Raw genomic sequence first — 41,984 nt, 5'->3', positions numbered from 1 at the left:
TCGCCGTCGACGCGCACGACGAGCCGCACGGTGGACAGGCCGGGCTCGACGTCGGCGAATGCGAAGCGGCCCTCGCCGCCCATCTCCGCCGCCCATTCCCTGTCGCCCTGCGACAGGCGCGCCGCGAGCACCTCCGGCTCCGCCCAGCCGTCCACGCGGCGCATGCCCGACTCGCTCTCCGAGACATGCAGCACCACGTTGGTGGCCTCGTCGTGGAACTGCAGCGTCAGCCGCTCGTGCTCGTTGCGCACCGCGCTCAGCTCGGTGGGGACCTGCGTCAGCAGCGCGTACTCGCGCGACACGTCCTCGACGGCGACGGCGGCGATCATCCGCGCCGTCAGGTCGGTGGGGGGCTCGTCGAACCGCTCCCACATCGAGCGCAGGTCCGCGAGCATCGCGGCATCGTCATCCACGCCCATAATCATCCACCGCCATCTATCTGTTCGCGACGCGCACCGCCGTATGGCTGCCGAATGCGCGCGTCGCTGACCTGTCTCCCACCCGCGCCCACCTGCGTCTCCATGACGAGCAGGACGCGGGAAGACCGAGAATGATACCCGGGTGAGGTGGGCAGAACTGCCCAAGTATGAATATACCGGATGACATCCATCACGGAGCGCCACGGCGCCGACGTGATACGCGACTCAGAAGCCGCTGCCGTGTACGAGGAACGGCGACACCCGGCCGGTCTCCTCGCTGGCGGCCGCCAGCGCGTCGGACGGCGCGAGGCCCGCCGCCAGTCCGCCGTGCAGCGCCGCGAGCAGCTCGGCGGCGACGTCGTCGGCCACCGTGACCGGAGCCGCGACGACGCACACGGCGCCGGCGTGCAGCCACGCGTGCGCCATGCTCATGGCCTCCGCACCCCATCGCACGGAGGAGCGCCCCAGCTCGCACGCCGACAGGACGACCGTCTTGGGCGGACGGTCGATGAGGTCGATGTCGTATCCGAACAGCGTGCCGTCGGCGAGACTCAGACCGGAGAGCATCGGTGCGTCGAGCGCGTGACGGCCGTGCGCCACGAGGTGCAGGACATCCACCTCCTCCGCCAGCGTGCTGACCGCGGAGACCGTGGCGTCGGCACCCTGCAGCACGGGCGGCGGGGGCGCCATGCCGCCCCCGTCGGCGCTGTTGACCTCCCACGCGAACGCCGCGGTGAGCGCCTCCTCGGCTCCGCGCGCGACGCCCGGCCCGACCGCGAAGCCCGCATTCCTTCCCGTGCGCTCCCACGACCGCGAGGCCGACCAGCGCGAGGCGGATCGCGCGAGCGACACCGAGCGGCCGCGCATCCCCGGCAGCATCGTCCACGGCATTCCGGCCAGGATGCCCGGCGCGGTGATCAGCACGCGCCGCGGGTCGCCGGCGGCGGCGAGCGGCGTCTCGACCAGCAGCCGGGACAGCGCGGCGAGCCGCACATCGAGCGCGCGCCCGACGACCTGTGCCATGGGTCCGCCTCCCACGGAGGCGACCACGTCGAGGTCGGCGCGCAGCCCGGGCATCCGCTCGCGCACCGCTGCCGCGTCGATGTCGACGACCCGTGGTCTGCCCGTGGCCGGTACGACGAGGCACACGAGGGCGTCGCGGCTGTACACGTAGGTCAGCAGGGCGGTGTCGCTCTCGAGATTCGAGCGCAGCTTCTCGAGATCGACGCGCGGGATGCCGTGCCCGTCGCCCGCCGTCGCCCACTGGCGCTCGCGCAGGCGCTCCCGGATCTCCCACACCCGGGGATCCTGCTCCCACATCGCCCCTGCCTCCTCACGCAGCAGACGCAGCTGCGCGAGGTCGGCCGCGTGCTCGGGATCGCGCGGAGGGCGCACGGGGCTCACCTGATGAGCGAAGTGGCGTGCGCGCTCGGACCACTCGAACAGCACGTCCGGCCGGCGGGAGCGGATCGCCGCCGAGAGCCCCTCGAGCATGACGCCGTTGCCGTGCATCGCGATCGAGGACGCCACATCCAGTGCCCCGAACGAGCGCTGCCACTCCGACAGCGTCTCCAGGCCCGCGGCCGCGTGGCGCCGCACAGCGGCGTCCTTGCCGCGTGCCGCAGCCTGCACCGCGCGGGCCTCGTGCGTGAGAAGGCGCACGGGCAGCGGGTCGCTGTCACGGAGCCTCCCCACGCCGGGATCGGCCTCACCGCGGCGAGCGCACGCGATCCACTTCGTCAGGCGCAGCATCCGCGCCTCGCTCGGGAAACCCGCCTGCTCGAGAGCCTCGACGATCTGATCGACCTGCTCCGCGGTGGGCCGACGCCGGCCGGCATCCGGCATGTAGAGCAGTGCGCGCAATCGGATCCCGTCCGCCCGCGCTGCCCAGGCCGTGCTGCCCAGGCGGCGGAAGCGGCGAGCCGCTCGGCCGGCGACCTCGGCGCAGCGGGCGAGGTCGTAGGTGAGCAGCGAGCGTGCGAGGTGGAACTCGGCTTCGGCTCGCGACTGCGGCATGTGCGCCGCGCCGAACGACCGCGCCACGTCCTCCAGCGTCTTCTCCGCCTCGAGGACCTGCCCCGCTTCGCGCAGCACCTCCGCGCGGTCGAGATCGCACACGGCCATGTTGACCGGCGAGGAGGCCACATGCGGCCGCGCCTCGGCCATGCGCTCGAGCGCGGTCACGAGATCGCCCTCGAGAAGAGCCACGTAACCGGCGTTGTGGACCGTCATGGCGCGGTTGACCGTGTCGCCGGTGGCGGAGAAGCACTCGGCGGCGCGGTCGAGGTCCGCCCGCGCCTGCGCCAGATGGTGCCGACGCATCAGCGCCACGCTCCGGTTGATGAGCATGTTGCCGAGTCGCGTCGGGTTGGTCTCCGCGGCGATCGCCTTGCCGAGCATGACGAGCGCCTCGTCGAAGTCGCCGCGCTCGACCGCCAGCGCTCCGAGCTGGCCGTGCAGGATGGCGATCGCCGACTGCGACAGCACGGAACCGCCGTCGGCGGCGTCCAGCACCTCGCGGCAGATGCGTTCGGCCTCCTCGGGGCGTCCTGTGCGCGTGAGCACGTACGCGAGCGTCCCGGCGATCCGGGCCTTCTCCTCGTGCGACGTCGCACGCTCCGCCGCGCTCCGCAGCGCCCGCCGCGCGGCGGTCAGCCGCCCGCTGTTGCTGAGGTCGACCCCGCGGGCGTGCAGATCATCCGCGGTGAGCCGCATCGGGCGCCTCCGAAAGATATGACATATCCCTCTTCCGGGATTCCGGGCCAGGGTGCATGATGTCCGTTAGCGGACCGGGCCCCCGACCGATTCGACGCCCCGAATCCCGTCCTACCCAGATCCCGAGGCTCCCCTCATGCCCTTCACGCCCACCAATACCGTGCGCCCGCTGACCCCCGCCCATGGTGCGCTCACACCCTCGATCCGTCGGCTTGATCGAGTTCTGAGAGCGCCTGTCTCGTCGCCTTCCGCATACGTTCGACTGCATCGGCTCGTGCTCTCGTCTTCGTGAGCGGGACCATCCCGAGCTCTGCGGCGATGACACCCGCGACGTACGGCGCCGCGAAGGACGTGCCGCTCCAGGTCGCGAACCCGCCGCGGTAGTCCTCGACGGCGATCGTCTGCCGACGGTGACCGTAGAGGTCCAGTCGGGTGGTCGCCTGCCTGCCGCCCTCGAAGGCGGGAAGGCAGCTGACGATCGCCGCACCCGGCGCGTACACGTGCACCCACGGTCCGACGTTCGAGAACAGCGCCACCGACGTCGCCCCGGGATTGAGCGCCCCCACCGCGACGTGCTGGGCGAACTCATCCGGTTCGATCCCGGAATCGCCCCCCGGCCAGGCCCATAGCGCTGCGGGGAACGAGGGCCGATCGATCGCGTCGTTGCCCGCCGAGCAGACGACAGCCACGCCGAGCTCGCGCGCGACGCGCAGCAGGTCGTAGACCGTGCGAGAGAACAGGCCGTCCTCGGGTGTCTCGTGGTAGAAGCCCAGCGAGAGATTGAGCACGTCGATCGCGACGCCGCCCTCATCGCCCGCCGCGTGTCGACGGACCAGCTCGATCACCTCCGCCAGAGTGCGGATGAGCAGGCTCTCTTCTACGACGCCGAGCGCGTTCGCCAGCCGCACCGAGACGATGTCGGCTTCCGGTGCCAGCTGGCGGACGACTCCGGCGATGAACGTGCCATGGCCGGGCACCGGGTCGATCTCGCCGTCCAGCTGTCCATACAGATCGCCGTACTTCTCGGGGTCGGCTTCATCCGTCAGTCCGATCGGCACGCCGTCGAGCTCCAGGCTCCGGGTGACGATGTCGTCCGGCATCCAGTCGTGCACGCCGCAGCCGGTGTCCAGGATCGCCACAACGGGACGACGACGGCCGCGTGCGAGCGTCGCCGTCCGCACCGGCCCCGCCCCCAGCCTGGCGATCGGCTGGCGGCCCCCGCATCCCGGCCGCGCGTACTCGGCGGCACCGAACGGGTTCGTCGCGGTGAAGGGGTTGGTGGCGGTGAACGGGTTGGTCGCCGTGAACGGGTTGGTCGCCGTGAACGGGTTGGTCGCCGTGAAGGGGTTGGTCGCCGTGAACGGGTTCACGCCCACCGGATCGATCGCCAGCACGTGGTCCAGGCCCACGCCCTCGAGCCGCGACTTCGTGTGCCGGCGCGTGCGCTGCAGCAGACGCCAGGCGTCCGGGGCGAGCGGCGAATCGGCGTCGGGCGTCTCGCCGGGCGCGACGACCCGCACGCGGGTCACGCCCGGCACACCGGGAAGCAGCGGCTCCGGCGCGGCGTCGAAGCCGCGCAGCGCGCCGCCACGCAGATCCTCCAGCTCGATGCGCCAGCCGAATGTCGCGGCTGTCGCGTCGAGGTCGCGCAGCTGCGACTGGCGGGACTTGCTCTCGCTCGAGACGAGCAGGCGATCCGGCACGTACACGGTGGGAAAGGCCTGGATGCCCGGCACGGGCTCGACAGTCGGGTCGAGCGTGCGCCCCCTCGGCACGGATCCCGCGGCGCGATCGCGCCAGCTCCAGTTCTCCGGCTGCGACGAGTCGGCCATGGGTCACCTCTCTCCGCGGCGAAGCCGCACTCCACCCCACGGCGGCGTGGGGGCGCCGCCGTCGTGCTGGGAGAGGGTCACACTTCGAACTGCGGCGTGACGAACTCTCTCAGCTCACCGTCCATCCTGACGATCAAGCGCACGGCCGACAGGCCGGGCGCCACTTCGTCGAACGCGAACCGGCCCTCGTCATTGAGCGCGGCGGCCCACTCGCGTGCACCCTGGGACAGGCGCGCGGCAAGCACGGCGGGCTCCGACCACCCGTCCACGCGACGGCTGCCCGACTCGGTCGCCGAGACGTGCAGCAGCACGCTCGTCGTGTCGTCGCTGAACTGCAGCGTCAGCCGCTCCTGCTCCGTACGCACCGCGGCCTGATCGGCAGACACCTCGGTCAGCAGCGCGTACTCTCGCGACAGGTCGTCGACGGCGACGGCGGCGATCATCCGCTCGACGAGGTCGGCGGGAGGCGTGTCGATCCGCTCCCACATGCGCTTGAGGGCGTCGAAGGTCTCGCGATCCCGTTCCTCTTCATTCGACGACGTGCTGTCCACGGTCATGCTCTTCCTCGCTCGATCCCGTCCGGGCCCTCGAGCCGTGTGCGCAGTTTGCCCAGGCAGCGCTGTCTGGTCGGTCCGATGCTTCCGATCGGCATATGGAGATCGTTCGCGATGCGGCGGTAATCCGGCCGGTCATCGAACGCGACGATGCGCAGCAGCCGGCGGCAGCGCTCATCGAGGGTCGACACCGCGTCCCACAGCCGCTGCGCCTCGAGCTGCCCCACGGCCTGGTCCTCCGCCGTCGCGCTCGGCGGCATCTTCAACTCCAGCGCGTCATCCTCCGTCGGGTCCGCCCGCGTATCGACCTTCGACGCCCGCCATGCCTCTCGGCGGGCCGTCATCGTGAGCCAGGCCGACACGGCCTCGGGGTCCTGGATCGAATCGTGCTTGCGCACGAACGCCAGCCACGTCGCCTGCACGACGTCCTCGGCGGTCTCCCGCCGCAGTCCATAGGCGCGCACGACGTGCCACAGCACGGGGCTCAGCAGGCGCACGAGCTCGTCGAGCGAGCGGCTCTGACCCGTGTCGCGCCAGCGCACGAAGAGCGCCGCCGCGAGCCGCCAGCGGGCGCGACCGTCTCCGGTGTCGTTTTCGCCGGGTGCCTCTGGCACCTCTGCCGCTGCGCGGGGGGACGCAAGCGGTGCGGCATCCGGATCCGGGGTGTCCGGACGCCTCGGCGGAGGCATGTCCTCCACCCGCCACATTGTGCCGACACGCCGAGGGGCGGCACAAGCAATGCGAGCATAATTTTCGATCAAGCATGGCGCTGTCCCGGTGACCGGCGCACCGCGGGCCAAGGTCATCCGCAGCCTCCTTCCAGCGCCAGGGGCGCATCGCCGACAAGCGGCGTGTGCAGCAGCGCCGGCGTGGCACCCGCCTCTCCCGCGAAGCGGAACTCCACGGTCGCCGACTGCCCCGGCGGCACCGTGACGCGCGTCGCCGCACCGGGGCGGCCGACGACCGTGGCCGCATTCCACGCGGCGGGAGCGCCGTCGATCCACACGCCCTCGGCCACGGCCCCCGGCAGGGCGAGCGCCGTGAGCCGCAGGCCGATGTCCTCGCGTGCGAAGCCGCCGAACGCCGGGAACGCCCGCCACGGCAGCTCGACGCCCGGCTCGACCGCGCTGCGCAGCTCGGCCCGGATCAGGATCGTGGCACGTCCGTCGCTGCGGCACTGGATCGTGAGCGCGAACGAGGCGTCGAGATAGGCGTCGAGCTTGCCCCCCGTCAGGTCGTCGAACAGGAGCGCGTGCGCCTCCTCCTGGTTCATGCGGGCGGCAAGGCCCGCGGCGGCGGTGCCGGCGATCACCGCCTGCTCGGCGGGATGCGCGCTCCACACCGCGAGGCGGCCCTCGTCGATCAGCGGGGCGAGGTGGAAAGCCATGCCCGGCGCGTCCGCCGGCCGTGCCAGCGCCGCCGTGAACACGGCGTCCGTCACGGCGCGGAAGTATGCCGACTGCGCGTCCTGCTCGCGCTCCAGGTAGGGGCGGCGCAGCAGCGTGTCGACGACCTGCTCGGCGTGCAGCTGTTCGCCCTCGACCGAGACGGGGCCCGTCAGGGCGAGCAGCGGCTCGAGCACGAGCGGGTCGATCGCGATCACGGCGTCGACCTCGGCTCCGCGCGCCTGGCGCCACCAGGCTCGCGCGAGCTCGGCCGACAGCGCGAAGTCGGGCGTGGCCGTGATGTTCTGCACGAACCGGCCGATGCCGTCGTCGGCACGCGCCGACGCATCCGCCGGGACGTGCGCCATGGGCCGGGCGGCGGGAGGGAACGCCGTGCTGTCGGCCTGGTCGGCGATCTCCACGGCGCCGCCGTCCGCGCGCAGCGCGATGAACGTGCCGGTGATGCCGCCCGCGGCGCGCAGCTCGGCGGGGTTCTGGAGCATGAGCAGCACGGTGCGGGGCTCGTCCGCGCCGAGCATGGGCGGAACGACGACGGCCGTCGCCCGCATCGCCTCGAGCGCGGGGCCGACGCGCTCGATCATGTCGTCGAGCTGCCCCAGCGCCGAGGCGGCGGGGCCCACGAGCTCCGTCCGGTCGATCCCGCCGAGCGCCGTGCGCGCCTCGCCGATCGCGGCGACCGCGTCGTCGAGCGGCTCGACGAGCGCCCGCACGGCGTCGACGTCGACGCCCTCCGGCTTCACGCTCGCAAGCACGCCGGAGGAGGCATCGAGCACGTCGCGGCCCGCTGCCGTCAGGCGCGCCAGCTCGCCGGCGCCGACGCGAGCCGCCCGCAGCTGCGCCCCCGCGTACGGCACGTGCTCGGCCGCGAGCCACACGGGATCCGACGTCAGCGACGCCAGGGTCGAAGCGTGCCCGGCGAGCGCCCCCGCGTCGCCGGACACGCGGTCCAGGAAGGACGCGGCGTGCGCCGCGTCGGAGGATGCTGCGTCGAGCGTCGCCTCGAAGCGGTCGGCGGCCGCGCGCAGCGCGGTGGCCTCGCCCAGCGCGAGCGCGCCGCGCACGCCGAGCCACGCGACCGCCGCGCACAGCAGCAGCCCCGTACCGAGCACCGCGCGCGCGGTGATGCGCCGCCAGCGCGGCCCGGGCGCGCGAGCCTTCACCGCCCGCGCCGTCCGCGGCGCGCTGCGGCCCTGTGATCGGAACATCACACCTTCGGCCGGCGCCGCGCGGTCGCGAACGCGAGCCCGCCCGTGAGCATGCCCGCCCCCAGCATCAGGGGGGCCACGAGCTCCGTTCCCGTCGCGGCGAGCGAGGGCGGATCACCGGCCGCAGCGGCGATCGGCACGACGCCCTGGGGTCCGACCGCGCAGAACGGCGTCGACGGCGGGTAGGACACCGCGACGGCCGCCTCGGGATTGACGTCGAGCGTGACGGCCGCGCCCTCGCGGGTCCAGCCCAGGTCCTCCTCGCCGACATCGACCCAATCCCCGCCCCGCTGGACCCAGCCCGGCCAGTCGATGCCCTGACCCGACGAGTCCACGGCGGCGGCGGGCCACAGCACGCGGCCCGCGAGCCGGCCATCGTCGCCGAGCGTGCCGAGCGGCACCTCGTGGCGAAGGGCGCCCTTGGTGAACACGAGCGTGACGGCGTCGGACGTCGCCCGCCCGTCCGGGTCGACGAGCGTCACGTCGTAGACGACATACGGCGCATCCTGAACGCACTCCCCGTACGCGCTCGCGTTGACCGACGGCTCGACGGGCTGCTCGGGTGCATACACCTCGTCCACCCCGGTCGCCGCGGTGGCCGCGGTCGCGCCGAGCGCCAGCGCGACGGCCGCGCCTGCCCACATTCCGTGCAGCATGAGCTGTCCTCTCCCCTCCCGCACGCACGGGAGCCTCGTCCTGGACGAGCGACCGCCCGCGGCTCCTGATACATGGAGCCGCGGGCGGCGGGTGAGGCTCGGGGTGAACTACGCGGTGGCGTCGCCGAGGGCGGCGAGGCGCTCGGCCTCGTCCGCTTCGATGCACGACTGGAGGATCGGCTCGAGCGCGCCGTCCATGACCTGGTCGAGGTTGTACGCCTTGTAGCCGGTCCGGTGATCCGCGATGCGGTTCTCGGGGAAGTTGTAGGTGCGGATGCGCTCGGATCGGTCCATGCCGCGGATCTGCGACTTGCGGGCGTCGGCCGCGGCCGCGTCGAGCTGCTCCTGCTGGCGCGCCAGCAGTCGCGCGCGCAGCACGCGCATGGCGGCCTCGCGGTTCTGCAGCTGCGACTTCTCGTTCTGCATGGACACGACGATCCCGGTCGGCACGTGCGTGATGCGCACGGCCGAGTCGGTCGTGTTGACCGACTGGCCGCCGGGGCCCGACGAGCGGAACACGTCGATCTTCAGATCGTTCTGATCGATCTGGATCTCCTCCGGCTCATCGACCTCCGGGAACACGAGCACGCCGGTCGTCGACGTGTGGATGCGCCCCTGCGATTCGGTGGCGGGCACGCGCTGCACGCGGTGCACGCCGCCCTCGTACTTGAGGTGCGCCCAGACGCCCTGCGCGGGATCCGCCGACGAGCCCTTGATCGCGACCTGGACGTCCTTGTAGCCGCCGAGGTCGGATTCGTTGCGCTCCAGCAGCTCGGTCTTCCAGCCCCTGGACGCGGCGTACTGCGTGTACATCCGCAGGAGGTCGGCGGCGAACAGCGCGCTCTCCGCGCCGCCCTCGCCGGCCTTGATCTCCATGATCACGTCGCGGGCGTCATCCGGGTCGCGCGGGATCAGCAGGCGCCGCAGGCGCTCCTGGGCGTGCGCCCGCTTCTCCTCGAGCGACGGGATCTCCGCGGCGAACGCCTCGTCCTCCCGCGCGAGCTCGCGCGCCGCCTCGAGGTCCTCCCCCGCGGCCGTCCACGCCTCGTGCGCCGCGACGATCCGGCTCAGCTCGGCGTAGCGGCGGTTGACGCGCTTCGCGCGCGCGGCGTCGGCGTGCACCGCCGGGTCGGAGAGCTCCTCCTGCACCCGGCGGTGCTCGTCGATCAGCGCATCGACGGAATCGAACACGCGCTCAGCGGATGTCGTTCTCGTGACCAGAGGAACGACCGCCCACGGACATCTGGGCGTTCTTCATCTGCACGAGGAACTCGACGTTCGAGGACGTCTCCTTCAGCTTGTCCAGGACGACGGCGAGAGCCTGCTCGGGCGACAGACCGGCCAGCGCCCGGCGCAGCTTCCAGGTGATCTTCACCTCGTCGCCCGAGAGCAGCATCTCCTCGCGGCGCGTGGACGACGCGTTGACGTCGACGGCCGGGAAGATGCGCTTGTCGGCGAGCTGACGCGACAGGCGCAGCTCCATGTTGCCGGTGCCCTTGAACTCCTCGAAGATGACCTCATCCATCTTGGAGCCGGTCTCGACGAGCGCGGTCGCGAGGATCGTGAGCGATCCGCCGTTCTCGATGTTGCGGGCGGCGCCGAAGAAGCGCTTGGGCGGGTACAGCGCGGAGGCGTCCACGCCGCCGGAGAGCACGCGACCCGACGTCGGCGCCGACACGTTGTAGGCCCGGCCGAGGCGCGTGATGGAGTCGAGCAGCACGACGACGTCACGGCCCAGCTCGACGAGGCGCTTGGCGCGCTCGATCGCGAGCTCGGCGACCGTCGTGTGGTCCTCGGCGGGGCGGTCGAAGGTCGAGGCGATGACCTCGCCCTTGACCGTGCGCTGCATGTCGGTGACCTCTTCGGGGCGCTCGTCGACGAGCACGACCATGAGGTGGGCCTCGGGGTTGTTCTGCGCGATCGCGTTCGCGATCTGCTGCAGCACGATCGTCTTGCCCGCCTTCGGCGGCGCGACGATCAGGCCGCGCTGGCCCTTGCCGATCGGAGCGACGAGATCGATGATGCGCTGTGTCAGCTTCTCGGGAGCGGTCTCGAGGCGCAGGCGCTCCTGCGGGTACAGCGGCGTGAGCTTCGAGAACTCGACGCGGCCCGCGGCGTCCTCGACCGAGAGGCCGTTGACCGAGTCGACCTTGACGAGCGCGTTGTACTTCTGGCGGCCCGGCTGCTCGCCCTCGCGCGGCTGCTTGATGGCGCCGACGACGGCGTCGCCCTTGCGCAGGTTGTACTTCTTCACCTGGCCGAGCGAGACGTAGACGTCCTGCTGACCCGGGAGGTAGCCGGTCGTGCGCACGAACGCGTAGTTGTCGAGCACGTCGAGGATGCCCGCGATCGGGATGAGGACGTCGTCCTCGGTGATCTCGGTCTCGAACTCGTCACCGGGCTGGTTTCCGCCCCGTCGCTTGTTGCGGCCGTTGCGCGCGTTGCGACCGCCCGCCTCCCCGGACAGGCGCGAGTCGTCCTCGGGCTCCTGGGCCTGCTGCTGAGCCTGCGGGCTCTGGCCGCCCTGGTTCTGGCCGCCCTGGTTCGGTGCGCCCTGGTTCTGGGCCTGGTTCTGGGCGCCCTCGGCGCGGTCGCCCTTGTTGCGGTTGCGGCTGCGGCTGCGGCTGCGGCTGCGGCGGCCGGAGCCCTCCTGGCCGGCGGCGTCGGCGCCCTCCGCGGCGTCGGCGCCGTCCTGGCTCTCGCCCTCGGCGGCCGCCTCGTCCCCGGCCGGGGCCTCGGCGGGAGCCTCGGAGGGCGTCTCGTCGGCCGCGGTCTCGGCCTCCGCCTCGGCGGGGGTCTCGGACTCCGCCTCGGCGGGCGCCTCGGCCGCGGGGGTCTCCTCGGCCGGCGCCTCGACCTGTGCGGCCTTGGGCGTGCGCTTGCGGGGCGCGCGCTTCGGCTTCTCGGCGGGCGCCGCCTCCTCGGCGGGCGCTGCTGCGGCGGGCGCCTCCGCCGTCGGCTCCTCGGCCGGCGCGGCCTCGGCCGCAGCGGCCTTGGTGGTGGACGACGTGGCGCGACGCGGGGCGCGCTTGCGCGGCGCCTTCGCCGGCGCCTCGTCGACCTTGGTCGGGGCCGCCGTCTCGGCGGCCGTGTCGACGGGCTGCTCGCTGGTCACAGCGGCGGCCTCATCCTGGATCTCGGAGATGGTCTCCACGAGTGCTCCTCTGGAACGGGTGATGGTGCCCCATGCACATTCGGGTGACGCGTGCGGACACGCGGCTGTCGCCCAGGCGCTCGCGCGCAGCTGCTCAGGTGAGCAAGCTGCGCAGAGAGCTGGTCGGGGGACCTGTACGGGGCTTCGCAGATTGCGAGTCGGTGGTCAAGATTCGTGCCGATCGGCACCCACCGGGCTGTGACCAACTGTAGCACCTCGGAGCGCGGCGGCAGCGATGTAGGCGCGCAGCGCGTCGGCGTCGTCCGGCATGTCGGTCACGTGCTGGGGCGCGTCGAGCATCGCCCGCAGCTCCGGGGCGTACTCGAGCTCGATGCCCAGGGCCTCGCGGATCGTTTCGGCGAACTTCTGCGGCTTGGCGGTCTCGAGGACGAGCATCGGCACGCCCGGCTCCACGTGCTCCCGGGCGACCTTGACGCCGTCCGCCGTGTGCGGATCGATGATCTCGCCGGTGGCGGCGTGCACCGACCGGATCGTCTCGATCCTGTCGTCGTGCGTCGAGGTGCCGCTCACCAGGCCGAACTCCTCGGCGAAGCGGGGCTGCTCGGCCGTGAAGTCGAAGAAGCCCTGTGCGTCGAGCTCGCGCCAGGCCCTGTTCACGCGATCGGGCTCGCGGTCGACGAGCTCGAAGATGAACCGCTCCAGGTTCGACGCCTTCGAGATGTCCATCGACGGGCTCGACGTGGCGAGCGTCTGGGCGGCGGTGCGCGGCCGGTAGACGCCCGTGCGGAAGAACTCGTCGAGCACGTTGTTCTCGTTCGTCGCGAGCACGAGCCGGCGGATCGGCAGGCCCATGCGCTTGGCGTAGAAGCCCGACAGGATGTTGCCGAAGTTGCCGGAGGGAACGGTGAACGACACCTCGGTGGGGCCGCCCGCATCGGTCGCGCGCAGCCAGGCCCAGAAGTAGTACACGACCTGCGCGGTGATGCGCGCGAGGTTGATGGAGTTCACCGCGCCGAGGTTGTGGGCGCGCTTGAACTCGACGTCGCCCGCGAGCCGCTTGACGAGGTTCTGGCAGTCGTCGAACACGCCGTCGATCGTGATGTTGTGCACGTTCGCATCGTCGAGCGAGAACATCTGCGCGCGTTGGAATGCGCTCATCCGACCGCGCGGCGACAGCATGAACACCGCGATGCGGTCCTTGCCGCGCAGGGCGTGCTCGGCGGCCGATCCGGTGTCTCCCGAGGTCGCGCCGAGCACGTTCAGCACGGAGCCCGAGCGTTCGAGCGCGTACTCGATCACCTGCCCCAGGAACTGCATCGCCATGTCCTTGAATGCGAGCGTGGGGCCCTCCGACAGGCCGACGAGCGTGAGCCCGTCGCCGACCGGCCGCAGCGGCACGACCTCCGCCGGGAACGGCGCGTATGCCGCGTCGGTCATGCGGGCGAGATCCTCGCGCGGGATGTCGCCCGCGAACAGCGAGATGACCTCGGTCGCGAGCTGAGGGTATGTCAGCGCGCGCCACCGCTCGATCGTCTCGCGCTCGACGTGCGGCATGGTCGCGGGAACCGCGAGCCCTCCGTCGCGCGCGAGGCCCTCGATCAGGGTCTCGCTGAACGACAGCGGTGCGCCGCCGCCCCGTGTGGAGACGTACTGCTGGTCAGAGGCCACTGGGCACCTCCAGGTTGGCGTCGGCGGCGGCCCTCACGGTGCCGCCCAGGAAGTCGACAGCGAGCATGAGGGACTGCCACGGTCCGGCGGCGGTCTGGGCGACCACCTCGGCGGCCTCGAGGCGCCGCCCCGGCCCGTCGGCGAGCACCAGCACGCTGGGACCGGCTCCCGAGACGACGGCGGCGAAGCCCCGCTCGCGCAGCGCGCCCACCAGCGCGGAGGTCTCCGGCATCGCCTGCGCCCGCTGCTGCTGATGCAGCTTGTCCTCGGTGGCCGACAGCAGCAGATCCGGGCTCTGGGTCAGCGCCGCGATCAGCAGCGCCGAGCGGGACACGTTGAACACCGCGTCCTCTCTCGACACGGCGGCCTCGAGCACGCTGCGGGCGGCCGAGGTGGACATCGTGCGATCCGGCACGAAAACGACGGGAGCGACGCCGCGGTGCACGAGCAGCTTCTTGTGCTTGGGCAGGCCGTGCTCGGTCCATGCGATCGTCAGCCCGCCGAACAGCGCGGGCGCGACGTTGTCGGGGTGGCCCTCGACCTCGGTCGCGAGCCGGAGCAGATCGGTGTCGGTCAGCTCGACGTCGCCGCCGCTCTCCCGGCCGAGCAGGCCCTTCGCAGCCAGCACGCCGGCGGCGACCGCCGCCCCGGACGATCCCATGCCCTTGCCGTGCGGGATGCCGTTGCGCGCCACGAGGCGCAGTCCGGGTGCGGTGCGGCCGACGGCGTCGAAGCAGTACCGGATGGTGCGCACGATCAGGTGCGACGCGTCGCGCGGGATCTCGTCGGCCCCGGTGCCCGTCACCTCGATCTCGAGCTCGCCCTCCGGCAGCGCGGTGACCTCGAGCTCGTCGTACACGCTCAGCGCGAGTCCGAGCGTGTCGAAGCCGGGGCCGAGGTTCGCGCTCGTTGCGGGAACGCGGACGAGCAGGGTGCGACGATCCGCCACTCCCACGGGTGCGGCCGGCGCGGTCACTCGCCCTCCACGCGGAGCACCGACACGACGCGCTCGACGACGTCGCTCGCGGCCAGCCGCGCGACGGTGTCGCTGAGCGCCTGCTCGCGAGCGCGGTGCGTGCCGATCACGATGTGGGCGCGGCCCTGGGCGTCGCTCGACGGGCTCTGCTCGACCGTGGCGACCGACACGCCGCCCTCGCTCACGATGCCCGCGATCCGCGCCAGCACTCCCGGCTCGTCCGCGACCTCGAGGGTCACCTGGTAGCGCGTGTGGATCCGTCCGATGGATGCGGTCGGCAGGCTCTGGCGCGGCGACTCCCCCACGCCGACGCCGCCCGCGATGTGCCGGCGCGCGGCCGAGACGACGTCGCCCAGCACCGCCGAGGCCGTCTGCAGTCCGCCCGCTCCCGCGCCGTAGAACATCAGGTCGCCCGCCGCCTGCGCCTCGACGAACACGGCGTTGTTGCCGCCGTGCACGCTCGCGAGCGGGTGGTCGCGGCTGATGAGCGCGGGGTACACCCGCACCGAGATGGCCTCGGCGCCGTCCTCGTCCAGGCGCTCGCACACCGCGAGCAGCTTGATCGTGAACCCGGCGCGGCGGGCTCCGTCGATCATGTCGGCCGTGATGTTCTCGATGCCCTCGCGGTGCACGTCGTCGAGCGACACGTGCGTGTGGAACGCCAGGCTGGCGAGAATCGCGGCCTTCTGCGCGGCGTCGTAGCCCTCCAGGTCGAGCGTCGGGTCCGCCTCGAGGTAGCCCAGCTCGGTCGCGATCCGCTGCGCCTCCGCGGCGCTCAGCCCCTCGCGATCCATCTTGTCGAGGATGAAGTTCGTGCTGCCGTTCACGATGCCGAAGATGCGGCGGATCCTGTCCCCGGCGAGCGAGTCCTTCAGCGGACGGATGATCGGGATCGCGGCGGCGACCGCCGCCTCGTACGACACGGATGCGCCGAGCTGATCGGCGGCATCGAAGATCTCCGCCCCGTGGGTCGCGAGCAGCGCCTTGTTGCCGGTCACGACGTCCGCGCCCGAGTTGAGCGCGGCGAGGATGTGCGTGCGGGCGGGCTCGATGCCGCCCATCAGCTCGATCACGATGTCCGCCCCGACGATCAGGCTCTCGGCGTCGGTCGTCAGCAGGTCGCGCGGCAGGTCGATGTCGCGCGGCGCATCGACGTCGCGCACCGCGATGCCCGCGAGCTCGAGATCGGCGCCCGCGCGCTCGGCGAGCTCGGACGCCTGCGTCAGCAGCAGGTTCGCGACCTGCGCTCCGACGGATCCGGCGCCCAGCAGCGCGACCCGGAGGCGGCGGTGATCGATCATTCTTCTCCCTCTCCGGTGCGCCCGGCGAGCGCGGGGTCGCTGTGGGGCCGGCTCGACGCCCCGGAGGCGTCGATGCCGGCATCGCGCGCGAGCAGATCCTCGATCCGCTCGCCGCGCACGATGACGCGGGCGCGTCCGGCCGAGACGGCCACGACGGGCGGACGCGGCACGTGGTTGTAGTTGCTCGCCAGCGGCGCGCAGTACGCGCCCGTGGCGGGCACCGCCAGCAGGTCGCCGGGTGTCACGTCGCTCGGCAGGTACTCGTGGTCGACCACGACGTCACCCGACTCGCAGTGCAGGCCCACGACGCGGCTCAGCACCGGCTCCTCGACGCCCTCGCGCGACGCCAGGCGCGCCGAGTACTGCGCGCCGTACAGGGCGGGGCGGGCGTTGTCGCTCATGCCGCCGTCGACGCTCACGTAGCGCCGCTCGGTGCCGCCCACGGCGACCGACTTGGTCGTGCCGACCTCGTAGAGCGTGACGCCGGCGGTGCCGACGATCGAGCGCCCGGGCTCGAACGCGAGCACCGGCAGGTCGAGCCCGCGCACGGCGCACTCGTCCGCGACGGCGTCGACGATGCCGTCTGCGAGCTCCGCCATCGGCGTCGGGCTGTCGGCGCGCGTGTAGGCGATGCCGAATCCTCCGCCGAGGTTCAGGGTCGGGTCGTCGGCGAGGATGCCGGCCTCGAGAAGGCGCGCGTGCAGTTCGAGCACGCGCGACGCCGACTCGCGGAAGCCCGCGGTGCCGAAGATCTGCGATCCGATGTGGCAGTGCAGCCCGGCGAGGTCCACGAGCGGCAGCTCGCGGATGCGCTCCGCTGCACGCTCGGCGCCCTCGAGCGTGAAGCCGAACTTCTGGTCCTCGTGCGCCGTGGCGAGGAAGTGGTGCGTCTCGGCGTGCACGCCGCTGTTGACGCGGATGAGCACGGCCTGCCGGCGATCCAGCCGCTCGGTGATCGCGGCGAGGCGCTCGATCTCGATCTCGGAGTCGACGATGATCGTGCCGACGCCGACCTCGACGGCGCGCTCCAGCTCGAACACGCGCTTGTTGTTGCCGTGGTAGCCGATGCGTGCGGGCGGCACATCCGCCGCGAGCGCGACGGCGAGCTCGCCCGCCGAGCACACGTCGATGTTCAGGCCCGCGTCGACCATCCAACGGGCGATCTCGGTGCTGAGGAAGGCCTTGCCGGCGTAGTACACCCGTGCTCGGCCGCCGTGGCGGGCGGCCGCGTCACCGAAGGCCGCGAGCGCGGCGCGGGCGCGGGAGCGCACCTCGTCCTCGTCCAGCACGAGCACGGGCGTGCCGAAGCTCTGCACGAGCTCCGGCGTGGAGATCCCGGCGATCACGAGAGCGCCGTCGGCATCGCGCTGAGCGGATGCCGGCCACACCCCCGGCGCCAGGTCGTTCGCGTCTTCTGGCACGGCCAGCCAGTCGGGCGCGAGGGCCTTGCTCTCTTCCGGAGCAGCTGCGTGGGACACGGATCACCTTCGGGATGGGGACGTCCGCCTGCGCGGGATGCTCACGCGCCGCGGGTGACCCCGAGTCTATGGCACCCGCGCGGGCGCTCCGGTCCTGCTGCGTCGCCCCGTGACGGCGCATCCCCGGCCGCTTGCGAAGGGACCTGCCGAAATGAAGACGCATCCTCATCCGGAGCTCCTGAGTTGTGAGGATCGCTTCGGTCGGGCTGGGCAGAATGCATCTCAGAGCGGCAGCCGGAACCGCCGCTCGCCGCCGTAGCGATGAAAGCCCGCACGCTTCAGGATGGGCGCGGAGGTGGCGACCCTGCCCTTCACGAGCGCGAGCGTCGCGCCCGCCTCGGCGGCCAGCCGCAGGCGCTCCGCGAGCACCGCGCGATACGCGCCGCGCCCGCGTGCCTCCTCGATCGTCGCGGCGCCCCACAGGCGCGCGACCATGCCGCGGGACCCTTGCGCGAGCGTGACGCCGCCCGTCGCGACGGCGCGGCCGTCGAGCGAGGCGACGACACGGAAGCCCGTTCCGCTGTGCAGTTCGGCAAGCACCTCCTCCACGCGCGCATCATCGGGGTGCGCGTTGTCCCACACCGCCACGTTGATCGCGCCGATCGCGAGGACGTCCGCGCGGCTGTCCACCCGGCGGACTGCGACGCCCGGCGGCGTAGCGGGCACCTGCTCCGCGGTCAACGGCAGGGCCAGCACGTCGAGGCGCTCGATGACCTCGGCCCCGCGGTCCTGCAGCTCGCGCGCGATCGCTGCATCGTCCCGTTCGGACACCGCCCACTCCAGCGCGTCGTCTCCCCATGCGCGCGCACGCGCCGACGCCTCGTCGATGAGGTCCGCGGCGGGCCGGGCGGAGCTCACACGCTCCACCGCGACATGTCCCCGCACCCAGGTCGGTCGCTGGATCAGCGTGACGTCGCCGTCGCTGACGCGCGAGCCGTCCGGCACCCACGTCCACTCGGCCGCGGCGTCCAGCACATCCTGATCCGTCCACATCGGGCTGATCTGCATGAGCCCGATGCTAGCCAGCGGGCGCTGCCGCCCGTCGAAGCGCCGGCTCAGCCGCAGCTGCCGAGCTCCTGCAGGGCCGGATCCGAGAGCGTCCCCTCGGCGATGGCCGCCTCCGCCACGAGCTGATCGCCGACGACCGACACGTCGGTCAGCGAGATGCCCGCCGGCACCCGGTTCGCGATGCACACCGTCGTCGCCTCGGGCGACATGCCGACTACGGCCGCGAGCTGGTCGAGCGCGAGCTCGACCCCGCCGAGCGTGGCGCGCGTGGGCGAGAGCGTGACGGCGCCGTCCGCGGCGCCCGGCGTCACGGCCAGCTCGATGGGCACCTGCGACCCGAGCACCGTGAACTCGTTGGACAGCACGACGTCCGGCTCGGCGAGCGCCACCGAGGCGCCGGTGAGCACCTGGGGAAGCGCGGACTGCGCGAGCAGCTGCTCCAGGCCGGCCGCGTCGATCCGCAGCTGACCCGTGCCCGGGCCCGCGGCGGCGCCGTCGCGCACCGGCACGCGCGTCAGCTCGACGTCCGCGTCGACCGCCATGTCGCCGACCGCCACGTCATCGCTCGAGACGCGGATCCGATCCAGGGTGCCTGCGGCCAGCTGCAGCAGCACGACGCCCTCGAGGCCGACGTCGACCGGATGGTCCGCAGGGAGCGACAGCTCGTTCACGATGCGCTCGCGCACCTGGTCGCGCACCACGGCGCGCGCCACGAACTCGGCGGCCACGGCCAGCCCGATCACGAGGACGAGGACGACCACCAGGGCGACCCCGCCGCGCCCCCGCCTGCGGCGCGGCGCCTCCCGCTGAGGGATCGGCATGGGTGCGGTGACAGGCTCCATCGGTTCTCCTCCGGTCTTGTCCGGCTGTTCCAGGCGGCGCCCGGACGGATCGGTCACATGCGCTCGGGAGCGGTCACTCCGAGCAGTCCGAGGCCGTTGCGCAGCACCTGACCGGTGGCGTCGTTGAGCCACAGGCGCGTGCGGTGAACGGGCTCCACGGGCGCGTCGCCGAGCGGCGTCACACGGCAGCTGTCGTACCAGCGGTGGTACAGACCGGCGAGCTCCTCGAGGTACCGCGCGACGCGGTGCGGCTCGCGCACCTCGGCCGCGAAGGCCACGACGCGCGGGAACTCCTGCAGCGCACCGAGCAGCGCGGCCTCGGTCTCATGCGTGAGAAGCTCGGGCGCGAACTCCGAGCGGTCGACGCCCGCGTCGACCGCATTGCGTCCGACGTTGTGCGTGCGCGCGTGGGCGTATTGCACGTAGAACACCGGGTTGTCGTTCGTGCGCTTGCGCAGCAGCTCCGGATCGAGCGACAGCGGCGAGTCCGCCGGGTAGCGACCCAGCGAGTACCTCAGGGCGTCGGTACCGAGCCACTCGCGCAGATCGTCGAGCTCGATGATGTTGCCGGCGCGCTTGGACAGCCTCGCGCCGTTGACCGACACCAGCTGGCCGATCAGCACCTCGATGTCCTTGTCCGGATCGTCACCGGCGGCGCCGGCCAGCGCCTTGAGGCGGTGGACGTAGCCGTGGTGGTCTGCGCCCAGCAGGTAGATCTTGTGTGCGAAGCCGCGATCGCCCTTGTTGAGGTAGTACGCGGCGTCGGCCGCGAAGTACGTGTACTCGCCGTTGGAGCGGCGGATCACGCGGTCCTTGTCGTCGCCGAAGTCGGTCGTGCGCACCCACACCGCGTCCTCGGCGTCGAACACGTGACCCTGCGCGCGCAGGCGGTCGACGGCCTCGTCCACCAGGCTGGGCCCGCCGTCCGCGTTCTTCGCATGCAGCACCCGCTCCGAGAACCACACGTCGAAGTGCACGTTGAACTTCGCGAGCGACTCCTGGATCTCCGCGAGCTGCAGGGCGTACGCCGCGTCGCGCGCGATCGCGAGCTGCTCGTCGGCGGGGCGATCGAGCAGATCCGGCTGCGCCTCGAGCACGCGACGCCCGAGCTCGGTGATGTACGCGCCGGGATAGCCGTTCTCGGGGGTGGGCTCGCCCTTGATCGCGGCGAGCACCGAGGCGCCGAAGTTGTTCATCTGCACGCCTGCGTCATTGATGTAGAACTCGCGGGCCAGCGTCGCGCCCGAGAACTGCAGGACGCGTCCGATGCTGTCGCCCAGAGCGGCCCAGCGGGTGTGGCCGATGTGCAGCGGACCGGTCGGGTTCGCGGACACGAACTCGAGGTTGATCGTGTTGCCCGCCTGCGAGTCGTTGCGACCGTAGTCGTCTCCGGCCTCGACGATCGTCTTCGCGAGCGCGCCGGCGGCCCCCGCCTCCAGGCGAATGTTGATGAAGCCCGGTCCGGCGATGTCGACGCTCGCGACGCCGTCCGTGTCGGCGAGACCGCCGGCGATCTCCTGCGCGAGCTCGCGCGGGCTGGTGCCCAGGCGCTTGGCGAGCTTCATCGCCAGGTTCGTCGCCCAGTCGCCGTGATCGCGATTCCTGGGACGCTCCAGCGTCACGTCCGCGACCGACAGCCCGAGCTCCTCCTCGGGACGTCGTCGCGCGGCGATCGGCGTGACGACGGCGAGCAGGGCGGCGGCGAGGGCGTCGGGATTCATAGGCCCTCAATGCTAGTGCTCGCGGATGAGGCGAACCGCCCAGCACCCTGCAGCAAGCGGGTCGGCGACGGGCGGAACGGGATGCGTGCGCAGCGCGCCGGGACGCAGGAGAGCGGTTCCGCTTCCGCCGGACGCCGCCCCGCGGGCCGGACGTGAACGTTTGGACCGCTGGTCGGGAACACACTGTGACGCGAGTGGACAGACTTTCAGTCGGATCGCCTACTCTTCTTCGCATGGCGTCCGTGACACGTCCCAGTCGCACCGCCGTCGCCCTGTCGATCACCGCGCTCGTCGCCGTGCTCGCAGCCGTCGCGGCGGGGGCGCTCCGCCCGTGGTCGGCACCGACCGCCGCCGCCGATCAGGCAGCGGCCGAGAGCCCCGTCATCACGCCGGCGGCCATCCGCCTGCCGGCCGATCCCGACATCCTCGTCTTCGGAGACTCGTGGACGTACGGCTCGGCGGCCACGCCGATCCACCGCGGGTACGCGTACGTGCTCGGCGAGCTGTTCGACGCGCGGACGGTCGTCGACGGCGGGCGGGGCAGCGGCTATCTCCGCCCGGGACTCGACCGGCCCGACTACGGTACGCGCATCGCGGCGCTGGACCCGTCGGCGCATTACGACCTGATCGTGCTGCAGGGGTCGATCAACGACCGCCGTGAGCCCGCGGCCGGGTACCGCGACGCGGTGAACGCCGCGTGGGACGCGCTCGTCGAGATGTATCCCGACACGCCCGTCGTGGTGCTGGGTCCCGCGCCGCAGGTGCTTCCCGTCGAGCCGGCCACGGCGCGCATCGATCAGGACCTCGCGGCTCTGGCCGCCGACCGTCAGTGGTGGTACATCTCGCCCATCCAGGACGACTGGATCACCGCGCAGAACTACTCGAACGTGATCGACACGAGCGACTACGGCCGCGACCACCCCTCGGTGGCGGGCCATGCCTATCTCGCGCAGCGCCTGGCGGATGCGCTCACGCAGATCACCGATCCGGTCACCACGCTCGAGGCCTCCGACGAGGACGTGCCGGACGCCGTCGCTCCTGCACTCCCCTGACAGGCGCGCCCGGCGCTGCCGACGGCGGGCGAATCCCCCGCCGGCTGATATCCTCGATGAGATGCGCCCGTAGCTCAGTGGATAGAGCACTGGCTTCCGGTGCCAGGTGTCGGGGGTTCGAATCCCTTCGGGCGCACAATCAGGTCGCGGGCCGTCCCTTCGGGGCGGCCCGCGATTCGTCTGCGTGCGACGTTCGCACGGCGGCCTGCCTCTTGCAGGGCTCGTCGGAACGCGATGCACGGAAGAAGGGCCGCACCGGATCGGTGCGGCCCTTCTGGCTCGGCACGGCCGAGGCGCTGGATCTTCCCTCCCGTCCCAGAGGAGGGGCCGCGCACTCAGCCGTTGCCGCGCCCGTTGTCCGGCGTCCCCACGCCGGATCTCCCATTCCCGTTCCCATTCCCATGGGTCTTGTCGGCGCCCCGGGATCCCTCGTCCTTGCTGGAGGATCCCCCGGGGGCCTTGTCCTTCTTCGCCGCCTGCTGCGGCGTGGTCTGCTGCGATGCGGGCTGCGTCGCGCTCTCCTGCGTGGCGGCCTGCTGCGGCACGGTCTGCTGCGTGGTGACCTGCTCCACGGTCGGCTGCGTCGCCGTCTGCTCCGGAACGCCCACTTCCGCGTCGACCGGTTCCGCGACGGGCGTCGGCAGCATGCGCTCGATCGCTGTGCGCTCGAGCAGCCGAGCATCGGTCGCGTCGTCGGGTTCCGCGAACGCCGCCCCCACCCACATGTGCGCGCCCACCATGGCGGCGGCCGCCCCGGCGATCGCGATGCCCGCTCGCAGGGCGGGGCGTCCCCGACGGCTCCGGCGGTGCCGCGGTCGCAGCGTCTGCTGCTGCAGCGGCACGACGCGCGTCGGCTCGTCACCGAACACAGCGGCTGCGATCGTCGGCTCCGGAGCCCGCACGGGCACGGCCGCCTCGGTCGTGTCCGGCAGGTCGGCGTGAGCCCCGACGGCGACGAGCGCCCGGGCCCGGTCCGCGACCTCGAGCGCACTCGGCCGCTCCGCCGCGTCCACCGCGGTCATCGCGGTCAGAAGCGAGCGCCAGCCGTAGCCGAACGTCGCGGGCACCTCGGGCGGCTGGTGCAGGCGTGCGACCGCGGCCTCGATCGGGGTGGTCTGCGGGAACGCGCGGCGGCCCGTGAGCGCCTCGATGAGCACGAGGCCGAGCGCGTAGATGTCGGAGGCGGGCGAAGGCTGCGCGCCCCGCGCCTGCTCGGGCGAGAAGTACGCGGCGGTGCCGACGGCCATGCCCGGCGTCGTCATGCGGGCGGCGTCCACGAGATAGGCAATGCCGAAGTCGGCGAGCATCGCGTGGAAGGGGCGCCCGTGCGCCGAGCGCAGCAGCACGTTCGGCGGCTTGATGTCGCGGTGGATGACGCCGGCGGCGTGCACGGCGTGCAGCGCCTCGCCCAGATCGACCGCGATGTGCGCCACGTGGTGGGGCGCCATCGGTCCGCGTGCGATGCAGTCGGCGAGCGTGCCGCCGTCGACGTACTCCATCACGAGGTAGCCGGATCCGTCGCCGAGCGTCACGGCGTCGTAGAGCGTGACGAGGGAGGCGTGGCTGAGCGACGCGAGCAGCCGCGTCTCGGATGCGCGACGCGCGCGGTCCGTCTCTCCGTTGACCGCGGCCGGGAAGACCTTGATGGCGACGGTGCGGCCGAGGAGCTCATCGGTGGCGCGGTAGACCCGACCCATTCCGCCTTGCCCGACGAGCTCCTCCAGCCGGTAGCGATCCCCCAGAAGATCGCGCTCCCCGTGATGACGCGCGTACACATCCGCGGACGGGATTTGTCCCGAATCCGCCTCGCAGATGCTCGCCGTCGTCATGACTCAAGGATGCCGTGAATATTGATTTGCCCCCGAAGGGTTGACGCGCAGGCACCTCTCGTGCAAGCACTCAGCGCCCGGTCGCGTAGCCCTGCGCGCCGCGCGGATTGGCGGCCGCTCCGAGCAGCCCCGTCGCCGGATCCCGCGTGACCGCCGACAGACGGCCGAGCGCCCAGTCGCCCGCGCGCGTGACGACGTGGCCACGGGCCTCGAGACCCGTGATCACGTGATCGCCGAGCCGGTCCTCGACCACGGCGCCGCCCGGCGTCCAGGTGCGCGGCCAGAACGAGCCGTGCATGGATGTCGTGTGCAGCGCGGGCGCGTCGATCGCCTGCTGAGGCGTGCAGCCGCCCACGAGCACGCGCAGCAGCATCAGCAGCTGCCACTGATCCTGCTGGTCGCCACCCGGCGATCCGAGCGCCATGACGGGCTGGCCGTCCCTCAGTACGAGGGTCGGCGTGAGCGTCGTGCGCGGCCGTCGGCCCGGCTGCAGGCGAGACGGAGAGGCGTCGTCGAGCCACGACATCTGCAGGCGGGTCCCGAGGCAGAAGCCGAGCGCGGGGATCTCGGGCGATGATTGCAGCCAGCCGCCCGACGGCGTCGCGGAGACGATGTTGCCCCACCGGTCGACGACGTCGAGGTGACACGTGTCGCCCCGCGTGACGCCCCATGGACCGACCTCGGATCCGTCCACGCGCACGGTCGGCTCCCCCACCCCGCCGACGCCGGACGCGGACGACTCGCGCAGGATCGGCAGATGCGGCGCCGGACGCCCCGGCACGACCCCCGGCCGCACCTCGTGCGACGCCGTGTCGCCGATCAGCGCGCGACGCTCGGCCGCGTACTCCGGTGAGAGCAGGTGCGCGAGAAGATCCGGATCCGCGTCCTCGCCGTACCAGGCGTCGCGATCCGCGAGGGCGAGCTTGAGCGCCTCGAGGATCGTGTGCGCCCCGAGTTCTGTCCCGGGATCCAGGCGTGCGTCGTCGCACCCGTCCAGGATGCGCAGCGCCTGCAGCAGCACGGGGCCCTGCCCCCACGGCCCGGTCTTCGCGATCGTGTGGCCGCGGAAGTCGATCGTCACGGCGCGCTCGTACGACGCCGCGAACGCCGCCACATCCCCGGCCGTGATCACACCCGCGTGGTCGGCGCCGTCGGAGTGCCGATGCGGCGAGCGCACGAACTCCTCGGCGGCCGCCCCGACGCGCTCGCGCCACAGGGCTCGGGCGGCGTCGATGCCGCCCTCCCGGTCGCGCCCCTCGCCGGCCGCCGCGAGATCGCGCAGCAGCTCGCCATAGGTGCGGGCGAACACCGGCTCCCCCGGCTCGGGCATCCGGCCGCCCGGCATCCAGCGGTCCGCCGACGTCGTCCAGTGATCGCGGAACAGCTCCTCGACCTGCGCGATCGTCGTGCACACGTTGCGCAGCACGGGATGCCCGCCGATCGCGTACTCGATCGCGTACTCGAGCACGTCTCCGAGGGCCCACGTGCCGTGGTCGCGCAGCAGCAGCAGCCATGCGTCGACGGCACCCGGCACTGCCGCGGCGAGTGCGCCCGCTCCCGGCACGAGGTCCATGCCCTCGGCGCGGAAGCGCTCGATCGTGGCCCCCGTGGGGGCCGGCCCCTGGCCCATCAGCACGACCGGCGACGGATCCTGCGCGGTCGAGAAGAGGGCGGTGAGGTCACCGCCGGGGCCGTTCAGGTGCGGCTCCACCACGTGCAGCACGAACGCGCCCGCGACCGCCGCGTCGAACGCGTTGCCGCCCCGCTCGAGCACGGCCTGCGCGCTCGCGCTCGCGAGCCAGTGCGTCGACGCGGCCATGCCGAAGCGGCCCTTCAGGTCGGGGCGGGTCAAGTGCGCGGGCGGCGGGGTGAAGCTCATGCGCTCCAGTCAACCAGGCGCGCCCGCGTCGTCTCAGACGAGGAACAGCCCGTCGAGCAGTCCCGGGTTGTGGCCGTGCACGAGCACGGCGAACACCACCGCGTCGAACAGCAGGTGCACGGTCACGACGTACGCGAGCGACCGCGTGCGCAGGAAGATCAGGCCCTGCAGCAGCGCGAACGGGATCGTGAGGACCGGTCCCCACTCGCGGTAGCCGAGCTCCCACAGGAAGGACACGAAGACGATCGCCTGCAGGGCGTTGGCCGCCGCGTCGGGCAGGTGCCGGCGCAGCAGCGCGAACACCGTGCAGATGAAGAACAGCTCGTCCCAGATGCCCACAGCGCCCACGCCGACGAACAGGCGCGCGATCAGGTCGGGCGTGTCCACGACGGGCCAGTTCAGATACACGCCGCTGGAGATGAAGTAGAACGGCAGGATCAGCCACCCGAGCGCCAGCACGGCGACGAGCCAGCCCCATTGCAGCCGCCCCCAGCGTCCGCCGCCCCGCCAGGGGAACCGCACAGCGTGGTCGCGGTAGACGAAGCGCGAGACCACGTACGGCACCGCCACGGCGCCGCCGAGCACGAGGCCGAACCGCAGGATGGACAGGTCGTCGAGCTGCGCCTTGAGCGGCATCGAGCTGACGATCAGCAGCCCGAGCGCGATGAGCGACAGATCGCGCGTGAGCCCCGTCTCACGGCGGAGTCCGCCCGGCCGGCGCCGATCCGCCACGACGGCGACGGCGAGGCCCGCGGCGAGCAGCACCGCGCCCAGCCACCAGATCTCGAACGCGAAGAAGGCCGGCGCCGACAGGCACACGAGCAGCGAGCCCGACAGGACGAGCGGGTCGACGGCGCGCGTCGCGGGTGTCTGGTGCGTTCTGGCCATGTCAGCCCCGCGCCGCGCGCCGGTAGGTGAGGTCGCGGATCGCCCGTCCCTTGTTCAGGCCCTTGCGCTCGAACGCCGTCATGACGCGCCCCGCGTAGCGCGGCGCCCAGTCCGTGTCGTCGAACGCGCGCTCGAACTGGGGCTCGGCGTCGAGCACCTCGCGCATCTGCAGCGCGTAGTCCTCCCAGTCGGTCGCCAGCCGCAGCAGGCCGTCGTCCCGCAGCGCGCGGCCGGCGATCGCACCGAAGCCCTGCTTGATCAGCCGGCGCTTGTTGTGGCGGCTCTTGTGCCACGGGTCGGGGAAGAACACCCACACCTCGTCGGCGGCTCCCTCGGGCAGCAGCGTCTCGAGCACCTCGGGCGCGTTCGCCTCGATCAGGCGCAGGTTCCTCACGCCGGCCCGGTCGGCGTCGAGCATCGTGCGCGCCAGCCCCGCGCGGAACACCTCGACCGCCAGGAAGTCGCGCTCCGGATGAGCGGCCGCGGCCGCGACGATCGCGTGCCCCTGACCGGAGCCGATCTCCACCGTGAGCGGCGCCCGGCGTCCGTAGACCTCCGCGGGCTCCAGGCGCGCCTGCGCGTGCACCGACGTGGAGGCGACATCGCGCGGCACGTCGAAGGCGTAGAACGGCGCCAATTCGCTCCACGCGCGCTCCTGCGCTTCCGACATCCGGCCGCTGCGGCGCACGAACGACACCGGCTGCTTGCGGAACGTCGTCTCGTGCTCAGGCTGCTCGTCGGGCATCCCCCCAGCGTATTGGGCGGTCAGCGTGTCACGGGGCCGTCACGAAGTCGATGAGCTCCTCGACGCGGCCGAGCAGCGTGGGCTCGATGTCGCGGAACGTCGTGACCTTCGACAGGATGTGCTGCCACGCGCGGGCGGTGTCGGCCTGCTCGGCGTGCGGCCAGCCCAGACGGCGGCACACGCCCTTCTTCCAGTCCTCGCCCTTGGGCACCTCGGGCCAGGCGCGGATGCCGACGGAGCTCGGCTTGACGCACTGCCACACGTCGATGAACGGGTGTCCCACGATGAGCAGGTGCCGCCCGTGCGGGCCGCGCTCGAGCGCGGCGGCGATGCGCTGCTCCTTGGAGCCCGGCACGAGGTGGTCGACGAGCACGCCGTAGCGGCGACCGGGGCCCGGGGGCTCGTCGCGCAGCAGCTCGGGCAGCCGGTCGACGCCCTCGAGGAACTCGACGGCGACGCCCTCGACGCGCAGATCCGCGCCCCACACCTTCTCGACGAGCTCGGCGTCGTGCTTTCCCTCGACGAGGATCCGGTGCGGCAGCGCGACGCGGGCCCGCTGGTCGGCGACGGCGAAGGATCCGGACGCGGTCCGCCGCCGTCCATGCCCCTGCGCTGCGGGAACCACGAGCTCGACCGGCTCACCGTCGATCAGGAAGCCGCGTCCCAGCGGGAAGATCCGCCGGCGCCCCTTGAAGTCCTCGAGCTCGACCGTCCCTGCCTCGCGCCGCGTGATCGCGCCGCAGAAGCCGTCGCCCGCGACCTCGACGACGAGGTCGATCTCGGCCGGCACCTTTGCGACCTGCTTGGCGCCGCGCTGTCTGCAGCCGGATGCGAGCACGTCCGTGCCGTAGCGATCGTCCATCCGCTCCAGCTTACGGACGGACGCCGGTGCGCTCGGAGGGACGCGCGCTTCGCTGGAAGCGAAGGCGCGCCGATCCTCCCTTTGGTGCATGCCGCCGCCTGCATAGGATCGAACCGACGGCCGCGAGGTCCAGCTTCCGGAATGCGGCCGGAAAGGGGTGCGCGGTGCGAGCGTGGGCAACGACGACGCTGCGGGCGATCGCGGCCGTCGGGATGGTCGCGGTGTCGCTGCTCGCGCCTCTTCCCGCGGCCGCCGAGGAGCCGGTCACGCTCGGCAGCGGCTTCGTCTACGACGGCTCCGACGTGCTGAGCGACGCCGAGGAGGCCGGGGCGCAGGAGCGCCTGGCGCAGCTTTCCGCCGACGGCGGCCCGCAGCTGTGGGTGGTGTTCGTCGACACCTTCGAGAACCCGACCGACCGCATCGCGTGGGCGAATGAGACCGCCATCCGGAACGGGCTCGGCCAGGACCAGTACCTGCTCGCCATCGCCACCGAGGGCAGGCAGCTGTTCATCTCCGCCCCCGAGGACGGCTCCGTGTCGGAGACGCGCCTTGTCGATGTCGAGGCCAACGTCACCCAGACCCTGAGCGGCGACGACTGGGCGGGCGCGATCGACGTGGCAGCGGACGGCTTCGCGGCGGGCTCGTCGGGCGGCGGATCCGTCATGCCGTGGGTGATCGGCGGGCTCGGCGTCGCCGCGCTCGGCGGCACGGCCTGGGCTCTGACCCGCCGCCGCCGCGGCGCGACCGCGCCCGCGGATGCGGATGCGGCCGGCGCGCCGCCTGTGCCGACGGAGGAGCTGGCGCGTCGCGCGTCGTCGGCCCTCGTCGCGATGGACGACGCCGTGCGCGCGAGCGAGCAGGAGCTCGGCTTCGCCGAGGCGCAGTTCGGATCGGGCGCGACGGCCGAGTTCCAGACATCGCTGCAGCAGGCGAAGGCGAACCTCGCGTCGGCGTTCGACCTGAAGCAGCGGATCGACGACGACGAGCCCGACAGCGAGCAGGACGTCCGCGCGTGGTACGCCGAGATCATCCGACTGTGCGAGGCGGCCGATGCGATCCTCGACGACAAGCAGGCGGCGTTCGCCGAGCTGCGCCGCATCGAGCAGGACGCGCCGGCCGCGCTCGGCGAGGCGCAGCGTCGGCGCGCCGACGCGCAGGGAACGACCGACCGGGTCGCCGCGGCGCTGGCCGGATTGCAGGCCCGGTACGCGGCGAACGCGATCGCGGTCGTCGCCGACAATCCGGCGCAGGCGGAGGCGCGACTCGCCTTCGCGGACGAGCAGCTCGCGCGCGCTGAGCAGCTGATCGGCGAGGGTGACGGCGGTCAGGCCGCGGTGGCGATCCGCGGCGCCGAGCAGGCGGTCGCGCAGGCCGCCGAGCTGGAGAAGGCCGTCGCCGACCTCGGCGCGACGCTCGCGGCCGCCGAACAGCAGGCCGGGGCCCTCATCGCCGACCTCGAGCAGGACCTCGCCCGCGCCCACACTCTCCCGGCGACGGGCGACGTCGCGGCCGCGATCGCCGCGACCGAGCAGGCGGTCGCGCAGGCGCGTCAGAACCTCTCCGGATCCGCACGCAGCCCGCAGGCGCTGCTCGACGCGCTGCAGCGCGCGAACGCGCAGATCGACGGCGTCGTCGGCAACGCTCAGCGCGCCCAGCAGCTGCTCTCGCAGACCCTGCTGCAGGCGCGCAGCCACGTCACGGGCGCCGAGGAGTACATCTCGGCACGACGCGGGGCGGTCGGCGCCGGCGCCCGCACCCGGCTCGCCGAGGCGGGCGCCGAGCTCGTGCGCGCCGAATCCCTCCAGACCGGCGATCCCGCGCAGGCCCTGCAGCGTGCGCAACGGGCGCTGCAGCTCGCGACGGAGGCCGGCCGCCTCGCGCAGGCCGACGTGCAGTCCGCGGAGTGGGGCGGCGGCATGGGCGGTCTCGGCGACGGCATGGGCGGCATGCTCGGCGGTGGCCGCGGCAGCGGCGGCATGGTGGACGGCCTCGTGGGCGGTCTCATCGGCGGCCTGATCAGCAGCGGGCTCAGCGGCGGGTCATCGCGCTCCGGCACGAGCGGCTGGGGCGGGGGCGGACTCGGCGGCGGCATGGGCGGAATGCTCGGCGGGGGCCGACGCGCCTCGCGCGGTGGCGGATTCGGCGGCGGGCGCTCCTCTCGCGGCGGCGGGTTCGGCGGCGGGCGCAGCGGCCGTCGCGGCGGAGGTCGCTTCTGATGCATCGCGCAGTCCGGTGCTCGCCGAGTGGCCGGTCGTTCCGCTCCGGACGCTCGTCCCGCGGCGGTCGCCGCTTCTAGACTCACCCTCGAGCCCATTCGCATCGACAGAACCACCCGCCAGACGAAAGGCACATCATGGCAAAGCAGTCCATCTTCGGGCGCATCTCGACACTCATGAAGGCGAACATCAACGCCCTCCTCGACCAGGCCGAGGACCCGGAGAAGATGCTCGACCAGCTGGTGCGCGACTACACCAACAACATCGCCGACGCGGAGGCCGCGATCGCGGAGACCATCGGCAACCTGCGCCTGCTCGAGCGCGACCACGCCGAGGACAAGCAGGCCGCCGCGGAGTGGGGCAACAAGGCGCTCGCCGCGAGCCGCAAGGCCGACGAGCTGCGCGCGTCGGGCGACACGGTCGACGCCGACAAGTTCGACGCGCTCGCCAAGGTCGCGCTGCAGCGCCAGATCTCGGCGGAGAACGAGGTCAAGACGACCGCGCCGCAGCTCGCCGCGCAGAACGAGGTCGTCGAGAAGCTCAAGGCGGGCCTGAACGGCATGAAGGTCAAGCTCGAGCAGCTGCGCGCCAAGCGCAGCGAGCTCCTCGCCCGCCAGAAGACCGCCGAGGCGCAGACCCGGGTCGTCGACGCGGTCAAGTCGATCGACGTGCTCGACCCGACGAGCGAGCTCGGCCGCTTCGAGGAGAAGGTGCGCCGCGTCGAAGCCCGCGCCCACGGCCAGCAGGAGCTCGCGGCTTCCAGCCTGGACGCCCAGTTCGAGAGCCTCGAGGACCTGGGCGAGCTCACCGAGGTCGAGGCGCGCCTCGCCGAGCTGAAGTCGGGCGGTCAGCCGCAGGGCCAGCTCGGTCAGTGATCCGCACGACGACGATGCCCGCTCCCTCCGGGGGCGGGCATCGTCGCGTACGGGCGGTCACGACCGCGCACGACGCGGGATCCGCCGCCGGAGACTGCGGCGTGTCGCCCGGGACACGCCGCGCCCGGTCGGTCCGGTCCTGCGTTGTGCGGATCCGCAGGCGGCCCGCTAGCCGACGCGGACCAGCCTGACCTCGTCGACCGTGCCCCACGCGCCGGCCGACATGTCCCACGAGATCGTGACCGTCACGGCATCGCGCTTGCGCACCCGGACGGCCGGTGTCTCGCTCGTGGCGTAGGCGCGCCAGCCGTTCAGTTCCAGGCCGGCGCTCGACGACCGCGTGAGGAGCCGAGCGAGCCACGCCGGCGTGTGGCGCGGCAGCGGCGGGGCGGAGGACACGGTGATCCGCAGCGTGTCGCCCGCCAGCGCGTCGCCGCCCTGCGACGTCGCGATCGCCACGTACTTCCCGGCCGGCAGCCCGCGCACCGTCTGCGTAGCGGCGCCCGCGAAGTCGGCATCCAGCCAGAAGTGCAGCGCGTTCGTGCCGTCGGAGGCGTCCGCCTGCCATCCGATGGATCCGCCCGTCCCCGTCAGGCGCCACAGGGCGCCGTCGTCGCCCTCGAACGAGCCGCCCGGCAGCCACGACTTCGCACGCACGCTCACGGTCGCCGTGACCTCGAGCCCCGTCGACGTGACGCCGGGGACCTCGTAGTCGCCCGGGCCGTCGATGTCGACCGCGTCCCACGTGACCGGCTGCTGCTCCGACGTGCCGTCGCTGTAGCGCACCGTCACCCGCGTCGGCAGGACCACGGGCTCGCCCTCCTCCAGCGCCAGCTGCACGGGATCCACGCCCGTCACCTCGCGCGGTCCCTGCGCGCCCGTGTGGACGTACTCGAACACGCGCAGAGACGGCAGCGGCGTGCCGTCGAACGCGAACAGCGCCTGGTTGTCCCACGCCGAGCCGCCGTACCACTGCCCCGCATCGTCGGGGTCGTATTCCGCCGCATAGCTCGTGGCCCAGCCGGATCCGTCGCGCTCCCACAGCAGGCGGTTCGCCTCGAGCCGCTCGGGCGGTCCGACGGGCAGCCACGCGGGCTCCCAGTAGTACACGCCGATGCCGGCGTCGCCCACGGCCGCGACCGCCTGCACGACGTCGCGGTATGCACTCGCCTGGCCCTGTGCGCTGACGGGGTAGGCGGTCGCCTCGCCGGGGAGGTCGATCGTGTTGCCGTGGCCGTCGCCGTCCGCGAGCGTGTGCGCCCACGACGTCTCCGCCACGATGACCTTCTTGCCGTACGTATCGGCGATGTGGGACAGCACCGAGGTGAGATTGGCCGTGGAGCCGTGCCAGTACGGGTAGTACGACGACGCGAACACGTCGTAGTCCACGCCGCGCGCGGCCAGCTCGGCGGCATACCCCGCGTACCGTCCGGCCGTCTCGGGATTCGTGAAGTGCAGCGCGACGAGCGCGTCGGGAAGCGTCTCGCGCACGGCCGCGGCGCCCGCGGAGAACAGCGTGGCCATCCCGTCCCAGCCGGTCACCCCCGCCACGCCGTTGTTGGTCTCGTTGCCGACCTGCACCATCCGCACGTCCACACCGGCGGCGTCGAAGCGCTCGAGCGCGTCGACCGTGAAGTCGTGCAGCGCGTCGGCCGTCTCGGGGACGCTGAGGGACGCCCATGCCTTGGGAGCCTGCTGCTTGCCCGGGTCGGCCCAGAAGTCCGAGTAGTGGAAGTCGACGAGCACGCGCAGTCCGGCCGCCGTCGCGCGCTCGCCGATCTCGACGGCCCGCGCGACATCGACGGACCCGCCGCCGTACCCGCGGCCCTGCGCGTCGAAGGGGTCGTTCCAGACGCGGATGCGCACGTCCGTCACGCCCGAGTCGGCGAGCACGGCGAACAGATCCGCCGGTGCGCCGGACTCATCGCGGAAGACCACACCGGATGCCTCGAGCGACAGCACAGACGACACATCGACACCTCCGATGAAGTCGGCGGGCAGACCAGGCACGGCCGGGACCGTGATGTCGACTCCGGGGTCGGCGGCGGCGGGCGCCGCGGTCGCCGACCACAGCGACACGGCCAGCACGGGCGCGGCGAACGCCGCGAGGATGCGGCGGAGGGAACGGTTCATGTCGGCACTCCTTCGTGCGAGATGTGGCTTCCTGCGAGAGCGAGGTGTGCACCGCTCGGGGCCCGGTTCAGCCCTTCACGGAGCCGGCGGTCAGGCCGCCGACGATGTAGCGCTGCAGCGCGAGGAACAGCACGAGCACCGGCAGCGCCGCGAGCACGGAGCCCGCCGCGAACAGACCCCAGCGCGAGGTGAGCTGGTTGGAGACCCACTGGTACATGCCCACCGCGAGCGTCCAGTTCTCCTCGCTCGTGAGCACGATCTTCGCGAGCACGAAGTCGCCGAACGCCGAGATGAAGGCCAGCAGGGCGACGACCGCGAGCACGGGGGTGACGAGCGGCATGACGATGCGCCAGAAGATCTGCGCGTGCGTCGCGCCGTCGATCTTGGCGGACTCGTCGAGCTCGATCGGGATCGAGTTGAAGAACCCGTACATCAGGAACGTGTTGGCGCCCAGCGCTCCGCCCAGGTACACGCAGATCAGCGCGAGCTTCGAGTTGATGCCCAGCGCGGGCACGACCTCCCCCAGGGTGAGGAGCATCAGGAACACCGCGACGAACGCCACCGTCTGGGGGAACATCTGGATGACGAGCAGACTCGTGAGCCCTGCCCGTCGCCCCGCGAACCGGAACCGCGAGAACGAGTACGCCGCGGACGCTCCCATCAGCACCGCGCCGACCGACGCGGCCCCGCCGATCAGGAGCGTGTTGCCCATCCATGTCCAGAAGTGCGTGCCGCCGAGCGCTGCATAGTTGGCGCCGCTGATCGCCGAGAACAGCGCGCTCGAGCCGGCCAGACTGCCACGCGGGTTGAGCGAAGCCGACACGATGTACAGCAGAGGGAAGACCGCGTACGCGAGCACGAACACCGCCACGACGTAGCGCCAGCCGATCTCGCGCCACCAGCGCTCCCGGCGCTGCGGTGCGCGTGCGCCGGTCGTCGTGAGGGCCTGGGTCGCGGTGCTCATCACTGGAACTCCTCGAGCTTGCGGGTCTGTCGGAAGGCCAGGATCGAGACGACGCCGATCACGATGAACACCAGGATCGACAGCGCGCTCGCGAGGCCGTAGTCGGCAGCCCCGCCCGCGACGCCCGAGATCTGGTAGATCGCGGAGATGAGGATGTCCGTCGCCCCCAGCCCCGAGTTGCCGGGGAAGCCGGGACCGCCCTCCGTGAGCATGTAGATGATCGTGAAGTTGTTGAAGTTGAACGCGAACGACGCGATCGCGAGCGGCGCGGTCGACACGAGCAGCAGCGGGAGGATGATCGACCGGAAGCGGCGCCAGCGACCCGCCCCGTCGATCGTCGCGGCCTCGATCGTGTCGGCAGGCAGCGCCTGCAGCGCGCCCGTGCACACGAGGAACCAGTAGGGATAGCTGAGCCACAGGTTCACCCACAGCACGGCGAATCGCGCCAGCCACGGGTCGCCGAGCCAGTTCACGTCGGCACCGAAGAAGAACAGGTCGTTGATCACACCGAACTCGGCGTTGAGCATGCCGCGCCACAGCAGCGCGGACATGAATGCGGGGAACGCGTACGGGAGGATGAACAGCGTCCGCAGCACGCGGCGAGCGCGCACTCCCGGATGGTTGTAGATCAGCGCGAACAGCAGACCGAGGCCGAAGCTCGTCAGCACGGTGAGCACCGCGAACGCGAACGTCCACCAGGTGACCTGCCCCAGCGCTCCCGCCAGGCGGGCGTCCGTCACCGCGCGGACGAAGTTGTCGAAGCCGACGCCGACGTACCATCCGGTCGGCAGCGCCGTGCCGTCCGGCGCGACGAAGCGCCCGTCGTCCGAGGGCGCGTACACCGTGCCGGTCTCGCTGTCGGTGAGGGTCTGCGCCTGCTCGTCCCACACCAGCGTCGACGTGTAGACCGCGCCGGTCGATCCCTCGCGGGTCCGGATGGAGCCGTCCTCGGGATCATCCGAGACCGGCACCCGCAGCTCTGCGACGCGGCCCTGCAGCTCCGTGTCGGTCAGGATGGTGGCGCGCGGCACCACGGTCCATCCCGGCACCTCGGTCGGCGCCCCGCCGTCCCCGACGGCCGCCTCCGGCACCTCCGTCAGCGGCTCCTCGGCAGCCCCCACGCGGACGGCGCCGTCGTCGACGATCGCGAAGCCCAGTTCGCCGGCCCGCTCGACGACGGCCAGCGGGTAGTCGGGCGACTCCGGATCGCGCCGCTCGTCCTGGATCAGCGCGGCCTCCACCGCCTGATCCATGGATCCGGCGTGGCCCGTGCCGTAGTTCGTGAAGGCGACGTACGCCGTGTACACGAGCAGGAAGATCTGGAACACGGCGAGGAACGCCAGTCCCGGCAGCAGGTACTTCAGGGGCAGCGTCCGCCGGGAGAAGTAGACCCAGTCGGCGACGGCGACGAGCACGACGATCGCGCCCAGCACCAGCCACGATCCCGCCTGCCACGCGGAGATCGCGATCGCCACTCCGAGCGCGTTGACGAGCGCCATCAGCACGAGCTTCACGACGAAGCCCCAGCCGGTGCCCGCCCATGCGCGCGCGTGCGACTCGAGCCGCGGCGTCTTCTCGGGCGAGGACGCGTGTGGCGGTGTCGATGTCTGCAGCTGTGTCATCCGTTGCCTCCTCCTGCACGGCGTCCGGGGCGGGCGCGCGCCCGCCCCGGACGACGGATCAGCCCAGCTCGGCCTCGAGGTCGGACACCATCTGGTTCCAGGTCTCGACGGGATCGGCGCCGTTGATGATCTGCACCTCGGCGGCGTTCCACAGGTCCCACACCGACCCCATCTCGGGGATCGACGGCATCGGCACGCCGTTCTGCGAGGACGCGAGGAAGCCCGCGATGATCGGGTCGGAGGCGACCTCCTCCGCAAGCGACGTGAAGGCGGGGATGCGGGGATCCGCCTCGTACAGCGCGCGCTGCGCCTCCTCCGTGGCGAGGTGGTTCACGAGGAACTCCTGCGCGAGCAGGGCGTTCTCGCTCTGCGAGCTCACGTAGAACCCCTGCACGCCGACGAACGGCGCCGCCGGCTCACCGCCCGCCGACGGGATCGGGTGCACCGCGATGTTCGGCACGTCGGTGAAGGCGCTCATCGCCCAGGGTCCCTGCACGGTGAACGGCGCCTGGCCGCTGTTGAACAACTCGTTGTTGATGTCGTAGTCGACCGTCGTCGAGATGATGCCCGATCCGGCTGTGCCGTTCTCGTGCAGCCACTGCGCGAAGGCCTCGCCCGCCTCGCCGCCCATGCCGACCTCGGTCGTGTACGAGCCCGACTCGTCCTGCACGAACACGGGCGCCCCGAACGAGGTCTGGAAGCCGTACATCGTGTAGCCGTCGCCGGTCTCGCCCGCCGTGTTGATCGCGATCGGGCGCTCGGCGCCGGCCTCCTCGGCGCGCTGCACGAGCTCGTCCCACGTGGCGGGCGCGTCCTCGCCCACCATGTCGACGTTCTGGACCAGCGCGATCGTCTCGAGCGAGTACGGCAGCGCGTACAGCTGTCCGTCGTAGGTCATCGCCTCGAGCGCGACGGGCTCGAAGTCCCCGGCCGCGTCGCCGAGGTCGAGCGTGGACACGACGCCCGCGGCGACGAGAGCGCCGAGCCAGTCGTGGGCGCCGACCGTGATGTCCGGCCCCTCGCCCGTCGGCACCTGCGCGACGAAGTCGTTGCGCAGATCCTCGAAGTTCTTCTGGACGAGCGTGACGGTCGCACCGGTCTCCTCCTCGAACGCCGCTGCGGCGGTCGCGATCGCCTCCTCGCGCTCGGCGTCGGTCCAGATCACGAGCTCGGCGCCGGCGCCGGCCGCCTCCTCGCTGGGGGCGGCGCTCTCGGCGGCGGGCGCGCCCCCGCCGCTCGTGCAGCCGGCGAGCAGCAGCGTCGTCGCTGCCGCCAGTCCGACCAGGGCCATGGGCTTGTTCATGGTTTCTCCTTGGATAGGGGTGGGGTGATTCGTGACTCAGGGTTCCTGCGGGTCGTCCAGCTCGACGACCGCGACGGCGCCGGCGGGGATCGTGATCCGCCCCTCCGCGCGCTCGCCGCGCAGCAGCTCGCGTCCGGTCAGCTCGAGCTCGGCGTCCTCGTCGCGATGATTGATCGCGAACACGAACGTCGTCGTGTCCGTCACGCGGCGCACGACCTCGAGGCCATCGGGCGTTCCTGCCGGCGCGACTCCCGCGTCGGCGTAGACGTCGGCCAGCACGGCGCGCAGTCCCTCTGCATCGAGCCGCGTGGAGATGTACCAGCCGGTGCCGTCCCCGTGGCGGTGCCGCGTGATGGCGGCGGAGCCCGCGGCCGGTCCCTCGAGGTAGGTGCCGACGGGTTCTGCGCCGTGCAGGCGCAGCGCCTCCTGCCAGTGATCGGCGCCGAGGCGCGCGCCGCGGAGCTCGACCGCCGCCTCCGTCCCGTCGCGCAGCGGCAGGAACTCCTCGACGTCGACGCCGAGCGCCTCGCGCAGCGGAGCCAGGAACCCGCCGTCGTGAACGCGGTCATGCTCGTCGACGACCGCCGAGAAATACGACACGACGAGCGTGCCGCCTCCCGAGACGTAGGCCGTGAGGTTCGCGGCGTCGGCGCTCGTCAGCAGGTACTGCGCCGGCGCGACGACGAGGCGGTAGCGGCTCAGATCCTGTCCCGGCAGCGCGAAGTCGACCGTGACCCCGTCATGCCACAGCCTCTCGTAGAACGCACGGATGCGCTCTCGGTGCGACAGGTCCTCGGTCGGGCGCCATTCCAGATCCTGCGCCCAGAACGATTCGAAGTCCCACAGGATCGCGACCTCCGCCGCCACGCGGGAGCCGCGCACGGCGGCCAGCCGCTCCACATCGGCGCCCAGCGCGACCACCTCCCGCCAGATGCGGGACTCGGTGCCGGCGTGCGGGAGCATCGCCGAGTGGAACTTCTCGGCGCCCGAGCGGCCGGCGCGCCACTGGAAGAACAACACGGCGTCGGAGCCGCGGGCGACGTGCGCGAGCGAATTGCGCGCCATCTCGCCGGGCCGCTTGGCGAGGTTGCGCGACTGCCAGTTCACGGCCGAGGTGGAGTGCTCCATCAGGATCCACGGCTCCCCGCCTGCGACCGACCGCGACAGGTCCGCCGCGATCGCGAGCCCGATGTGCGCGTCCACGTCGGCTGCCCAGAGGTAGTGGTCGTTCGCCACGACGTCGACCTCGCGCGCCCATGCCCACAGATCCGTGCTCCAGTGCTGGTTCGCCATGAAGTTCGTCGTGATGGGCTGGCTCGCCCGCGCTCGGATCGCGTCCCGCTCGGCGATGAAGCACGCCCGAAGCTGGTGATCCGTGAAGCGCATGAAGTCGAGGCGCTGGCCGGGGTTGACGATCGAGGCGGAGGCCGCGGGGGCTCCGATGTGGTCCCACTCCTCGTAGTGCTGGCCCCAGAACGCCGTGCCCCAGGCGTCGTTGAGCGCGTCGAGCGTGCCGTAGCGCTGCCGAAGCCAGGCGCGGAAGGCGCGCACGGAATGCTCGGAGTAGTCCTCGCCGACCGGCGCGCCGTACTCGTTGTGCACGTGCCACATCACGACGGCCGGGTGGGTGCCGTAGCGGTCGGCGAGCACCGACGCGATCCTGACGATCGCCTCCCGGTAGGCGGGCGACGAGTGCGACACCATGCCGCGCGATCCGAAGCCGAGCACGGTTCCCTCGCGCGTGACGACCCGGGAGTCCGGGTGCGCGGCGAAGAACCAGGCCGGCGGCGATGCGGTCGGGGTGCCGAGGTCCACCGCGATGCCGTTCTCGTGCAGCAGCTCGATGATCTCGTCGAGCCATGCGAAGTCGTACTCGCCCTCGCGGCGCTCGATCAGCGCCCACGAGAAGATCCCGACGCTGACCATCGTGACCCCCGCCTCGCGCATGAGGCGGACGTCCTCGCGCCAGGTCTCGCGGGGCCACTGCTCGGGGTTGTAATCGCCGCCGTAGGCGATGCCGGGCAGGACGGGCCGGGTGAGGGGCATTGACTCTCCATCGGGTCGCGGTCGACTGTGACCGGTCCCAGTGTGCGACGACCTCACCGAGCGCACAATGCCCGTCGGTGTCCGTTACGCAACTGTGACCGGTCCCAGTCCGCCTCGGGGCGCACTAGAGTCGATCCTCATGGGACCGGCCGCGCGCAAGCCGACGATCCGCGACGTCGCGGCGGCGGCAGGGGTGTCGCACGGCACCGTGTCGCGTGTGCTGAACGGCGGACACTGGGTCTCCCCCGACGCGCGCGCGGCCGTCGAGGAGGCGATCCGGCAAACGGGTTACACGGCGAACCACGCCGCGCGAAGCCTCGCGACGGGGCGCTCCGGATCGCTCGCGTTCCTGCTCACGGAGCCGCATCATCTGCTGTTCGAGGACCCCACCTTCGGGCTGCTCGTCCGCGGGGCGGCCGAGGCCCTCGCGAAGCGCTCCATGACGCTCGTGCTGCTCGTGGCGGGAACCGACGCCGAGAAGACGCACATGCTGGACTACGTGCGCGCGCGGCACGTCGACGGCGTGCTCCTCGTCTCCAGCCACGCCTCCGATCCGCTCCTCGGGCGGATGCACGACGCGGGGATCCCGATCGTGAGCGCGGGCCTCCCGCTCGCCTTCGACGGCTTCGTCCCCTCGGTGTCGGTGGACGAGCTCGCGGGGGCGCGCGCGATGACGCGCTACCTGCTCGAGCGCGGGCACCGCAGGATCGCCCACATCGCGGGGCCCGACGACACCCCGGGCGGGCGCTATCGCCTGGAGGGCTTCCGCGAGGAGATGGGCGCGCTTTTCGATCCGGCACTGGTCGAGCGCGGCGACTACGGCGGCGGCTCCGGCGCGGCGGCCATGTCGCGGCTGCTCGCCCGCACGCGCGACATCGACGCGGTGTTCGCGGCGTCCGACAGCATGGCGGCCGGTGCGATCTCGGTGCTCTCTCACGAGGGCCTGCGCGTCCCGGACGACATCGCGGTCGCGGGCTTCGACGACTCGGGACTCGCGGAGACCCACGATCCCCCGCTCACGACGATGGCCCAGCCCTGGTCGGACATCAGCGAGCGAATGGTGTCGATGCTTCTCGATGTCGTCGACGGCTCCCCCGGCGGCGAGATCACGCTGCCCCCCGAGCTCGTCGTGCGCGCCAGCGCCTGAGCCGGATCGCGGCGCGCGCGGCGGCGGCGCGCCGCCGCGAACCACGGCCGTCGAAAACCGGGCAGGATTGCTCTCATGGCTCGGTTCGTCGTAGTGCCGCAGTGGCAGGGGTCGCCGTCGTCGCGCGCGATGGCGCACGTCGACGGCACCGAGGCGATCGCCGGCGACCTGCCGCGCTCCGCCTGCACGTTCGTGGAGGTGCCGCTCGAGGCCGGCGAGCCGCTCGGCACGGGCGTGCTGCGCGCGAGCGCGCTGCTGCGCACGCGCGAGGCGGTCACGGCCGCACTGGCCGAGGTGGCCGCCCCGGCGATCCTCATCGGCGGAGACTGCTCGGTGTCGGTGCCGGCGATCGGGCACGCCGCGGCCGAGGGCGACGGGCGGCTGGCGGTCGTGTGGTTCGACGCGCACGCCGACCTGCACACGCCGGACACCTCGCCGAGCGGTGCGTTCGCGGGCATGGCGCTGCGCGCCGTGCTCGGCGAGGGCGCCGACGGGCTGATCCTCCCTCCGGGCACCGTCGCACCGCGCGACGTCATGCTGGCCGGCGTGCGCATGCTCGATCCTGAGGAGGACGAGCTGCTCGCCGCGTCCGAGGTGCGGTCGTTCGCACCGTCCGATCTCACGGATCCAGAGGCGCTCGGCGAGGCCGTGGCGGCGACGGGCGCGAGCCGGGTGTACATCCACGTGGACCTCGACGTGCTCGATCCCGCCGACATCGCGGGCGTCTCGTCGCCCGAGCCGTTCGGCGTCACCCCCGCCGCGCTCGTTGCGGCCATCTCCGCCGTGCGAGCGCGCGTGCCGCTGGCGGGCGCTTCGATCGCGGGCTTCTCGCCCCAGACGCCGGCCGCAGCCGTCGAGGACATGGGCGCGATCCTGCGCATCGTGGGGGCCCTCGCGTGAGCGCGGCCGGGCTCGCGGCGCGGCATCCGCACGCCGACCTCCCGTCGCTGCCCGACGGGATCCGGACCCGCGCCGAGCGCGCGCTGCACGCGGGCGACCGGATCGACCGGTTCCTCCCCGGCTTCCTGCTCGACTCACCCCTGAGCCTCGCCGGCTACGCGTGGGGAACGGCGATCGGATGGATTTGGGGCACGCTGTGGAGCACGGGTCCCGTCGAGCGCCGCGCCGGGCTCTGGGTGTTCCGGGGCCTGCCCGCCTGGGCGTTCCCCCGCGGCGGCGTGTGCGTCGGAGGGTGCTTCCTCACGGGGGACGGGGCCGTGACCGACCGGCTGCTCGCACACGAGGCCGTGCACCGCACGCAGTGGCGCCGCTACGGGTTCCTGATGCCGTTGCTGTACCTGCTCGCGGGCCGCGATCCCCTCCGCAACCGGTTCGAGATCGCAGCCGGGCTGCGTGCGGGCGGCTACGTCCGCGGACGCGGCTGAGCCGGACGACACCGGCCCGCGCTCGGCGCGCTCAGCGGAACAGGCCGAAGCGCTCCGGCGCGCCGATGCGCTCGCGCGCGACACCCAGACGCTCGGTCAGGTGGTCGGCGATGTCGGCCGTGCCGAGGTAGCCGCCGAGCAG

The 41,984-nt window shown here is 72.4% G+C and carries 32 protein-coding genes and 1 tRNA gene; 7 read left to right on the top strand and 26 right to left on the bottom strand.

What is annotated here, in order from left to right:
• The 16 genes from RIF89_RS00700 to argS all read right to left on the bottom strand — a co-directional run.
• Positions 1–413, bottom strand: a 413-nt coding sequence (locus tag RIF89_RS00700; protein WP_309067266.1) for a hypothetical protein, incomplete at its 3' end; no start/stop codon positions are given.
• Between the two features lie 231 nt (positions 414–644).
• Positions 645–3,134: a CHAT domain-containing protein gene (locus RIF89_RS00695; RefSeq protein WP_309067265.1), complete on the bottom strand. Its 2,490-nt coding sequence runs from the start codon at positions 3,132–3,134 to the stop codon at positions 645–647.
• A 191-nt stretch (positions 3,135–3,325) separates the two neighbouring features.
• The gene (locus RIF89_RS00690) at positions 3,326–4,966 is read right to left on the bottom strand and encodes a S8/S53 family peptidase (RefSeq protein WP_309067264.1); all 1,641 of its coding nucleotides are present in this window, start codon (positions 4,964–4,966) and stop codon (positions 3,326–3,328) included.
• A 77-nt stretch (positions 4,967–5,043) separates the two neighbouring features.
• A complete protein-coding gene (locus RIF89_RS00685) occupies positions 5,044–5,523 on the bottom strand; it encodes a hypothetical protein (protein WP_309067263.1) in 480 nt (159 codons plus the stop codon).
• On the bottom strand, positions 5,520–6,134 hold the full coding sequence (locus tag RIF89_RS00680) for a sigma-70 family RNA polymerase sigma factor (RefSeq protein ID WP_309067262.1): 615 nt from the start codon (positions 6,132–6,134) through the stop codon (positions 5,520–5,522). Before RIF89_RS00680 ends, RIF89_RS00685 begins: the two co-directional genes overlap by 4 nt.
• A gap of 188 nt (positions 6,135–6,322) precedes the next feature.
• Positions 6,323–8,086, bottom strand: a complete 1,764-nt coding sequence (locus tag RIF89_RS00675) for a DUF4012 domain-containing protein (RefSeq protein ID WP_309067261.1) — start codon at positions 8,084–8,086, stop codon at positions 6,323–6,325.
• 44 nt (positions 8,087–8,130) lie between these two features.
• The gene (locus RIF89_RS00670; RefSeq protein ID WP_309067260.1) at positions 8,131–8,787 is read right to left on the bottom strand and encodes a cell wall protein; all 657 of its coding nucleotides are present in this window, start codon (positions 8,785–8,787) and stop codon (positions 8,131–8,133) included.
• 108 nt (positions 8,788–8,895) lie between these two features.
• Positions 8,896–9,978: a peptide chain release factor 1 gene (gene prfA, locus RIF89_RS00665; RefSeq protein ID WP_309067259.1), complete on the bottom strand. Its 1,083-nt coding sequence runs from the start codon at positions 9,976–9,978 to the stop codon at positions 8,896–8,898.
• 4 nt (positions 9,979–9,982) lie between these two features.
• Positions 9,983–11,941: a transcription termination factor Rho gene (rho, locus tag RIF89_RS00660; protein WP_309067258.1), complete on the bottom strand. Its 1,959-nt coding sequence runs from the start codon at positions 11,939–11,941 to the stop codon at positions 9,983–9,985.
• Positions 11,942–12,106: 165 nt separating this feature from the next.
• Entirely contained in the window at positions 12,107–13,570 is a 1,464-nt protein-coding gene (thrC, locus tag RIF89_RS00655) for a threonine synthase (RefSeq protein ID WP_309067257.1), read from the bottom strand.
• Entirely contained in the window at positions 13,560–14,546 is a 987-nt protein-coding gene (gene thrB / locus RIF89_RS00650; protein ID WP_309067256.1) for a homoserine kinase, read from the bottom strand. Before thrB ends, thrC begins: the two co-directional genes overlap by 11 nt.
• Positions 14,543–15,847 (bottom strand): homoserine dehydrogenase, encoded by a 1,305-nt coding sequence (locus RIF89_RS00645; RefSeq protein ID WP_309067255.1) that lies wholly within the window; start codon positions 15,845–15,847, stop codon positions 14,543–14,545. The genes thrB and RIF89_RS00645 overlap by 4 nt, the downstream gene beginning before the upstream one ends.
• Positions 15,844–17,325, bottom strand: a complete 1,482-nt coding sequence (gene lysA / locus RIF89_RS00640) for a diaminopimelate decarboxylase (protein WP_309067254.1) — start codon at positions 17,323–17,325, stop codon at positions 15,844–15,846. Before lysA ends, RIF89_RS00645 begins: the two co-directional genes overlap by 4 nt.
• Before the next feature lie 222 nt (positions 17,326–17,547).
• Entirely contained in the window at positions 17,548–18,333 is a 786-nt protein-coding gene (locus tag RIF89_RS00635; protein WP_309067253.1) for a hypothetical protein, read from the bottom strand.
• 47 nt (positions 18,334–18,380) lie between these two features.
• Positions 18,381–19,175, bottom strand: a complete 795-nt coding sequence (locus RIF89_RS00630; protein ID WP_309067252.1) for a DUF2993 domain-containing protein — start codon at positions 19,173–19,175, stop codon at positions 18,381–18,383.
• Between the two features lie 53 nt (positions 19,176–19,228).
• Positions 19,229–20,896, bottom strand: a complete 1,668-nt coding sequence (gene argS, locus RIF89_RS00625; RefSeq protein WP_309067251.1) for an arginine--tRNA ligase — start codon at positions 20,894–20,896, stop codon at positions 19,229–19,231.
• 233 nt (positions 20,897–21,129) lie between these two features.
• On the opposite strand from argS, the gene RIF89_RS00620 reads away from it, so the two are divergent.
• Entirely contained in the window at positions 21,130–21,948 is an 819-nt protein-coding gene (locus tag RIF89_RS00620; RefSeq protein WP_375294411.1) for an SGNH/GDSL hydrolase family protein, read from the top strand.
• Positions 21,949–22,011: 63 nt separating this feature from the next.
• Positions 22,012–22,084 (top strand) — tRNA-Arg (locus RIF89_RS00615).
• A 199-nt stretch (positions 22,085–22,283) separates the two neighbouring features.
• Here RIF89_RS00615 and RIF89_RS00610 read toward each other — a convergent pair.
• From RIF89_RS00610 to RIF89_RS00590, 5 genes are all read right to left on the bottom strand, one after another.
• Positions 22,284–23,777: a protein kinase gene (locus RIF89_RS00610; RefSeq protein WP_309067249.1), complete on the bottom strand. Its 1,494-nt coding sequence runs from the start codon at positions 23,775–23,777 to the stop codon at positions 22,284–22,286.
• Positions 23,778–23,847: 70 nt separating this feature from the next.
• The gene (locus RIF89_RS00605) at positions 23,848–25,656 is read right to left on the bottom strand and encodes a gamma-glutamyltransferase (RefSeq protein WP_309067248.1); all 1,809 of its coding nucleotides are present in this window, start codon (positions 25,654–25,656) and stop codon (positions 23,848–23,850) included.
• A gap of 33 nt (positions 25,657–25,689) precedes the next feature.
• Positions 25,690–26,544, bottom strand: coding sequence for a CPBP family intramembrane glutamic endopeptidase (locus RIF89_RS00600; protein ID WP_309067247.1), 855 nt, complete (start codon positions 26,542–26,544; stop codon positions 25,690–25,692).
• Position 26,545: 1 nt separating this feature from the next.
• The gene (gene trmB, locus RIF89_RS00595) at positions 26,546–27,289 is read right to left on the bottom strand and encodes a tRNA (guanosine(46)-N7)-methyltransferase TrmB (RefSeq protein WP_309067246.1); all 744 of its coding nucleotides are present in this window, start codon (positions 27,287–27,289) and stop codon (positions 26,546–26,548) included.
• A 28-nt stretch (positions 27,290–27,317) separates the two neighbouring features.
• Positions 27,318–28,151, bottom strand: coding sequence for a DUF3097 domain-containing protein (locus RIF89_RS00590; RefSeq protein WP_309067245.1), 834 nt, complete (start codon positions 28,149–28,151; stop codon positions 27,318–27,320).
• A 164-nt stretch (positions 28,152–28,315) separates the two neighbouring features.
• Here RIF89_RS00590 and RIF89_RS00585 point away from each other — a divergent pair, with 164 nt between their 5' ends.
• Positions 28,316–30,367: a TPM domain-containing protein gene (locus tag RIF89_RS00585; protein ID WP_309067244.1), complete on the top strand. Its 2,052-nt coding sequence runs from the start codon at positions 28,316–28,318 to the stop codon at positions 30,365–30,367.
• Positions 30,368–30,504: 137 nt separating this feature from the next.
• Positions 30,505–31,242, top strand: coding sequence for a PspA/IM30 family protein (locus RIF89_RS00580; protein ID WP_309067243.1), 738 nt, complete (start codon positions 30,505–30,507; stop codon positions 31,240–31,242).
• Between the two features lie 168 nt (positions 31,243–31,410).
• Here RIF89_RS00580 and RIF89_RS00575 read toward each other — a convergent pair whose 3' ends face one another.
• From RIF89_RS00575 to RIF89_RS00555, 5 genes are all read right to left on the bottom strand, one after another.
• Positions 31,411–33,375, bottom strand: coding sequence for a glycosyl hydrolase 53 family protein (locus tag RIF89_RS00575; protein WP_309067242.1), 1,965 nt, complete (start codon positions 33,373–33,375; stop codon positions 31,411–31,413).
• Between the two features lie 67 nt (positions 33,376–33,442).
• Positions 33,443–34,339, bottom strand: a complete 897-nt coding sequence (locus RIF89_RS00570; protein WP_309067241.1) for a sugar ABC transporter permease — start codon at positions 34,337–34,339, stop codon at positions 33,443–33,445.
• Positions 34,339–35,961 carry an ABC transporter permease subunit gene (locus RIF89_RS00565; protein ID WP_309067240.1) on the bottom strand — a complete coding sequence of 541 codons (1,623 nt, stop codon included), beginning with the start codon at positions 35,959–35,961 and terminating at the stop codon, positions 34,339–34,341. The genes RIF89_RS00570 and RIF89_RS00565 overlap by 1 nt, the downstream gene beginning before the upstream one ends.
• A gap of 58 nt (positions 35,962–36,019) precedes the next feature.
• The gene (locus tag RIF89_RS00560) at positions 36,020–37,264 is read right to left on the bottom strand and encodes an extracellular solute-binding protein (RefSeq protein ID WP_309067239.1); all 1,245 of its coding nucleotides are present in this window, start codon (positions 37,262–37,264) and stop codon (positions 36,020–36,022) included.
• 36 nt (positions 37,265–37,300) lie between these two features.
• Positions 37,301–39,310 (bottom strand): beta-galactosidase, encoded by a 2,010-nt coding sequence (locus RIF89_RS00555; protein WP_309067238.1) that lies wholly within the window; start codon positions 39,308–39,310, stop codon positions 37,301–37,303.
• A 139-nt stretch (positions 39,311–39,449) separates the two neighbouring features.
• Between RIF89_RS00555 and RIF89_RS00550 the strand changes: the two genes are divergently transcribed.
• The 3 genes from RIF89_RS00550 to RIF89_RS00540 all read left to right on the top strand — a co-directional run bounded on the left by RIF89_RS00550 (position 39,450) and on the right by RIF89_RS00540 (position 41,842).
• Positions 39,450–40,457 carry a LacI family DNA-binding transcriptional regulator gene (locus RIF89_RS00550; protein ID WP_309067237.1) on the top strand — a complete coding sequence of 336 codons (1,008 nt, stop codon included), beginning with the start codon at positions 39,450–39,452 and terminating at the stop codon, positions 40,455–40,457.
• 75 nt (positions 40,458–40,532) lie between these two features.
• The gene (locus tag RIF89_RS00545) at positions 40,533–41,357 is read left to right on the top strand and encodes an arginase family protein (protein WP_309067236.1); all 825 of its coding nucleotides are present in this window, start codon (positions 40,533–40,535) and stop codon (positions 41,355–41,357) included.
• Positions 41,358–41,440: 83 nt separating this feature from the next.
• On the top strand, positions 41,441–41,842 hold the full coding sequence (locus tag RIF89_RS00540) for a Fe-S oxidoreductase (protein ID WP_309067267.1): 402 nt from the start codon (positions 41,441–41,443) through the stop codon (positions 41,840–41,842).
• Positions 41,843–41,984 lie beyond the last annotated feature (142 nt).

It is taken from the genome of Microbacterium sp. (assembly GCF_031178525.1).
GTDB lineage: Bacteria > Actinomycetota > Actinomycetes > Actinomycetales > Microbacteriaceae > Microbacterium.
Note: the sequence above shows the minus strand (reverse complement) of the source record. Positions and strands in the feature narration are given on the sequence as shown.

Bases quoted from the DNA above. Each gene is read 5' to 3' on its own strand.
- RIF89_RS00670 (WP_309067260.1), bottom strand. From the start codon at position 8,787: ATGCTGCACGGAATGTGGGCAGGCGCGGCCGTCGCGCTGGCGCTCGGC.
- RIF89_RS00605 (WP_309067248.1), bottom strand. From the start codon at position 25,656: ATGAGCTTCACCCCGCCGCCCGCGCACTTGACCCGCCCCGACCTGAAG.
- RIF89_RS00545 (WP_309067236.1), top strand. From the start codon at position 40,533: ATGGCTCGGTTCGTCGTAGTGCCGCAGTGGCAGGGGTCGCCGTCGTCG.
- RIF89_RS00645 (WP_309067255.1), bottom strand. From the start codon at position 15,847: ATGATCGATCACCGCCGCCTCCGGGTCGCGCTGCTGGGCGCCGGATCC.
- RIF89_RS00550 (WP_309067237.1), top strand. From the start codon at position 39,450: ATGGGACCGGCCGCGCGCAAGCCGACGATCCGCGACGTCGCGGCGGCG.
- RIF89_RS00685 (WP_309067263.1), bottom strand. From the start codon at position 5,523: ATGACCGTGGACAGCACGTCGTCGAATGAAGAGGAACGGGATCGCGAG.
- RIF89_RS00620 (WP_375294411.1), top strand. From the start codon at position 21,130: ATGGCGTCCGTGACACGTCCCAGTCGCACCGCCGTCGCCCTGTCGATC.
- RIF89_RS00575 (WP_309067242.1), bottom strand. From the start codon at position 33,375: ATGAACCGTTCCCTCCGCCGCATCCTCGCGGCGTTCGCCGCGCCCGTG.
- RIF89_RS00630 (WP_309067252.1), bottom strand. From the start codon at position 19,175: ATGGAGCCTGTCACCGCACCCATGCCGATCCCTCAGCGGGAGGCGCCG.
- RIF89_RS00590 (WP_309067245.1), bottom strand. From the start codon at position 28,151: ATGGACGATCGCTACGGCACGGACGTGCTCGCATCCGGCTGCAGACAG.
- RIF89_RS00635 (WP_309067253.1), bottom strand. From the start codon at position 18,333: ATGCAGATCAGCCCGATGTGGACGGATCAGGATGTGCTGGACGCCGCG.
- RIF89_RS00570 (WP_309067241.1), bottom strand. From the start codon at position 34,339: ATGAGCACCGCGACCCAGGCCCTCACGACGACCGGCGCACGCGCACCG.
- argS (WP_309067251.1), bottom strand. From the start codon at position 20,896: ATGAATCCCGACGCCCTCGCCGCCGCCCTGCTCGCCGTCGTCACGCCG.
- RIF89_RS00565 (WP_309067240.1), bottom strand. From the start codon at position 35,961: ATGACACAGCTGCAGACATCGACACCGCCACACGCGTCCTCGCCCGAG.
- RIF89_RS00560 (WP_309067239.1), bottom strand. From the start codon at position 37,264: ATGAACAAGCCCATGGCCCTGGTCGGACTGGCGGCAGCGACGACGCTG.
- RIF89_RS00610 (WP_309067249.1), bottom strand. From the start codon at position 23,777: ATGACGACGGCGAGCATCTGCGAGGCGGATTCGGGACAAATCCCGTCC.
- RIF89_RS00690 (WP_309067264.1), bottom strand. From the start codon at position 4,966: ATGGCCGACTCGTCGCAGCCGGAGAACTGGAGCTGGCGCGATCGCGCC.
- RIF89_RS00600 (WP_309067247.1), bottom strand. From the start codon at position 26,544: ATGGCCAGAACGCACCAGACACCCGCGACGCGCGCCGTCGACCCGCTC.
- RIF89_RS00555 (WP_309067238.1), bottom strand. From the start codon at position 39,310: ATGCCCCTCACCCGGCCCGTCCTGCCCGGCATCGCCTACGGCGGCGAT.
- trmB (WP_309067246.1), bottom strand. From the start codon at position 27,289: ATGCCCGACGAGCAGCCTGAGCACGAGACGACGTTCCGCAAGCAGCCG.
- RIF89_RS00580 (WP_309067243.1), top strand. From the start codon at position 30,505: ATGGCAAAGCAGTCCATCTTCGGGCGCATCTCGACACTCATGAAGGCG.
- RIF89_RS00695 (WP_309067265.1), bottom strand. From the start codon at position 3,134: ATGCGGCTCACCGCGGATGATCTGCACGCCCGCGGGGTCGACCTCAGC.